The sequence below is a fragment of the Streptomyces sp. DH12 genome (assembly GCF_020873895.1).
Classification (GTDB): domain Bacteria; phylum Actinomycetota; class Actinomycetes; order Streptomycetales; family Streptomycetaceae; genus Streptomyces.
Map to the genome: position 1 here is coordinate 1 of NZ_JAHWGT010000045.1, position 53819 is coordinate 53819.

A 53819-nucleotide genomic window follows, 5' to 3' on the forward strand; every position below is an offset into this window, starting at 1 on the left:
GCCGGGCGGGCCCGGTGCCTCACGGAAATGGGCGCCAGACCACGGATGCTGACCGGCCGTGACATCGGGCGGTGCACAATGGCACCCAACCAACGGATCACGGAGGTGTGCATCGATGGCAAAGCGCAAGAGTGCAGCGCTGATCGCCGCGCGGGAAAAGGCCCGTGCGCTGCAAGCACAGTTCGACGTGCTGGCAGAACGACGGCTGGACATCGCCACGCGGGCCGTCGCGATGCGGAAGGACCTCGACGACTTCGATGACGAAACGCAGAGGCTCATTGAGCAGCTGCTGGCGAAGCGCGACAAGAAGCGGTCCGAGAAGCATGCTCAGCTGGGGGCCCTTGCTGTCGAGATGATCGACACGAGGGTGAGCAGATCTGAGGCGGCCGGCCGGCTCGGGATGACCCTCGCGGAGTTGAACGCGGCACGAAAGGCGTTCGACGACGCGGTGCGGGCTCGTGCTGAGGCTTCAAGCACTCCGGTGCCACCGGCTCCGGCCTCTGCGGAACCGGTGGCGACTCCCGACGTCGGACCCGTTCCGGGCGCCACTTCGGGGGACGGCCTCCCGGACGTCACGCTGCCCCGGCAGGAGTCCGGGACGCTCGACGAGCCGGTGACGACCACCATCGCTCCGCCGGTCAGCTGACCGGTGCGGTGGTGACGGCGGAAACGCAGAAAGGCCCGGCTCCCCTTGGTGGGGGAACCGGGCCTTCGCTGTGCTGTCGGGCGGTCATGTTGGGGCGACTGGCAAATGCGCACGGCCTGAGCCGCTGCGGGCTGGTCGCTCGGTAGCTCCGGGCGAGGTAGAGCCGGCCATCGCACCGGGGCTCACATGGTGACGGCCGGCCGTCGCGGCCGCCGCCCGCCAGACCGGTGTACTGGTCTGGCGGGCGGGTGGTCAGAACGGCGGTTCGTTCGTGTAGTCGATGCGCTTGCGTGGCCCCCATGCGATCTGGGCGAGCAGTCGCGGCATCGGGCACACGGGGCAGTCACCGCCGGGCATCTCGTCGTAGTCCCCCCACGCGGGGAGGTAGCCCCTGCCCTCGCACTTGGGACACGTAACGTCGGCCGCCCGGTTGATCGAGATGTCACGCAGATGCCGGTCGACTTCGACGCACAGGTACTTCGTCGGCCACCACTGGAGGCGCAACGGTCGCCCGTACCAGGCGGTGAGGCGCTGTCGGATCTTCGCGTACATGGGTTGTCCCTTCGTCGTGTGTGCGTGTGCCCGGGGGCGGGCTGCCGGACCCGCCCCCGGGGGTAGTGCGTGCTCGGCTGGGCCTACCAGCCGTTCCACCAGCCGCGTATCTGGTCGGGGGTCTGTCCGTGGTTCCCCGTCCACGTTTCCGTGATCTGCTCGAAGGTGGCTTCCGGGTTCTCCAGCAACTGCCCGACGGTATGAGCCATGAGCTGTATGACGTCCTCTGCCGGGCCGCTCGGGTTGAGCGCCTCGGAGAGCAGCGCGGCCGCGCGTTCGGCTGCGGCCTCGACCTTCTGGGACGTGTAGGGCGGGACGGGAATGGCGACTCCTCGGCGGTGGGGTGGTGTGGGGATTGCGGGCAGGCGCGGCGGGCGGCGCTGTGGTCTTTGCGGTCGTCGCCCGGTGGGTAGCAGCCTGGCGGGGCTGCGGTAGGCGTGCACTACGGGATGGCGGCCGTCGCACTCCGCCGTTTCCGGCCCGGTGGGCCGGTGGCCGGACGATACGTCCGGCCACCGTGAGCGGGTCAGAACGGCGCCACATTGCGCCAGTGGCTCGGGGCGGGCTTCGGCTTCCGGGGCCACTCGCTCGGCCTGGCAACCAACGCGAGACGAAAGGCCATGGCAAGGGGTCCGTGCACAGTGGCGTACTGCCGGGCCTCCGGGCAGACAGGGCACGGCCCCGGCGTAGTCGAAGTAGGGGTTGCTGGCGTAGTCGGTGCCCACCTGCTCGTAGAGGGAACCTCTACCCTGACAGCTGGGGCAATCGGGGTGCGCCTCACGCAGTACCGTGACGCTGGCGGGGTTGTAGGGCGACAATTCGACGACGAGGTACCCCCGGCGCCACATGAACCCTTCTCGTTCCAACTTTCGGTACCGGCGCGTGAGCGCGTTTCGGGCTCGCACGTACATAGGTGGATCCTTCCTCGCAGGGTGCGTGTGTGGTGGGCCCGGGGGGTGGCGGGGCCAACCGCCGCCCCCCGGGGTGGTCAGAAGCGGTTGCCGGGCTCCCGACGGGTGCACTGGCCCTCGAACACCACGAGGTGCGTAAGGAGCTGCTGCGCGGCCGTGAGGAGCGGTGGTCCGTCCACGTCGACGAACTCGGGCACCCGCTCCTGGTTCTCCTTCGCAGCCTTGAGCTGGGCGCGCATGATGGCCGCCCACGGGGTGTCGGCGCACACGGTGTGGACTTCGGGGGTGCCGTTGTTGTACTCGGCGTACTTCTTCCCCCACACCAGAACCACGGTGTACCTCTGCGGGGCGGTGGGCTTCCGGTTCTTGCTGCGGGCGCGGGCCAGGCGGTCGGCCTTCCAGGCGTCGAGCAGTACACGGAACATGCGGATCATGTGTCCTCCAGCAGAGTGCGTGTGGTGTGGGTCTTCCCGGGGCGCCACCCCGTATCGACACGAGAAACTATACCGGCTTTAACGCCCTAAGCCGAGTCCGAAGGGCCCTTGCTCGCCTTCCTCGGAGTGCGAGGGGCCCTTGCTCGCCTTCCTCGGAGTGCGAGGGGAAGCGCGGGGCGCCCCGCGCACCCCGCCCGCCGGGGCGGGGTGGCCGCCCTCCGGGCGGGCGCGCGGCCTTGGCCCGGGCCGGGCAGTCGTCGGCATTCGGGCCGCTCGGGCCCGCGTGCGCCGGTACCGCTGCCCGGCGGCGCGTCCGGCGCGCTAGGCGGTGCGCCGGGGGCGGCACCCTTTCGAGTGCCACCCCCGGTCTGCTCCTCAGAAGAGGAACACCGGCTCGGCCACCGCCGGGAGCTGGCGCGGCTCCGGCGCGGGCTGCGGCTCCTCCTCGGTCGCCTCGGCGTCCATCTCGGCGAAGTCGTCGAACTCGTCCACCTTGTGGAGCTCTCCGGTGAGCTGTTCGAGCTCGTTGGGGCTGTCGCCGAACTCGAAGCGCACACCATCCTTGATCGTCTCGGGGTTGATGAACCACAGGGTCTTGGTGGCGGCCTTGTTCAGGACTTCGGCGAACTTCTTGGCGAGCGGGCAGGCGTCGTCACGGTCGCCGAAGGGGCGGTTGCGGAGCGGGTGAATGAGTCGCCCGTCGGCACCCGTGGTCCATACGGCGTCGACGTTCCAGCCGCGCTCACCGATCAGCCGGGAGGTGAAGAAGGTGAGCGTTTCGCCGCCGTGGCGGCGCTTGATGGTGAACGTGGCGGTGAGGCCCCGGCGGGCCTTGTCGCCGACGATCTTGGTCTCCTTGTCGATCTCCGCGATGATCATTCCCGCGCTGGCCGCGCGGCCGAACTCGGGGAAGTTGTTGACCTTCGCGACGATCTGGTTGTCGAGCATCTTCGTTCCTCTGGTGAGTAGGTATGGCGTGTGGCCTTCCCGGGGTGCCATCCCGTTCCGACAAGAAGAACTATACCACCCTGCACCCCCCTTCGCCAATTTGGGAAGTGCCTTTGAGCTGGGGTTTTTCGCGGCCGTCGCACCCGGACAGCCGCCGCACTCGGACGGTCAACCGAGCCACTACCGTTGCTGTTGCTGCTGCGCTTTCGGGCCGGTCATTCGTACGGCGGTGCAGCCGGGTGGCGGCTGGTCACCTAAGCCGCTCAGGGTGGCCGTGCTTGTGGCCTGTGGGGGTGGTCTCTCTCCGGGGCCCTGCACGCGCCTGGTGTCGGGGACCGGTGCCCGTGGCGGCCGGCACCGGGTCCGCGGCGGGTCGGGGCGGTCCTGGGCGGGCACGGCGCCGGGGTAGGGGATCCCGGGTCCCGGGGGGCGGGGGTCCGGAGGAGCCCCCCGGGACGGCCGCGCGCGGCGCGGAGCGCCAAACGGCGCCGCACGGCCGCGCCTCGACTACCCGCACCGCCGGCCCGCTCCACACCAGCCACCGGACCACACCAACCCCCGCGGGCCGGCCGCACCCACCCGCACCGCGCGGCACACCCACCGGGCGCGCCCACCGCCGGATCGCACCGAAGGTGCGATGCACCACCGGGCCCAGCCGCACCCCGACGACTAGAGCGGCCGCCGGCGCGCCGCCGCCCGGGCCCTCAACGGGCCTCGCCACAGAGCGGCGGCGCGCTGCATGTCCGGCCTGGGCCGCGTAGCGGCCGACACCTGCCGCCCGGCAGGGCGTCCGTATCAGGGCGGCGTCCGGGGCCATCAAGGCGCTCACGTGGCGCCGCCGGTCGTGTGGCTTAGATGGCGGCGCGATCGGCGTAGGCGCGCTTGCTCTCAGCGGTGGCGAGGGCGGCGCGCTCCCTGCCGATCTCCCACACTCGCTCGACGTACCCCATGGCGCGCGGGAGGGTGGCGTGGTGGGTGTAGTGGGCGGCGCGGCGCTGGAGCTGGCGGATGGTGAGGGCGCGGGCGTCGTCCTGGGCGTCGGCGCGCCCGGCGGCGTACTCGGAGGTGTCGGCGGGGACGGTGGTGGCGGGCATGATGGTCGAGGTGGCCATGGCTGGGTTTCTCCTTCGTTAGGCGCGCGGTGGTGCGCTGGTGGGGGATCGCCGGGGAGCGGCGCAAGGCAGTGCGATGGGACGTCCACGGGGGGGCGGCGGAGTGCTCGCCACCCCCATGGAGGTGCTCAGCGCCGCCGGATGCGGCTGATGGTGATGGTGGCGGCGCCGTGCTCGTCGCGCCGGGTGTCAGCCAGGAGGCGGACCGGTCTCGGGGTGGTGCTCTTGCCGTCCAGCGGCGTCCGCGTCACCTGCACGATGACGCGCGAGGGCCTCACTCCGATGACCTTTCGGACACCGTCCAGGGCGGCGGCAAGAGCGCGCAGTAGGTTGTACTCCCGTTCGGTGGCGTCTTCGCGGCGGCCGTTGACCGTGTAGCCCTCGGGCCACGCGATGCAGTCGGCGTAGATGTCGGCCGTGTAGGCCACACTGGCCGGTAGGCCGGTCAGGTCGATCAGATCGGGGTCAGCCTCGATCGCGGGGGCGTGGGCCCGCTCCGTGGTGGTCACATCCGCTCCGTGTGTCGGCGTACGGGAGGGACCCGGGCTTGTGCCCGGGGCCGCTCTAGTGGAGTGGTTGATCAGCGTTCGGGTCGCAGCGGGATGGAAAGCGCGCCGCACCCTTCCGGCACGGGTACGCCCTTGACCAGTTCGGCCAGGCGGGCGGCCGCCGCGACGCGCTCGCGCGCCTCGGGCGCGATGGACTCCGGAAGGCCCGGGTGGGGCTGCTCGGCCACGGAGACGATGAGCGCCCCACCGCCCTGCCAAGCGTCGGTGCCCGGCGCGGACGGTACGCGCCGGGCGGGCTCGATCAGCCTCGCGGTGTCCAGGTTCCAGCGGTCACCGGCGAGGGTGCGGCCGAACGTGATGCAGGTGAAGCGCTCACCCCCGCACCGGCGGTGAAGCCCGGCGGCCTCGGTGGCCGCCCGGATGAGAGCCGGGCTCAGGAAGATGACACGCGGGTCGGCGCTGTTCATGTGGTGCCCTTCGGTCGTGGTGTCCGTGTGAGCCGGAACCCGGGGGCCACCCCGTTCCGACAAGAAGAAATGTACCATCGCGACATCCCGCGCGCCAAATCGCGTGCGGTGCTGGCACGGCCCCGCCCGGGGCGGCCGGATGGCCACCCCCGGGCGGGGCGCTGTTAGCGGGTCGGCTCGGCGGTCCACGTTCCGCAGCTGGTCTTGTCACGGCGGTAGCGCCGCCACCCGTAGCCCGGGGTGTGGTCCGTCTGGAAGTGGCCGCAGTCCGCGCACGGCGCCCCGAAGTCGCCGGGGTCGGCCACGGGATCGGCGGCCCACTCCCGGCGGTCGCACCACGGGGATCCCCCTGATGCGAAGCGGACACCACCGTCCGGCATGAGGTGGGCCCACCCCTTGGGCCAATCGATCGGCCCTTCCTCGCGGCAGACCTCGATGGCTCCGAGCATGGCGTGACGGCTCCACAGGTAGCTCTCGCCGTCGGGGGTGGTGATCCGGTAGCCGGGAGCGGTGAGCTGCCGCTTGGGGGCGTGGATGATCACGCCCGCCGCCGGGTCCGGCTCGAAGCGCCGCACGGAGTGCCGGGGCGACTGCCGGTATCGGATCACGCCGTCATCCGTGACGGTCGCCTCGCTGACGACCAGTCCCCAAAGGCTGCTTTGCAGGAAGTTGCGCAGCCCCTTGCCCGCCTCTCGGCGCGGTCCGTAGGCGACGGGCGCGGGGGGCCATTCGCCGCTGCTCTCATCGACCCTCTCGTAGTGCACGTGAATGGGCATGTCGCTGAGTACGACGTGTAGGAACGGGGGGCCGTCGTACCACTGGGGCACGGGGGCAATGAGGATCTTGGCTCCGGGGAGCTTCTGCCGTGTCAGGATCTCGCCGTTGTCGCTCGGGTGCTGCTGCTGGTTGCTCACGTCTCGAATTCCTCGCAGGTAGAAAGCCAGCTGGCGGTGTGCCGGGGCGGCCCATGCGGCCGCCCCGGCGGGCCGTGTCAGCCCTGCGCGACGCTCCGGCGGACGTAGTCGCGCAGACCGGCGGCGAGCCGCTGGGCCTGCTCGTCGCTCACGGCGGCGATCGTGTTGCGCACCAGCAGGACCCCGGCGGCCGCGACGGCGTCCGCCTCGGACGATCCGTCCTCGACCTCGTGGGCGTAGACGTCCTGGACCAGTTCGCGGGCGAGCTCGGTGGTGAAGCGCTCGCGGTAGAACTCGGGGGCAAGCCGGTTGAGGAAGGACCACCACTCGGTCACGGCCTCGGTGATGTAGCCCACCATGGGGCTGTAGTCGACCTCACCGCCCCTGTCGATCTGAGCCGTGGCGGGCGCGTCGGTGATCGTCGTGGTCATGTCGTCGTTCTCCTCGGTGTGGTGTACGCGTGACGCCGATCCGGGGGCCACCCCGTCCCGACAGAAAGAACTATACCTGCTTGACACCCCTGCGCCAAACCGGCTCGGTGGCCTTCGCTGGGTTTCCTGCGGCTCTGCGCGCGGTCGGCGTCCGGCATGGGCCACGGCGCCGCCTCTCGCCGCTGCTGCGCTTTTCAGGTCCGGCATTCGTACGGCGCGACGGCCGGGTGGCGGCTGGTCACGTGAACCGCGGCGAACAGCCGGTTTTGACCCGCGGGCATGACGAAGGCCCCGACCTCACGGAGGTGAGGCCGGGGCCAGGGCTGTTGCCTCTCCGGCTGTACCGGTCAGCGGCCGGCGGTCGGCGCGCTGATGCGACTGTCCGTTAGAAGCCGGTCAGCGACGTCCGAGTTCACGCCGAAGGTTTCGCGGATCCACCGGGCGGTGACGCGGCCCTTCTCCGCTCGCTGCGCACGGATCCTGTCGAGCCGCACCTGGCGGAGAGTTCCATCGGCCTGGCGCATGCCGATACCCAGCAGGGCCGCGACTTGGGATGCGGTGAGCGCAGCGCCCTTCTGGTCTAGAAGGGCGCTGACCTGCGCGGCTCGCTCCGCCGCCTCACTCCGGGGGAACAGGCCGACTTCCTTGCGCGCCTCGGCGGGGGCAAGGTCGCTCCGCTCGGCGAGGAGTTGTTCGGCAGCGTGCTCGCGCGCCTCCCGAAGCAGCCGTTCGGCTTGGCGGAGGCTGATGCTCAGGTCCTGCTGTACCTGCTCGGGCGTGAGGTCTCTGCCGTGGGCGGCGAGCAGTTCGGCCACCCGGGCGCGCCTCTGGCCGGCCTGCGTGTGCGCCCCCTTCTTCCTGCCACGGAGCTCGGACTCGAACCCGGCCGGCCGACCGCCCGGCCACTTCTGGCCGCTGGGCGGTTCGACCCCCTTGCGCAGCCGGTTGTTCTCCCAGTCCCGGATGGTCTTGCGGTACCAGAGATTCGTGCCGGTTTCTGTGTGGTCAGGGTCCGGCAACCTGGTCTTGGTGCCAGCAGCGTAGGACTTCCACGTCTTGTCCGTGACCTGGCGGTCTTCGGGCAGGGACAGCCTCGCTTCCTCAAGGTCCAGCAGGTCCAGGTCGTGGCCGGCCGCGGGGATGGACGGCATCGGCAAAGCCGGCTTGCCGGCGGCCTGGAGGTCGACGTTCGTCTTGGCCGCCTGGACGTTCTCCTCGGCGTACAGGCGGCGCGCAGCGCCCTCGCGGTTGAACAGCCTCAATCCGGGGACGGACTCCCAGCGCCGCTTGCTCTGCCAGGTCTTCAAGGCGAGGCCGAAGATCTCCGCGGCGCGCTGATCGCTGACGGGTGTAAGGCCGTGGGGGATCACGACGGTGTCTCCTTCATCGGTGGTGGGTGTGAGCGCCGAAGCGGGGGCCACCCACGTCGACAGCATTTACTGTACCTCATTCAGCGCCTCGGTGTGGGAAGTGGTCGGTCGGATGTGTCAAGCGCTGCCCCTTCGCCTTCCCCCAGCGGCAAAGGCGGAGGGGCAGCTCAGAACAGGCTCGCCTGTGGCGGATCCTGCCCGCGCAGCTGGCGCTGGCGCAGCGCGAACTCCAGCGCCTCGTCCTCGTCGGTGAAGTGGTGGGCGAGGATCTTCTCCAGCGCCTCGCTCAGGCCCTGGCGCCGGCCGGCCGACCGGTAGGCCTTGTCCACGGCCAGCAGAGACCTGACGGTCAGAAACATCTGCTCGTCGTCACCACAGACCTCGCGCAGCACTTCGGTCATCGCCCGGTCCCTGTCGATGGTCAGGCTGATCGGCCCGTCGGGGAACGGTTCACCGGTGGCGTCCTCGTAGATCTCCGGCAGGGTGTCCTCAATCTCGTGCTTCTGGAACACCCATATGCGGCGGATCTCGCGCAGTTCCTCCAGCGTGATCAGGGTGATGTCGCGGACGTGCTCGGGGCCCGTGCGGCGGATCCGCGACTGGGCGGTGAGCAGCTGGTGCAGCCAGTCCTGCCGGGCGTCCTGGGTGTACGGGCCGTGGACGAGCCGCTCTCGGTGGATGAGCAGCCGGCCGTCCATCTTGCGGAAGTCGCGTAGGTGCCGGTCGTCCTCGATGTCGAGCCGGTCGCGCAGTGCGAGCAGCGGGCGCATCCAGTCGTACTCGTCATCGTTGATGATCATGGCCTTCATGCTCTTGTCGGACTCGACCATGGTGCAGGTCCAGCATCCGAATCGGCTGTCGCCACACGATTGGGTGCTCGTGTCGACGACCAGAGGGCATTCGCTGTCGGCCGACGCGCCGCGGTACAGGGCCATGAGCTCCTTGTGGGAATGGCCCCACGGATTCTCGTACTGCATGAGCGCGATCCACACCTCGTCGGTGGTCAGGTCCTCGATGGGGCTGTAGACCAGGGAGTTGGGGAGCGAGGCATTCGGTGAGAGGCGGTCGCGCACGCGGCCGGCCTCGTGCCGGGCCATGGAGCGGGCGCGGGCTTGGCTCTCGGCCTTGCGGGTGCCCAGGACCAGGATCACTTCGCCGTGCTGGTCGACGACCTGGCGGATGAACTTGTTCGATGGCCGGATCTTCATTCGCTCGGTGCACCACCGGAACTTGGGCCGGGGTGCCGCGTAGCCCTTTCCGATCAGGGACACCCAGAACGTGTCCTTGATGTCGGGGGTGAGGCGGTGCACCTCGACGGGTAGGCCGGCGGTCGCGGCGGCCGCGCGCATCGAGTCGAGTGACCGGCCGACCCATGCGGCGATCACGGGGTTCTCTACCAGGGTGTCCGTGGATATGACGTGGGCGGTCTTGTGCCGCTGGGCAGGCGGGAGGCTCTCCAGCGCCCGCCATACCAGGGCGGTGGTGAGGGTGCTGTCTTTGCCTCCGCTGTACCCGATGACCCAGGGCACTGAGTCGGCCAGGTACAGCTCTCGGACCTCGGCCAGGGCCTCGTCCATGAACTGGTGCAGTCCCCGGCCGCCGTACGGCTCGGGCTTGGGCAGATCGACAAGCGGCAGGAGTACGGGTGTGGTGGTCAGGGGGGTTCCCTTCGTCGGTGGGTACGGGGTGACACGAGCATGTGGCGCTGGGCCGGTGGTGCCGGGTTGTGGTCGTCGCCTGACGGGGTCCCGCCGGCGCGGCGGGCGCGCGGCCGCAGTGCACTTGGACCGGTCGGCGCGGCCGCCGCGGTACTCCGTTGTCAACTGGAAGGCGGCGGGGTCACTGCTTCGGGGGGGGGGGGCGAACAAGGTGAGCTGCTGGTCGGCGGCTTCGGCTTGGGGGGTGGCCCGCTCGATGGGGGCGACCAGGCGCGGCGGCGGGTCCGGTAGGGATGGCGGGCGTTGCCGGTCACGTTGGACCTGTGCCCGCAGTGCCGCCAGCACTTGGCTCCACTCGCCGGTAGCGAGGGCCTGGGCCCATTCGCGCTGGTCCTGGGCGCGTTCGGCGTCGGTGCGGCGGCGGGCTCCGCTCCCCCAGCAGTCGCTGGTGGCGGCGCGGTAGGGGCGGTGGTCGGGGACGGCGCCGGCCACGAGAGGTTGCGGTAACCCGCATCCGGGGCACCGCACGGTCTCCGGTTCTGGGGGTTCGGGCGGACTGGCCAGGGTGGGGCCTTTCTGCGGGTCGGGGGCCGGGGGGGAGGGAGTGTGCGCCGCCCCCGGCCCGGGCTGGTCAGGGCTGAGTGCGTGCCAGCCGGTCCTCGGCCTGGGCGAGCTGGCTGAGGAGGTACGCCAGATCCTGGGGAGCGGTGGCGATCAGCTCGGCGTCGGCCCGGATGCCGGTGAGCACCGATCGGTGCTCGTGCTGGTCCTCGACGTCATCGGGGCCCGTGGCGGCGCCGAGCTCGGCGACGCGCATTCCGTTGGCGGCCACGATCTCCACGGAGACGTACTCCGCTTCAACCTCTGGGGCGTAGGCGCCGCCGTTGGCGTTGTGCAGGGTCTCCCTGGTGTGCCACGGGCGGGGAAGGGCTGCGCTCAGCTGGTCCCATGCCGCCTTGATCCGTGCAAGGTCGAAGAGCTGGGCGGGATCGGTTGCCGGTCGGCGGGGCGGCAGGGCCTGCACGTCGGTGCAGTCCCTGCCGCCTTGCGTCGGATCGGTTACGCCTTGGCGGCGGTCAGCGCGGCCTCGATGGCGGTCGCTCGCACGGTGGCGGCCGGGCAGGGGCCCAGCAGCCGGGTCAGGTCGGCGGTCAGGCTCGGGGTGTCCTTGGCACGGCGGGCGCGGGCGACGGACTTCAGCAGCGCGGCCGCTGTGTCGGCCGTGGTCGGGTGGGCGACCTTGCAGTGGCAGGACTGGGCGGTCACGACCAGCCTGGCCAGCTTCTCAGGAGCGGCCTGCTCCACCATCGGGATACAGCCGTCGTGCCGGTAGGACGGGCGAGGACGGTTGTCACCGTTGCGCCCTCGCAGGTGCGACCACCAGCGCGTGCCCACCCACTCGCACAACCGGCACCGCATCAGCCACCGGTTGTCCGCCCCGGGGTAGCCCTCTAGCGGTTCCCATCCGAGCTCGTTGAGGCGGGCGAGCGCCTTCGCGGCGTGGCGGATGTTGCCGGGGGTCGGCTGGAGCCGGGGGGAGAGCTGCGGCACGTAACCCGCGGCGGCCAGAGTGGGAGTCTGCGCGGGCGCATCTTCGGCCAGGACAGCACCCTCGTCGAACAGCTTCACCAGCTGACCGGCCGCAAGGTCGCGGTCTGCGTGCTGGGTCTCCTCGCAGCCCGGCGCAGTGGCGTGCCACCTCCTGTGCCAGCGGTAGATGTGCCCGGCCGGGCGGCCGTCTACGGCAACGGGGTAGCGGCCAGTCCCGTCGCGCTCGCCGATGCTGTAGCGCGATTCGGTGTCGGTGTCGGTCAAGTGGGTTCCTTTCGTCGGTGTACGTGTGAGGTCGGGGCGGGAAGCCATCCCGCCCTGACAAAGAGAACTTTACCAGTTTGAACACTCGCCGCGAAACGCGGAAAGCCCTTGCGCCGGGGTGATGGATCAGAAGAGGCGGTCAGAATCTTCCGGCAGGGCGACCGGCTCGACGGCGGCGCGGTCTGCGCTGGGCACATCGCCGGGGGTGGGGTCGGCCGCCTCTCTCCGGGAGATCCGGCGCCAGTCGGTGAGGTCTTCGCCCCAGCGGTCCGTGATGGTGGAGAGGGCGCAGAGTTCGTCGGCCCCGACAGGTATCGCCGCCTGGTCGGTTGCCTCCCCGTCGGGCCCATAGAGAACGGCGTACGCCTCATCGGTGGCCCAGACGGCGACTCGCTCAGTCCCGTCCTCGTTGCGGTACCGGCCCTCGAACTGGACGCTTCCGAGGTCGTGGAGCAGGCAGTCCTTGCGGCCGCAGTGGCCGCCGCGCTCCTGCCAGAAGCGGATATGAGCGTCGGCTCCTGCGGCTGCCCAGTCATCCCCGGCGGTGTACTCCGGCCGGCGCTCGGTCCACCTGGCCATCACCTTTTCCAGGTCGGGGCGGACGTAGAAAAACGACAGCCCCTCCTGCTTCATGTGGTCGATCCATGACCGACGGCTGCGCTCGTAGGACCGGCGGGAGATGTCGTATCCGCTGGCGGGGTCGATGTCCTCGATGTCAACGCCCGCGGCGAGGCACAGGGCAGTGCGGGCGTCCGCCATGGCCGTGGCGTGGTCCATGGCGGACGGTACAGACAGGGCGTGCCAGAAGACGTTCCTGGCACTGGCGAGCATGGTCAGCGTTCCTCCTGCGGTCGGGGGGGCGATGGGGCGGCAAGAGCCATTCGTCAGGACGACACTCGGCGACGAAATCCGTCTGCTTGCGGTGCGTGAGCGACCTTCCAGTGGGTTCGCGTGAGGAATGCCCGACTGGCCGCCCCTTAGCGACACATATAACTCTACCACCTTGACCCCTCATCTCGAAGTGGTGGGTCGCATAGCGACAGCACCGCAGGTCGGCACTCGGTCATGGCGGTCCACCTCCTTAGTCGGCGGCCGCAGGTCGCGCTGGGGGTCAGCTGGCACAGGGGCGGGTGTGGTGGAGGGAGAGGCCGCAGCGGTTGCCGTTGCCGTCGTAGCCGTCGCACGAAGTGCCGGGAATGCCGAACCGAGGCTGTTGTGTGGCGCGCCAGATATCTCCGCCTGGGGCGGGCTGGTCAAGCGTGATGAGGGCCGCGGTGGGAAGCACATCGCGGCCGTGTCGCAGGCACAGCACGCCCCCCGCCTCGGGCTGATCGGCGTAGGGTCTGACCACGGTCAGGTGGACGGTGATGGCGTCGGAACTCCCCCCCTGCGGAGTGACCTTGCGCAGCCACTCGCCGGGCTTGAGGTCGCGCAGATTGGTCACCCGCTCGTAGGTGAGTCCCTGGATGGTCACGGTCTCGGAAATGGGGGCTCCTGGGGTGAGGGCGGGGCAGGGTCTGCCCCGACGGGGTTGCGGCTGGTTGAGCGCTTGGTCGGCTCGGACTGCTTCGCGTGGCTCCGTCCCCGCAGCTATGCGCTTGGGAGCAGGGCAGCGGGGCGGCTTGGCCACCGGGTTGGATGCGCACACTCAGCTGGTTACGGCCGCGGTGCGGCGCGTGGCGGTGAAACGACGAATCCTCTCGCGCAGACGGCGCCGGGGGCCGTCGCCACCGTTGCGGCCGTTCCACCAGTGGTAGGTGAAGTAGGCGGTCGCGGCGGCGTTGACCGCGACGTAGACAGCGCCTTCGCTGCTCCGCCCCATGGCGATAAGCGCGAAGCCGAGGGCGCTGAGCCCGTCGGCCGTGCCGATCGAGATGCGGCGTGTCCAGACGCCGGCCACGGAGGTGAGCAAGAGGGCAGCTCCGGCGCCCAGGAGTATGTGAAGGAGAATCAAGCGGTTTCCCGTCTTCGCGTGGTGGTTGGGGTGTCTGGGCCGGGGGCCAGCCACGGCTGGCCCCATGAGGGGCGCGATCAACCTGCGGGCGTGAGCACCCAGACCTCCCGAAGCCCGGCGGGCAGAGGCCCGTAGAGATCGCCGAGTTCGGGCTGCGCCGTCATCTGCTCCGGGGTCGGGTAGACCTCCCCGCGCAGTTCCCGGGCGTCGAACAGTCCGAGCGAGACGGAGTAGAGCGGGGAGAAGCCGTTGCCCTCGGCGTCCTGGGACAGGACGACGAGCCGGTTGGGCTGGCCCCGCAGCACGCTCATGAGGTCGCGGCTGGTCAGGGGCGGCTCGCCGTCGCCGTACAGGGGGAGGTCGGCGGTGTGGTCGATGTGTTGCAAGGACAGTTCCTTTCGCTGGGTGAGCTGGGCAGGGTGGCCGGGCCGCGCGGTGGCGGCCCGGCCTGGCGGGAGAAGGTCAGTCCTGGCGGGTGTAGGCGTAGAGCATCGTGGTGGCCGTCTCCACGCTGACCCGCTCGACCCACACCGTGACGCGCGGCTCCGGGTCCCCGTTGAGCAGCTGCACGGCGAGACCGGGAGCGGTGTAGATGGCGGCACTGCTGGGGCCGGTGCGCTCGGTGGGCCTGGGCGGCTCCTCACCGCGCGCGCGGGTGATCATGTCCCGCAGCGTGTCCGGGGTAGCGGTGAGCGACACGGGGATGTCGTGGCCGTCCGCCTTGAGCGCCTGCCGGACGATCTCCTGCGCCGTCGGGAGGGGAAGGTTTCGCAGCAGCAGCGCGACGGTGGGCGCGGTGCCGGTCGGCCCGCTGGTGACGAACAGTTCGCGCGCGTTCTCTCCGCGACCGATGGTCATGGTCGCCGACCGGTTCAGGTCGTCCTCGATGATCCGCACCGTTCCGGCGTGGCCTTCGAGGAGTGGGGTGGACAGGACGGCCACCGCCTGGCCCACGTTCTGCCGTCCATAGGCCGGGGCCAGTCGGTGGCGGATGACGTCCAGCAGCTCGAACACAATCGGGTCGTCCGGGTCCGTGGGCACTCGGCGGGCCTCACGGATGCACGTCAGCGGGACATCGTCGTCGTCGGCCAGGTTGACCTGGGCGGTCAGCGTGAGCTCGCCGTCCGCGACCTCGACATGGATTTCGTGGCCCTCGTAGTTCCGCAGAATGGCGAGGTCCAGCAGGCCGTCCAGCTCCCAGAACCTGGTACCGAGCCGGTCCAGGAGCCAACGGGCGATGTCGTGGGCGGGGCTGGGCGCTGCTGCGATGGCAAGAGACAAGCCGTACCTCCGTGGTCGTGTGCGTGTGGTGTCGACGCGGGGGCCACCCCGTTCCGACAAGAAGAACTTTACCAGTTTAAACCCGATACGCGAAGCCGGGGCGGCGGCCTCACCCAGGGTGCGATGCGGGGAGGCGGCCGGGGGCGCGACAGCAGACACCCCCCGGCCGAATGGGCCCGCCCCCCTCGGTCAGGCTGGCCTTTCGGGGCGCCCCAGAGGGGCCAGGGCGCGAAGCACGGATGAGATCCCGCGCCCATCGTCCCAGTTCCACTTGATGCCATGCGGTACAGAGACACCCGTAAGGGGGTCGATGAGCACCGCCCGGGGGTCGACGACGCCCGTACCCTGCACGACGTGGTGGCGGTACACCACAGCCCACCGGCAGCGCGGCTCATGACCCACGATCACGTAGTAGTCGTTGGGCAGGCGCAGCAACGCCACGGTCCAGCCTTCGGGAGCATTGGTTGCGTACGTGACGCGGAGGGCAAGCGAGCCGACACCAGGAATGATGGGCAGCGGGTCGCGCAGTACGAGGTCATCGGCATTGCGGCGGGCCATGGGGATTCCTCCGGGAGTTACGGCTGTCGCCGTGGTGTGCGTATGGCGTCGGGACGGGAAGCCACCCCGCGCCGACAGAAAGAACTATACCGCCTCTATCGCCACACTCAAAGCGTGCAGGAATGCTGCAAGCGGGGGCGAAGCATCAGAAGAGGCAGTCATCGGCGCGGGGGAGGATGGCAGGCTCGGGGGCGTCGGCCGCTGCCGTGGAGAGAACTTCACCCGCGATGGTCAGGGGCGGCGGCGCGTGGATCTCCTTGCGCGCGGGAGCGACCTGACGCGGGCTGATGGTTCCCTCCAGCGGCTGGCGGGCATCCAGGAGCGCGAGGATTTGCAAGACCAGGTCGGCCGGCACGTCCGTCAACTTCATGTTGGCGTGCTGGGCGTCGTTGGTGAGCATGACGCTTCCAGAGGCGTGGGCGGCCGCGCCCTCGCGGGAATACTGGCCTCCGGACCAGTAGGAGATGTGGCGATGCGGCGCCTCGTGCTCGTTGACGTGTGCGGCATGCAGCCCGGGCAGCGCCTGTTCCATGCGGCGGTTGAGTGCCCGGCGGGCCGCGCGCTCCCGGTCGGCCTGGCGCGCGCTCTCCAGCGCCTGCCCGATGACGGCGAGGTAACCGGGCATCCACCGACGCACGATGTCGCGCGCCATGGCCGTGGGCTCGCGGTCCATCGACACCGTGACGGCCTCCGCGTGGCGCACGTTCGAGTCGGCCGGATAGATCCCCCTTACGGTCAGTCGGCGGCCTGCGCCTCCCTTGTGGTAGCCGCCTTGGTGGCTGAGGTCGAAGCCCAGCCCGTCGGGGTGGTGCAGCGTGACAGAGCCGTAGCAAGCCTGGCCGGCCTTGTGTGTCCAGCCACCGCCCTGGATACGGTCGGCGTTCAGTGCAGCGGCCAGCCGCGTTCCCAGTGCGTCAAATCGGCGGTGCAGTGCTCGTCGCTCATCTTCGATCTTCTGGCTCATCGGCGTGCCGTGGTCGGACGTGGTCACCGGTTCCATATGTCTCCTGTACTGCGATGGGGAATGAGGGGCGGGGGCGTGCCCGGGATCCCCGGCGCGGGGATCCCGGGCACGCTGGCGGGCGGGTGTCAGAACAGGAAGCCGTCGGCCTCCGCGCCGCCTGCTGCCTCCGCCGCCGCGGGGACGAGCTCGGCGGGCGCGGACCTCGGAGCGACGGCGCGGCGCTCGTCGTGGCTCAGGGCGGGGACGTCCACGCGGCTGGTCAGCACCTTGGGCGGGTGCTCCTCGAAATCACACGTGACGACCTCGACCGCCGGGGAGACTCCGCGCCACTCGCTGACGTAGTACGAGGTGTCAATCCCGATGTTGTCGCCGAGCACGATGCCCGTCTGGCGGTGGAAGCTCTCGTATCGGGAGCTCTCGCGCTGCCGGTAGTACGGCTTCCCGCTGTACTCGAAGGGTGACGACATCTGCGGGACGATGAACGCCCCGTGCCGCGCGATCTGGGAGGCCACCGCGATGGTGTGGTACTCGAAGTACGGTCCCCGGTAGCCGGGGGCGTTGCCGGAACGCGCGATGTTCCCGAACGGCGGGTTGGCTATGGCCGTGTCGAACGTGCCCAAGTTCATGCCGGGCACGTCCAGGACGTCACCCTCGATCCAGGTGGCTTCGGGAAGGATCTTCCGGCCGACGGCGATGTAGGCGGGGTTCTTCTCCACGCACACGATCTCTCGCGGCGGCTTGTTCTCCCACCGGCGCGTCCAGAGCTCGCGGCAGCCGTAGGCGAGCATCCCGATCCCGGCGCACAGGTCGATGATCCGGTCCCCCACCACGTGGAACCGCAGATCGAAGCCGAGACCCTCGGGGGTGAAGAACGCGCCGTCCAGCGAGTTGGTGACGTTGGACGACTCCTGCCAGTGGTTCAGGACCGTGTCCTTCTCGTCCTCGGTGAGGTCGCGCTTGAGCGCGACCAGCTGGCACGCCTCGCGGTGCTTCTTCGCGTCTTCCTTCGACAACTTGGCCATGGGTGACATCCCTTCGGGAGTGGTGTGCGTGTGGCGTCGGCACGGGGAGCCACCCCATGCCGACAAGAAGAACTTTACTAGTTTCAGCCCCATATGCGAAGCGTGAAAGGGGCCGTGAGCTGCGGCGATGGGCTAGAAGAGCGTGGCCGTGTCGTCGTCCGCCGGGGTTGGGTCGGGCAGGAGTACGGCGAGGAGTTGGGCGGTCCGCCGCCGTGCCTCGTTTCTGCGGGCGGCTCGTTCCTCGGGGGTGGCCCAGCGCACCATTACGGCGTCGTGGTACGCGGATTCCTCACAGGTGTACCCGACTCGCTCCAGGGCCTGCCGCATGTCGTACAGCGTCATGTACCAGTCGTCATCCCTGGCCGTAAGCAGCACCTTGCCGGGTGCGTTTACGTCTGCGCCGTCCTCCGCCGTGAAGTGGCCGGAGTCCGGCCGCTTGTCGAGGGGGCAGAGGTTCCCGTCAAGCGTGGCCGGCAGGTAGCCCCAGGACTCCAGCCGACGGATCACGGTCTGGCGCTTCACTCGCCTCAAGCCGTGCCCCCCTCGTTCGACGGCTGCGGCGCCTGCACGATCAGCACGGGGGCATTGATGGCGAAGATCTCGCACGGGGTGTCGTCGTCGACGGCGGGCGCCAACCGGATGTATCGGGTGACGTCGCACTCGGGCCGTTCCCAGCAGCAGGCCGCCCAGCAGGGGACGGTCATCGGGGCGGGTGCGGCAGTGACGATCTCTTCCCAATGCAGCAGCTGGCGGGGGTTGCCCAGGTCGTCGGCGAAGTCACCGAGCAGCAGATCCCCGGCCTTCGCCTGCCGGGCGCGGACGACACGGATACGTTCGGGCGTGGTGCCATCGGGAAGCGGGTCGTAGTCCTCGCCGCTGGGGCGGTCGGTGATGACCAGGGGTGTGGTGTCACCGTCAAGGACGATGGTGCGGGCTGACACGGGATGACCTCCAGTAGATGAGCGGGGCGGCCGGGCGCGGTGCGGCGCACCGGGTTGCCCCGGGGTGGCGTAGTCGGCGGCCGCGGCGGCCGCTCGGGGGCGGCCGTCGCAGCGGCCGGCGGGGCGACGGCGAGCCGTCGCGTCAACCGCTCTGCCCCAGGGCGCGAACCCTGGGGCGGCGGCAGCGGTCAGGCTGCGGCGTCCATGGCCTCGATCTGCTGGGCGACCCGCTCCAGCGCGTCCGCCTCGCGCTCGTAGTCCCATGCGTCCGGCCGGTCCCGCAGATCGTGCAGATACGTGATGCGGTCCTCGCGGTCCAGCGCCAGCAGCCGCATGCGCCGCTCTTCCGGCGTGCTGTAGATCTCCCGGCAGATCCAGCCTCCCCCCAGGTCCATGACCGTGCTGGAGATGTACCAGCGGCCTCCCGATCGGCTGTAGAAGCTGATCCGCGCGGCCCGGTCGCTGCCGCACCGGTTCGCGGGTTCCTGCTCCGCGAAGATGACCAGTTCTCCCCGGCCCGTGCCGATGCGGACCATGTCGCCGTCGACGGCGGGGATGTGCAGCGGCTGGCCGTCCGGCGCGATCTTCGTCACGGACGACGTACGGACACAGGTCAGCACGATCCGGCCCGTCTCCGGGTCGCTGAGGATCAGGCGCTCGTCAATGCCCATCCAGTACGGGATCTCGTGGTCCTCGCCGCGCGGGCAATCCGTCTCATGCCGGGCGATGTAGCGGCCGTGGGCGTCGGTGATGCTGCCGTGGTAGTCGACCGGGAACGTGTGCATGGGCTGGGCTCCTCGCGGGGTGTGCGTGTGAGGGTCCGGGGGCGACGGTGCCGACCGTCGCCCCCGGCGGTGATGGAGGGTGCTGCGGGGCCGTTACTCGGCGGTGCCGCGCGCGAGCTCCTCGAAGTCCTGGCGGCTCGCACACTGGAGAACAGCGGCGATCACCGTGTGCATGGTGACGGTGCTGGGCAGCATGGCCGCGACCTGGCGCACGTCCTTGGTCTCGCGCCACATCAGGTAGAGCGTCCTGCGCCGCCGGTCGGCCGTCCGGTTCTTGGCCTTGAGGATCGCCTGAAAGTCGACCTCCGTCTCCAGCGCGGAGGTACGGAGGTCTCGGAGGACGGGCCCGAACGGCTCGGGCTCCGGCTGGCTCTCCTGCTGGCCCTCCATGAGCTCGCGGAGCGCCGTCCGCTCGTCCTCGGTAAGAGCGGTGGTGTGCTGGTCGGTGACGGTCATGGTGTGCCCTTTCGCCGGTGTGCGTGTGGTGTCGGTGCGGGGTGCCACCCCGTTCCGACAAGAAGAACTTTACCAGTGGAACCCCTCTAGGCCAAACGTGAAAGGGCCCGTGAGCTGGGCAAAGGATCCACCGGGCGGCGGTCGGCGGACGGCCGGTCAACCCGACCACCGCTTGCCGCTGCTGCGCTTTTCAGGCCGGTCATTCGTACGGCGGTGCACCCGGGTGACGGCTGGTCACCTAAGCCGCCCACCGTTTCCGCTCCCCCGGCTCACCTCTTAAGAGGTGACTCCTCGCGCGGTGAACTCCCCGGGGCCCCGTACGAACCTCAGCCACCGCACCGGCCCACGACCGGCCCGCACCGGTCCGCCGGCCTCTGGTGTCAAGCCCGGCCACCGCAGCGGCCGGCCACGGGTCCCGGTCCCCGGCGGGCGGGCGTCCGGAGGAGCCCGCCGGGGCGGCGCGCAAGGGAGCGCGAGCGACCGCAGCCCGGCCCGGGCGCCCCCGGCGCACGGGCCGGGCCGCCATAAGGAGGGCCCCCGGGGCCCGACGACGGCGGCGCACGGCCGGATCGCACCACCGGTGCGACGCACCACGACGAAGCAAGCGCACAGCGGATCTCCGTCGGTGCGGTCGGCGCTCCGCCGGCGTCCGCCCTACTGCGTACGCGCCGGGGGCCGCCCGGCGAGCCCTGTCGGCGCGCCGACCGCGCCACTCCGGGGCGGCCCGGGAGGTTTCCCCCCGGGCCGCCCCGGCTGGCCACTGTCAGGCTGCCACGGGCACCGCTTCCGCTTCGCTGTCGGCGGCCTCGGACGCGCCGGTCTCCTCGTCCTGGTCCTCGTCGGGGTCGGTGAACGCGAGGATGGCGCGCGCGGCTTCGACGACGCGCTGTCCGACCTCGACCATGGTCTCCTGCACCTTCTCCGGGGTCTTGCCCGCCCATCCCGCGATGTAGGAGAGAGACGAGACGGAGGAGTCAAGGCCCGCGACGGCGCAGACGATGAAGGCGACGGACTCGGCTTCGGTCTCCATTCGGCCCCGGTGCTGGCGGTACTCGGCCATGTCGGCCGTGTGGTCGAGCTGCACATGTCCGGCCTCGTGCGCGAGCACGGCGGCCGCGTGGGCCTCGGGGAAGTCCAGCCCGATGCGCACGGTTCGCGTGGCCGGGTCCGCGTACCCGTCGGCGGGCGCGGTGTGCCCGCGCTCGACCGTGTACCCGAGGGACTTCAGGCAGAGGGTGAGCCGGTCCATGAACTCGGCGGGTGCGGTGCCCTGTACCTTCCCGTTGATCTCCGGCAGCGCGACGTCACCGGCGGGCTCACCCTCGGGCTCCTGCGCCCCCTCGGCCCGTTCGGTCTGGCTGATGTCGAACACCGAAATGGGCTTGAAGATCGTGATGTGCTTCTCGTTGCCGTGCTCGTCCTTCTGGGGCTCGCCGTTCTCATCCCGGGGCGTGACGGTGTTGGGGGCGAGGATCCGAATTCCGCGCTCACCCTTGCGGACCTGGCGGCCGCGCGTCTTCCACTCGGTGTACCCGCGCACCTCCGTCGCGTGGGGGCACTGAGCGAAGATCAGCGCGGAGTTGCGGAAGGAATACTTGCGCATGATGCGGGAGCGCTGGGCCATCTTCTTCAGCAGCGCCGCCCAGCCCTCGGAGGATGCGAACTCCACGACGGCGGCGGTGAGCTGCTCCTGCAAGCCCTGCACCTCGGCCTTGCGCTTCTCGGCGAACTCGGCGCGCTGCTCGGGCGTGAGCTTCTTCTTACCCTTGGTGGACTTCGCGGCGGAGCGGCGGCGGGTCGACGTGGCCATGGTGGGTGCCCTTTCGCTGGGGTGTGCGTGTGGTGTCGGTGCGGGGTGCCACCCCGTTCCGACAAGAAGAACTTTACCAGCGTGCCCCCCCTGGACCAAACGTGAAAGGGCGCGTGAGCTGGGCAAACGGTCCACCGGGCGGCGGTCGACGGACGGCCGGTCGACGCTCCTACCGCTTGCCGCTGCTGCGCTTTCGGGCCGGTCATTCGTACGGCGGTGCAGCCGGGTGGCGGCTGGTCACCTAAGCCGCTCAGGGTGGCCGTGCTTGTGGCCTGTGGGGGTGGTCTCTCTCCGGGGCCCTGCACGCGCCTGGTGTCGGGGACCGGTGCCCGTGGCGGCCGGCACCGGGTCCGCGGCGGGTCGGGGCGGTCCTGGGCGGGCACGGCGCCGGGGTAGGGGATCCCGGGTCCCGGGGGGCGGGGGTCCGGAGGAGCCCCCCGGGACGGCCGCGCGCGGCGCGGAGCGCCAAACGGCGCCGCACGGCCGCGCCTCGACTACCCGCACCGCCGGCCCGCTCCACACCAGCCACCGGACCACACCAACCCCCGCGGGCCGGCCGCACCCACCCGCACCGCGCGGCACACCCACCGGGCGCGCCCACCGCCGGATCGCACCGAAGGTGCGATGCACCACCGGCCGCCGAGAGGCAGGGCGCATCCGCGCCACCCCCTGCCCCTCGGTGCCTCACTGGCAGCGCCTTGCGCTATCGCTCGGTGAGACGGGATATGAGCCGGTCCCTGGCCGTCGTGATTTCGCTCGCGGCCAGGGTGACGGCCGCATGCACGGCGACCAACGCGCGGAAACGGCGGTGACGCGCGCCGGGACGGATCAGGGCCCGCACGCTGGAGCGCAGAGCCGCCCGGGCGTCCATGGCGTACCACCACCAGTCCGCGCCCACGGTGTACGTGCCGTCCGGGTTGGCCGTCACGACCTGGTCCTCGTATCCGTCCTCGTCCGCGAAGGCGACGGGGGCGCGCTCCACGACCCGGCCGTCCGGAAGGAGATCAACGGTCGTCGCTTCCGGGCAGTTCTCCGCCTCTTCCGCGACCTGCGCGGCGAGGAACGGCAGCACCCAGCGGGGGAAGTCCGCAAGGCCATGACCTTGGAGGTTGGACACGTTGGCGGGATAGGGACCGAGCAGATCGTCGATGTGGGCGTAGGCGGGGTGGCGCAAGGGCTTCCTCCTGGGATCGGTGGCGAGTCCGGGCATAGGTCGACCCCGGCCGGTTGGGCAACCGGCCAGGGCCCGGAGAGAGGGGCAGCGCGCTGGATAAACGCGCGCTGCGGTTCAGTCGGTGGTCAAGATGGGGTCGAGCACCGCGTGCCGGAGCACCCCGGCCCCGGCATCGAGAGCTTCCGCGACCGGGTCGGCGGCGAATCCCGCGTCACGTGCGGCGGCCAGCGCCGCTTGGGCCTGCGTGAGGGCCTCCAGCATCGGAGGGTTGTGATCGCGGGCGTAGCAGGCCAGCAGGAGCAGTTCGGCTTCCAGCGTGTGCAGAGTCCGGGCGGTTCGGTACTCGCTGGCCTCGATGTGCGCTGCGTTCAGCGCGGCCATGTCGATGTACGCCGGTGCGGCGGCCGCGCACGGCGGACGGAGGAACCTCGCCGGGGCGGCCTTCAGCAGAGCGGTGGCGGCGAGTAGCGCGGGGACCATGCGCCCCGCCTCTTCCGCTCCGGCCGCTGCCAGGATGCGGGCGGCTTCGGCGTAGCCGAGCGCGAGGGCCTGCCAGTTGGCGGCGTCCCGGTCCTGCGGCTCGCCCTGCGCGCGGTCGGTGTACTGCTTCTGCCGGGCCAGGCAGATGGCGCTCTGGCTCCGGAGCCACGTCGGGTCCGGCGCTCCCTTGAGCCCGGCTTCGATCCGGTTCGCTTGGACGCGGTAGGCGTCCGCCGTATGGGCAGCCTCGGCCATGGCGGTAGGCAGGTCCGCAGCCTTGGGGCCGGCGGGCGCAATCACGAGATCAGTCGGTGAGTCGGTGGTGAGCACGGCATAGCCCTTTCGATGGTGTGCGTGTGACGTCGGCGCGGGGGCCACCCCGTGCCGACAAGACGAACTTTACCACTTTGAAGCCTAAGCGTCACGGGAATGACTGCCGCCGACCCGCCCGCACCCGGCACTCGGGTGCGGGCGGACAGTGGCGGCTATCGCAGCGCGGCGACCAGCTCGTAGCGGAGCTGCGCACGCGCATCGGGCGTGATCGCATCGAGCGCCCCGGAGGCTTCAAGGGCATAGGAAGCGGCCCGCGCGTGAATGTCGCCCCCACGGTCCGCATCCTGGACGGCTCGGGCGTAGCCGTACCAGAAGGAGGCCAGTTCCGCGTCACTGAGGGCCTGGAGCACTTCGAGCGGGGCCAGGTCGGCGTCGCCCGCGTCCGCGAGCACACGGTCGCGGAGCCCTGCCAGTACAGCGGGGGATGCGAGGGTGGGAGTCGTCACTGGTCAATCCCTTCGGGGTGGGTGCGTGTGACGCCAGAACGGGGGCCACCCCGTTCCGACAGAAGGAACTTTACCGCATTCACACCCTCCAGCAAAGCTCGTCGTGCCGTCCAGGCATTTCGCCGCCAGCGCTCGTGCCGGTACACTGGGGGCTTCGTAACACCTCCTTCGGTGGGTCTTCGGACACTCCTTTGGTAGGTGTGCGTGTGAGGAACCGCGACCATGCCTAGCCCGCCCCTTCGGGGCCGCCTTCGGGCGGATGGTCGCGGTTCTGCGTTTGGCGGGGGTCTTAGGCGGCGGTGTCCACCCAGACCTTCCCGTACGGGGTGGCTCGCCATGTGGCCATGCAGCCGTGGCGGACGGCGTCCAGCGCTTCGCTGAGGTCTGCGTAGGGCGTGATGTCGAACGTTCCCGCCGCGGCGGCATTCCGGAGGGTGTCAAGCTGATCCCGGCCGACAGCGACCGCTTTGCGTTCCAGGTAGGTGGTGTGGCCGGCGCGCAACTCGGCGTGCCAGTCCTGCGGGTCGTGCCCGGCCTCCGGCCTCCACCCGGCATCACAGAGGGCCAGATGCGCGAGCGCCATGGCCTCGTCCACTTCGGCCGGTCCGGCTGGCACGGGGTGACCGTTCTGCCTCATGTACGCCAGGACTGCGCACATCAGGCATGCCGAGTCGGCGGTGAAGTCGCCGTGTCCGTAGGACTCGTAGAGGACCTCACCCGTAGCGGTGCTGCCGCTGTCCTCGTCGGTGGAGCAGACGACGGCGCGGCCGCCGTCCCATTCCGACGGGCTCCGGTGCGTCCATCCGTCTGCGTCGGAGATGCGTATCTCCCGCTCGGCGTCCACGCTGACCACCACGACGTCGCCACCCTCTGCCCAGTTGTTCCGGGTCGACACCGTCAGCCCGTGTCGAGCCAGCGTGTGCCCGAAGTGGTCGCCTGCCGTTGCGTACTGGTCCGTCAATTCAGCCTCCCCAGTCGGTGTGCGTGTGACCGGGGGCGACGCGGCCAGCGTCGCCCCCGGGGGCTGGGAGGGGCCCCGGCGGGGCCCCTCCGGGTGATACCTATTACTCCGCGTCGGTCTCCGCGTCGGTCTCCGCGTCGGTGTCCGGCTCGGTGTCCGGCTCGGTGTCCGGCTCGGTGTCCGGCTCCGCGTCCGTGTCCGGCTCCGCGTCCGTGTCCGGCTCCGCGTCCGTGTCCGTGTCCGGCTCCGCGTCCGTGTCCGGCTCCGCGTCCGCGTCCGTGTCCGGCTCCGCGTCCGTGTCCGGCTCCGCGTCCGCGTCCGTGTCCGCGTCCGTGTCCGGCTCCGCGTCGGCTGCGGCTGCCGCCTCGCGGGCCTCTCGCTCGGCCTTCATGGCCTCGCGCGCCTCTGCTTCCCGTGCGTCGCGCTCCGCCTGCTCCTCAGCCTGCTGTCGAGCAAGGGCCAGGGTCTGTTCCTCGATCTCCGACGGGCTGTAGCCGTAGGTCTCCAGGAAGTTGATCCATTCGACCGTGGCGGGCCGGATCGGTCCGGCCTCGTGGTTCGGGCGGTTGTGGCCGTAGTGGTAGTGCGGCTCTCCGCGCCACGCGTCATCCTTCATGTGCATGGCCTCGTGCATGGCTGCGACGTAGGCGAAGAGGACCCACCAGTACCGCTTGGCGGCCGTCCGTGTGATCAGCGCGCTGATCACGTCCTCCCCGACCCTGGAGAGCCGCTCGTCGGCGAGGAACTTCGACAGCAGCTGTCCCTGCATCTCGCGCAGCTTCTCGGTGGCGTTCGCGAACTGGCCGACGTGCGAGCCACCCGCGAGCAGCGTCCGCATGACCAAGTCCTTGACCGCCGCCGGTGCCTCGCTCTTCTCCTTGCACATGTCGGCGATGTGGGCTTCACGCACGGTGCGGGCCACTCGCCATGCCTCGTTGTTCTTCCGGATCACGCGGCCGTGCTCGCGCTCAGCCTCCTTCTTCTCCTCTTCCGCCTTGGCCCGCGCCGCCGCCTTCTCGTCAACTTCGGCGGAGCCGGCATCGGCGGCCTCCGGCTCGTTCGCGAGCTTGTGGCCGTTCTTCTTCCAGCCGACGCACAGCCACACGACCTCACCGTCCTCGGGGTTAACGGCGGCCGCGTGGCCGGGGCACGTCTCCTCGTGCACCTGCTCGGTCAGCGGCCGGTCGACCTCGGTGAGCAGCTCATCGAGCGGCCGGGTGATCTCGAAGACCTGCCAGTTGTCAACGAAGGGGACCACCTCGATGCCACGGCCGGTGAGGCCTGCTCGCACCTGCTCGATCCGCTCCTCGCGCGCCTTCCGCGCGCGCAGCGTCTCCACGGCCTGCTTCCAGGCTCCCCGCTTGCCGTTGCCCTCGGCATCGTCCCGGGCCTTGGCCTTCACCAGGATGTTCAGGGCACCGTCGACGTCCTCGACCTCCTGAAGGTCGCCAAGCTCGACCCAGTCGAAGTCAACCTCATCCTCGTTGAGGTCTCCGAGAGTCTCGGGCGTGAGCTGCGCGACCTTGTGGGCCGCGTCCAGCTCCTCGACCGTGCGCCCGATGGCGGCGGCCATCTGCCGCTTCCGGGCCTTGGGGACACGCTTGACGTTCACCATGAGGGCGAGCTGCTGGGCGGCTTCCAGGTCATCCTGGGCGGTCGCCTGCTTGCGGTGGATGTTCTCCACCATCGAGATTGTCAGGGCCTCGTCGTCCACGCCCTTGAGGTCGTCGCGGACGATCGCCGGGACCTTGCGGTAGCTGCGCCCCTCGGCCACGGCCTGGACGGCGACGCGGTGGGCGGCGGTTGTGCGCCGCTGGCCGATCACGATGCCCAGCTTGCCCTCGTGCTCCCCCACCTGGGGGCGGAGGATGATCGCCTGCTGGACTCCGAGGGCTTCCACGCTGGCGATCAGTGCGGGGTCCGGCTGGGTGGTGTCCTCCTCGCCGGTCGTGTCGCCCTCGCCGGTGGTGCGCTTCTTGCGGTGGTTGAAGGGGTCGATGACGATCGGTGCGTCCGTCTCCTTCCCCTCGGGGTCGAAGTCGAGCGGGTCGATCAGGATGAGGCGTCCGATGAACTGCTCATCCTGGCCGGTCTCGGTCTGCTCGGTGGTCACGGTCATGGTTGATTCCCTTCGTCGGTGTGCGTGTGGTGTCGGTGCGGGGCGCCACCCCGTTTCGACAAGAAGAACTTTACCATCGTGGGCCCCTTCGACCAAACGCGAAAGGGCCCGTGAGCTGGGAATTCGCTACTCAGAGCCAGGGCACTCGCTGGTCTGGCTGCATGATGGTGACGACCTGCTCGCCATGGCCACCGGGGCTCTTCTCGGCGGCGCTCGAAGTCGAGGCGGGCTGACAGTTCGGCCGTCGGTCTTTCCCACGCCCCTCAGCACGTCGCGTCCGCGTCGACGCGGAACGAGCTGATGCCGAGGACGGCGCGCAGCGCGTCGCGGCCGGTCGGGGCGCCGCGCACGATCACCCGGGCGTTCATGTCGTCGACGGCGTCGAGTGCGTCGAAGCCATCGGGGCCGTTGTCGACGATGAGCGCGATACCCCATGCCGTCGGCGCCGAGACGACGTACTCGCCGGTGCGCTCGCCGAGGTAGGTCCGGGCGCTCACGTACGCGACTTCGCGCTTCGTGTGGAAGGTGCCTACCGCGGTGCCCACGGCGCCGGTCTCGTACACGGTGCCGATTTTCATCCTGCCCACTCCCTCGGATCGTGGTGGCGTGTGCGTGTAGTGCCGATGCGGGGTGCCACCCCGTTCCGACAAGAGGAACTTTACCAGCGTAGACCCCTTCGACCAAACGCGAGAGGGCCCGTGAGCTGGGGATTCGCTACTCAGACCCAGGGCACGCGCTGGTCTGGCTGCATGATGGTGATGACCTGCTCGCCATGGTCGCCGGGGCTCTTCTCGGCGGCTAGGCGGACAGGGCGGGGGTCGATGAAGCCACGCTCCCCGGGAAGGCGGTAGTGCTCGAAGTCAAGGCGGGCCGGCGGTTGGCGGCCGTCGTCCCGGTACTGCTGTATCGCGTCATAGAGAGACAGCAGCAAGTACCACTCACGCCGCCACTGCCGCTCGGCCCGGTCACGCGGTGCGGCGTAGTTGGCGGGTAGGCCGATGGTGTCACTCCACACGGCCAGAGAGTAGGCCACCGGCAGAGTGAAGCCGAAGTCGTCTGCGATGCCGTCACTGACGGGGATGAGCTGCCGGGTCTCGATGAGCTGCTGACGGGTGTAGAGGCGTGCGGCGGTCGTCACAGGGTCCTCCTGCTGCGGGCACGGGTACAGGGCCGGGGGGCGGCGCGGCGGCCGCCCCCCGGCGGCGGGGCGGCCCGGCGGCCGCCGTGAGAGATCAGATGAACTTGGCCTTCGTGGGCCGCTTGAAGTAGCCGAACGTCGGCTCGCCGTCCTTGGCGGTCACGGTGGCGTCGAACTGGACGCGGACACCTCGGAGCGCGAACAGGTTGCCCTCTTCGGTGCGCCGGGTCTGGAGCGCCTTGGGGATGGTCCCGAACACCTTCGCGCCGTTGTCGAGGCGGACCATCATGCGGTAGTCGGACCCGCTGTAGGTGAAGTGGTTGTCGTAGATCTTGGCCATGACGACCTCGCCGGTGACCGTCAGTCGCCCCTCCGGCACCGGTCCGGCGTTCTCCTCCTCGGCCTTGCGGCGCTCGTTCTCGGCGGCCCGGCGGCGCGCGTTCTCGATGAACTTGCGCACCCCGGCGCTCTGCCGGTCCGTGAGCACGTCCAGGCGCTCGATGCGACGGAGCATGTCGTCGATGAACTCGTTGTTGACGTCCGTCGACTTCAGGAACTCGATGACGTCGCCGTGGTCCTCGGCCCAGGCATCGAACGCCGTTTGGCGGCGCTTCCGCTCGGCCTCGGCCTTGCGGTTCCGCTCGCGTTCCTGCTTCTCGATCCGCTCGCGGTACTTGGCCAGGGCGTCGGCGCTGATGGTGCTCTGGTAGGTGGCGGGGGCCCACGAGCCGCCGTGGTTCGCCCCTTCACAGGAGCACGAACAGGCGGGCCCGACGGCCCCCATGCACGCGGCGTCGCACGACGCGTCGTTCGTGGTCGCGTAGATGCGGGAGGTACGGGTCTGGGCCCCGCACTCGGGGCACGGGATGCCGAGCACGTCCCCGTTCGCTTCGGGGAAGGATCCGCGTACGGGGCGGCGGCACGGCTCGCACGCGCCGATGAAGAGCTCGGTGGGGCGCTTGGACAGGATGCGATCGAGGACGGGCACGGGGCCTCCCGGTGATGGTGTGTGCGTGTGGTGTCGGTGTGGGGTGCCACCCCGCTCCGACAAGAAGAACTTTACCAGTGGAACCCCTCTAGGCCAAACGTGAAAGGGCCCGTGAGCTGGGCAAACGGTCCACCGGGCGGCGGTCGATGGACGGCCGGTCAACCCGACCACCGCTTGCCGCTGCTGCGCTTTTCAGGCCGGTCATTCGTACGGCGGTGCACCCGGGTGACGGCTGGTCACCTAAGCCGCCCACCGTTTCCGCTCCCCCGGCTCACCTCAAGAGGTGACTCACGCGCGGTGAACTCCCGGGCGCCGTACGAGCCACCGCACCGGCCCACGACCGGCCCGCACCGGTCCGCCGGCCCCGGGTGTCAAGCCCCGCCACCGCGGCGGCCAGCCACCGCTGCTACATCCAGTACGGGACGACTGGCGGTGGCGGCTCCTCCTCCAGAAAGGTCAGCTGCTCGCGGGCGATGTTGGGAAAGCTCGTCGGGCCGAAACCTGGGTCCTTCGTGAGGGACACCCAGAAGTAGCGATAGGTCTGCCCTGCGGATGGCCAGCCCGGTTCAACCGACGGGGTGGCCCAGCACTCTCGGGTGTCGTACATGGCTCGGTAGCTCGTGAGCCTCATCTGACTCCTCCTCGCGGGTAGACCCGGCCAGGGGGCCGCTTGGGCCCCCTGACCGGCGCGCCTTCGACTTACGGCCGGGCGGGGGCCTGGTGGGTCATCCGTCCGTGCTGGCCGTACGTGACGAACGCGTCCAGTACGGCGTTGCGAGCTTCGACGGGGGAGATCAATGCGACCGTTTCAAGGGTTCTGACGGCGCCGGTGTAGTCGAACGGCCCGTAAACAGGCTTCGGGTCGTAAACGGGGAACTGCACCTCGTACCGGGCGTTGCTGAGTGCGTCGGTGCCGCTCACGCATCGGATGGTGGCGACCGCTGCGCCACCACTGGCGGGCGTCCAAACGGCGACGTATCCGCTCGTTGCTTCCTGCACTGCTGCTGGCTCCTTTCGGTGTCCGTGAGGGCTGGTGAACCGAGGGCGGCTGGACCGGCCTGCCCGATGCGCCTGCGGCTTACGACTGGTTGAGTGCCTGTCGGACCTGGAGCCGAAGCCCTTCCGGTTGGGTGCCGGTGGGGTACAGGGCGCACAGCCACCCGTAGCCCTGGTACTCGCGCATGGCGGCCACGCAGTGCTTGTGCGTCCCGGCCGTTACCGCTACGGGCACGGTGAGGCCGATCCCGGCTCGCCACCCCCAGGTGACCCACGGGCGGGCTCGTCGGATCTCGTCCTGGCACTGGACGCAGATGCGGCGGGGCGGCTCCGCCTGGCCCGTAGGGCACGTTGCGCACTGTCGCGGCACACCGGCGTCCTCGGCGGCCCCGGGGCCCTCTGTCGCGGGCGTGGGCTCACCTTGCCCCTCTTCCCCCGCTGATTCAGGCGCCAGCTGGATGCCGGACGCCTCGGCCCAGCGGGCCAGCTCGCGGGTGAGCCTGTCGGCTTGGCACTCGTCGATGAACGGCTCCGCCGTGCATCCGTCGGCAGCGTCCCGGTACGCGATGGCCCTGCGGACGATGTCGAGTAGCGGCGCGGCGTCGACCACGGACGCTTCGGTGACGCCCTGGAGGTAGTCCCCGGGCTCGGGCTCGGCGTACGGAAGGGTTGCCGGGAGGTCGCTCTCGATGTACCCGGCGACGATCTCGCCGGGAGTGCCTTGGTCGGCGTACGGCTCGCCGTCCTGGTCGTGGGTGGCGGGCAGGTAGGTGATCTCTCCGAAGAAGTGGGTGGTGACCGTCGTCGGGGTGATACTGCGCTCCTTTGGTCCGGGGGCTGGGGAACCGGGGGGCGACTGGGCCGCCCCCCGTCTCGCGGTCACCTCTACAGGCCGTGCCGTTCGGCGTTGAAGTGGCGGAGCCCGTACCAGGTGAGTGCCTTCGAGGAAAGGCCGTAGGCGGTCGCTGCGAGGTGCAGCACGTTGCCGAAGAAGTGCACGAGATCCACAACGTCACTGGTCGCATCGCCCGGGAACGGCTTGTCCACCGTGAGCCGGATCTCGTGGAGGGCATCGAGCCCTTCGGGGGAGAGGCCGTGTTCGCTCGCAACGTGGTAGGCGTCCGCGACGGCGTCCCCGATGAAGATGAACGCAGAATAGCGTCCGGAGCTCGACTCCTGCCGCCGGGCGGCTCGGGTCATCCCCAGCGCGCGCATCGCGAGGCGTCCGGCCTTCACGGAGGGCAGCGGACGACGGCGCGCCTCCGGGTGCTCGCTCATGACCTTGACGGCGTTCTCCAAGACCGCCCTGACGTCCTGATCGTACAAAGTGAGCCTCCTGTGTGGTGTATGCGTGTGGCGCCGGTGCAGGGTGCCACCCCGTTCCGACAAGACGAACTTTACCAGCGTCACTCTTCTAGGCCAAGCGCGAAACGGCTTGTGAGCTGGGCAAATGGCCCACCGGGTGGCGGTCGGCAGGTGTCCGGTCAACCCGACCGGCGCTTGCCGCTGCTGCGCTTTTCAGGCCGGTCATCCGTACGGCGGTGCAGTCGGGTGACGGCTGGTCACCTAAGCCGCCCAGGGTGGCCGCCCCCGGACAGGGCCCGGAAGCCGACTGCGGCGGAGCACAAGGGGCCCAGGAACTGTCGCAGCCCGCCGCCGGCCTGAGCGTCCTCGAGGTCGCCGCCGCCCCCAGCCCAAACGGACGGACTCCACATGGGCGGCGGCGATCACGAGGAAAGCGACTCACGATGCACGCAATCGTCCGGGGCCGTACAGCCGCCCGCCCCCCCGGCATGGAGGGCCGGATCGGTTGGGCCGACACCGGGTAACCTTCTGCGGACCGATGTGGAAGGGGGTTGACTGCACGTGTTCGGACGGCGTAAACGACGTAGGGCCGAGGCGGCCCGAAGGCAGGCTGAGGGGGCCGTGATCGACGATTTGCGCGCAGCAGCCCTCCGTGCGATTCACCTCCTGGAGCAGCCGGACGGCGGCCGCGGCAACGAGGACATGAACCCCCACACCCGCGACGTCTCGGCCTACAGCCTTGCCTCCATGCTCACATTCAGCCGAACCCGCGAGCAGGACAGCACTGCTCACCTCCTTCACATGCTGTTTGGAGGGAAACCGGAGCGCATCGAGTCGCGGCGCAGATGGGTAGCGTGGGAGCTGGACCGACTCGGTTACGCAGAAGCATCCCGCCTGCTGTCCGACATGACGCGGGAAGAGTCCCTGCCGTACATGCGACGCGGCCTCCCTCTGACCCGCACCGACCGTCCCGCCGAGGGTAATTTGCTGGGCCGGAACCCTCGCTGAGACCGCAGCGTGCCGGGTCTCCCTGACCGCCGGATGGCCGGGGAACAGGGGCCGTGACCTAGCCTGCTGTGGCCAAGCCGAGCCGCGCCAGGTAGTCGCGCGTGACGGCCTTGCCCACGAACCGGGACATGGCGGTGCCGTGCGGCGGCCGCAACAGGGGGCCCTCCGCCTCCAGCGCGGCCGCGCGGGCGATGATCTCGCGCATCGACAGGTTGGCCTTGAAGTCGCGCTCCACGGCGGTCTCCATGGCGGCGTACTCCGCGGCCTTGTCGGGACGGCGCCGGGCGGCGATCACAAGGTCGGACTCGCACCCGAGCACACAGAATGAACATGACAATCGGCTCATCCCCCAGTCATACGCCTCGTGGTACGGCAGGCCGGACCGGGCGATCTCGGCCCAAACGACCCTGTCGCTCCAGTGATGAATCGGCCTCCACGTGGTGATGTGGCGCTTGCCGTTGCTCGCCGGGCGGTCGATCTCGACGGGGGCGAGCTTCTGCCGGTGAGGACTCTCGGCGGCTCGCTGGCCCAGGCAGTTCAGGATGCGTACGGGACGGCGCCGATGCCTGCGCTCGTTCGTCAGCCTTGTCATGAGCCTGCGAATCGGGCCGCGCTTCAGGTCGGAAGTGCACCATCTGGCTGAGGCCGATGGCCAGGCCGGCGCGACGGGCTTCCCCTCAGCGAGGGCCTTCGCTTTGAGCTTGGCGTACCGGGCGGCGACACGGGCGAGGAGATCGCCCTGAGCCTGCACGACTTCGAAGCGGGGCACGTTCAGCATGAACGACTGCTGACGGGCCAGGCTGGCGGTGCCTTCCCACTCGATGTCCGCGAGGTCGGCATGGACGACGACGACCTTGTGCAGCGCGCCCGCGGCGGCGGCGAGCGAGACCACGTACGACTTCATCGCCTGGCTGTCCTTGCCGCCGCTGGAGTTCAGCAGCACCCAGTCGGCGTCGGTGATCAGGCGTGCCGGATCAGTGGTTGAGGGCGCGTACGGGACGGAGGGGTGGATGCGGCGCTCGCGCTTGGGCGGCGGATTGTCGTCGTCGCAGAACAGGCTGAGCTGCTGGGTGTCGGTGGGGCTGGGGGGCAGGAGAGTCAAACGGAAGTCCCTTCGTGAGGTGGGTGTGCGTGTGGCGCCGTGCCGGGGGGCCACCCCGGGCTCGGGCTGTTACAGCGGCGGATGGAGGGAGGTCTGGTGCCACGCGGGCAGCGACCGCAGCATCCGGTTGCGCCACGCGAGGGCGTAGCGGTGGCAGTTCGAACATGCCTTGTGGCTGCATCCGGGCATGGGGTCCTGGTGGCGCGCGCTGAAGCTCCACGCCAGGGAGTCCGAGGAGTACAGAAAGTGGTGCGCTGCGCGCAGTCCCTGGACCTTGAACCCGAAGCCGTGGAGGCGGATGCCGAGCCCGTGCAGCGTCTCGACGATGCGGACGGCTTCCCGGGTGCTCTGGCGCCGGCAGATGGATCCGAGTCCGACTCGGGGTTCCGCGGTGAGGTCGATGCCCATGGCGTCGTACATGTCGACGCAGCGCAGATAGTCGTCCAGCGTCCAGCCCTGGATCACCGGCATCCAGGGCAGGGTGTCGTCCCGCCACAGGAGATTGATGTAGCTGGCTACGGTGCGGGCCTGGTGGTCGTAGAGGGTCAGGCCGGTCCTGGCCAGGATGTGCGGTTCGCACATCCAGTCCTGGATGCTGGCGTATTCGAGCTGGGAGATCTCTTCGCTGTAGCGGCGGACCGCGGCGGCGTATTCGGCGGTCGATACGGTCCAGGTCCCTCTCAGGTAGAGCTCCGAGTAGGCGCCGGAGTCAAGCAGCCAGGGTGTGACGGCGCGGGGAAGGGTGCGCCGGTGGGCCAGGCGGCGGTGGGAGATGCACAGGGGGACGGGGCGGAAGCCGCCGAACTCGGGTCGGGCGAGCCATGACGGGTGGTGGGTGCCCAGGTAGCTGTCGCGCTCGACGTCGTCGTAGTCGTCGTGCCGTGGGCGGCCGGGGTCGCCGGGGGTGGCGTGCGGCCGTCGGCGCGGGGTCCGCTGTACTTCTTGGCCGGCGGCAGCGCCGTGGAGGTCGAAAAGTACGGGCGTGGTCTGCGCGGTCGACAGGGGAAGGTCCTCCTTGCATACAGACCGGGCCCGTACGGCGTCCGCCGTACGGGCCCGGTTCGGGCGTGGAATGGGGTGGTGGTCAGAGCACGGGGGCCAGGCGCGTGGCGAGCCAGCGCGCGGATGTCACGGGGAAAGCGTTGCCGATCAGCCGGTTGACCTCGGTGGCGTTTCCGGCGAACTGGTGGTGGTCGGGGAAGCCCTGTCCGCGCGCCTTCTCCCGGTTGCTGAACATGCGCACGCGCGTGTCGTTCACGGTGGCTCCCGGCTCGACGTACATGTGGTGGTTGCCGGCTGCGGTAAAGGCGGGGGCGGGCTCGTCCAGGCTCACCACCGTGGCGTTGCGCCGGTGGATGACGAGGAACGGCTTGTCGCCGAACCGTTCCAGGCCGACGGCGATCTTTCGCCGTGTCTCGTCCGCGTACGGCTTGAAGCTCTTGCCGGGCCTGCCCTGGTGGACGTAGCGCATGGGCAGGGTTCGGTCGATGACGTCTCCGACCGGCCGGGTCAGGGGGGTGACCTCCTGGTGCCCGCAGCGCCGACGGGGGCAGATGTATCGGTACTGCTGTCCGTAGGTTCCGATCTTGCGCATGCGCGGCTTGACCCACTGCTGCACCCCGCGGACCTCGCCGCACATCGGGCAGACTGCGCGGGGACGGGGCCTCAAGTCCGGGACGGGCCGTCCCTTGCGGGTGAATGCGAAGGCGATGCGGTGGCGGTGCTGCGCCACGGGCTCGAAGCCTTCGCCGTCCAGGTGCGCGGCGTCGAAGCTGGCGAGCGTGACGTTCATGCCCAGGGTGTCCCAGCAGCGCAGCCAGTCATGGAAGAGCCGCCACCGGGTGGCGAAGCCGGGGACGTTCTCTCCGCACACCACGTCGTAGTTGTTGCACTCCATGGCGCGGATCAGGTCCCAGGCGCTCAGCCGGGTCTGCGCCCAGTCCTTGGGAGAGGCATGCTCGTCCCCGTCGGCGACCTCCTCCGTGGTCTGGAGGGCATCGTCAAGGGTGGCCAGACGCGGAGCGCTGTTGCCTCCGGCTGGGGCAACTTCGGTGCAGATCGGCGAGCCCACGAGCGTTCGAGCCCTGGGCAGGGTTCGCATGTCGAGGTTGTGGACGTCGCAGTGGCGGCGACGTACGCCGGGGAAGTTGAGCCGGACGGTGTCCATGGCGGGTTGGGCATGGTTGGCAGCGAAGCGGGGAGTGAATCCGGCGGATTCGAATCCGGCGAGGTCCCCGCAGCCGCCGGCAAAGAGGTGAACGGTGGACAGGTCAGGGCTCATAGGCGCTCCTTGAGGTCCGGGTGCGTGTGATGCGGCCTGGGGAGCCACCCCGTTCCGACAAGAAAAATTATACAACTTTCATCCCTACGCGCGAAGTGTCGCGCGCTCTGTTCGGGCGGGTACAGGTCCCGCCCGGACCGGTGGCCAGCTGCCAGGCAAGCGGCATCACCGCGCCGGTCAGGAGCGCGGCGATGCCGGGCGGGCGGGGTGTTAGCGGCGGCCGGGTCGCCCCTTGTCGCGGTACATGCGGCGGTCCGCCCTGCTCATCGCCCTGGAGAGAGCCTCGGCCGTGTTGCCAGGCACGGGGGCCATGCCGATGGCTGCTCGGACGGACAGGCTTATGCCGTCGTGGGAGATCGGCGCGTGAAGCCGGGTTCGGAGGTCCAAGATGTTCATGACCATGGCTATCGAGGACTCGTCCCGGACCACGACCACGAACTCGTCCCCTCCCAGCCGGCCCGCGTAGCCACGGCCGTTTGCCCAGGTCCGCAGTCGCTCGCCGGTGGCCGCCAGGACGGCGTCACCGGCGTCATGACCGTGCTTGTCGTTGATGGGCTTGAAGTCGTTGAGGTCGATGAGCAGCACGACGGCGGGTCCGGACGCGCAGACCTCCTCAGCGAGGGCGTTCCATGCAGCTCGGGTCGGGAGCTGGGTGACCGGGCACGTTCGCGCCTCGGTGAGCTGTTCGGCCAGGTTCTCAACCTGACTGAGGAGCACTTCAGTGAGCTGGGTGAGCTGGGCCAGGACTCCGACGCTCGGCGCTCCGTTCTCGATCTCGGCGCGTGCCGCGACGAGAGCGGAAGCCGGGTCGATGACGGCGCGTACGGCGGTGGAGGCGGTCATGCGAGGCTCCTTTTCGTCGGTGTACGTGTGTGCCGAACCGGGGGGCCACCCCGTTCCGACAAGGACAACTCTACCACCTTAGACGCCTTTGGGCGAATGCGCGCCGTCAGTCCTCTACACCCGCCGGGAACAGGGTCAGCTGGCTGGCGGCCTCCGTTGAGGGGGCGGGCTCTGGCTCCGCCGGGGCAGCAGAGCGGGAGTTCACGGCGCGTTCTCGGGGGTCGTCCTCGCCGTCGCTGGCCTCGCTGGCGAGCCACTCGCGGCCCTCAGGACTGGCCTTCCAGGCGGCGAGGCGCGCCCGGCCCTCGCCGGTCAGGCGCATGCCGCCGTGCCCGTCTTCGAGCAGGCCGCCCCAGAGGCAGGCCATGGCGTTGTTGGACGCGGCGTGGATCGGGTACCGAGTCCGGTCATAGCGAAGACGCCCAGCCTCCGCAGCCAGCAGTGACGGCAGGTGATACCAGGTCAGCTTGTCGATGGGGATGATCGGGTACGCCACGGGCGGTGCCTTCCCTGTTGGGTGCGGGAATGGGTCGGCCCGCGGGCCCCTGGTCGGGACTCGCGGGCCGTGGCTGTCAGCGGAACGTCTGGCTACCGCCGGAAGATGCGGAGGAAGTCAAGGACCTGACGGCCGGCTGCGGTCGGCTGATAGCCGGAGTGGCCGTCGCACTCGATGCAGTAGAACTCCTCTTCCTGGGGGTGTCCGTCCGGCCACTTGGGGGGGTTCTCCTGATGCATCCGCCAGGCCAGGGTGGCGACGCGGGCCTTGTCGGCGGTCGGCCCGAGCTTGTCGTGCAGGGGATCAACGACGATGCGGTCCATGTAGGGCGCCCGCGCGTCAACGATCTCGGGGTCCTCCTCGCCGTCGCGCAGACCGGCGGCCTTGCGGGCCTCGATGGCGGCCGCCAGGAGCACGCGGGCCTTATCGGCGTGCTCGGCGTAGGCGGGGTTCGGCTTCAGCCACTGCCCGTCGCAGTCGGGGCAGACTTGGTAGAGCGGCGGCAGGGGGAGCATTTCGGGTTCGGTCTGAGGCTGGCCGGGGGTGCTGGTCGGGGAGGTGGTCACGTAGAGGCTCCTTCGTCGGTGTACGTGTGAGCCAAACCGGGGGGCCATCCCGCTTCGACAGACAGAACTATACCGCTTGGCTCACTCTTCGGCGAACGCTTGGGCTTGCCAGTCGGGGGGTTGATCTGTCGAGGGCGATGACCACGTCGTGGGCGTCGAAGTCGAACTCCGCGGGGGGCGCGGCCGGCGCGGCGGCCGGTGCGGCGAACAGTTCCATCTGGGCGGCGGCGCATCCGGTGCCGCACGGCGGGGTGAAGGGCCTCTTCGTTATGGGCGTCTCCTGGTTGAGGTGGTTCGGTGTGTGCTCGGGCCGGGTCCGGCCAGGGGGAGCGGGATTCCCGCCCCGCTCCCCCTGCCGGGCGTCCGGCCGGTGGTGCCGCTCAGCGGCGAGCGGCGAGCCAGTCGGCGGCGAACGCGGCGAGCTTCGCGGAGTCGGCGGTGCAGTCGACGAGCTGACGGCCGTCGCCCCCGGCGAGGTGGCGCGCGCCCCCGACCGGCTCACCGTCCTCGTCGTGCTGCCACACCATCCAGCCGGTGTGCAGGGCCGGGGGAAGCTCAACGGACGAGTGGCAGTCGGCCACCGTCAGCTGCGCCCCCTCGAAGAAGCCCCACCCGGCACTGGCCGGGTCCAACGGGATCATGTAGCTCGTGCCCATCCCGTCGGGGTACGCCGTGATGCCGCGCTTCGCGAGCTCGGCGAGCAGCACGTCCCCGGCCGTGGGCAGGGGGCTGGTCGCCCACTCGGCGATGGCCTCGACGCACTCGTCCAGCCGCGCGACCGGGCGCGTCATCAACTCTCGCTCCCGGCCGTTGCGGGCGACGTACATCAGCTTCCACTCGTCACCGGGGCGGACGGGCGGCCGGGTGACCGTCCACTCGTCCTCGGCGGTGCAGATGGTCAGCAGGAGGTGCGGTCCGCGCGGCATACCGGAGTCGTCCACGTCGGTGCCGTTGCCGATGGCCAGCCACGTGTCCCCGGCGCACTCGTCCAACTGCGCGGTGATGCCCCACTCGGCGAGGGCCGCACGGGCGAGCTGCTCGGCGCGCGCCCCGGGCCCCCCTTCCGGCGCGCTGCCGCCGGACCGGCGGACCCGCCGCACGATGGCCTGCACGAGGGCGGCGGTGTCCTCCTCGTACGACAGGCCCGCGCCGGGGGAGACGTAGATGTCGTCGACACCGTGACGTCCTCCGTCCCCCTGCTCCCACTGCGCCGTCCAGCCGCCGTGGGCTCGGACGGGGTGGCGGGTGCTGACGTCGGGGTACGCCGTCTCGGGGGCGGCGGCGGTTCCGGCGAAGACGATCGACGTGCCGTCGGCCAGCGGGATGCTGACGTAGTACCCGCCCTGGTCGCCGCCGGGCAGGCAGCGCACGCCTGCCGCGCGCAGTCGGGCGAGCGGCGCCTCGACCACCGGGGCCTCGGCGTCGACACGGGTGCGCGGGGTCGCTTCAAAAGCGGCCATGGGTTCCTCCTGGGGTTGAGGTAGTTCGGTGTGGTGCTCGGCCCCAGCCGGGGGAGCGGGATTCCCGCCCCGCTCCCCCGGCCGGCGGCGGCCGGTCAGCCGCCGGTCCGGTCGGCCCGGGCGTAGTTGTGGAAGTCGTCGCTGACCGCGAACTCGGTCGCCTCGGTGACGGGCGCGCACACCCAGGTGCCCACCGGGCCGGGCGTCCCCTGCTGGCCGCTGAGCCACCGGTGGATGTCGGGCTGGAGGTGGACGAGTGTGAGCCCGGGGCGGTGCGGCAGGCACCACCCCGGGTGGGGCCAGGAATCAGACGTAGTGGAGCGCGGCCTGTTGCGTCGCGCACCGGTCGTCGTACGTTTGGGCCGCCTCGGTCGCGGCGGGCGATTCGGCTTCGAAGGTGCAGGTGCCGCAGTCGCCGCTGGCGAGCCTGAGGCCGTGGGTGCACTGAACCTTGCCGGTGCCCTCACACGGGGAGCATTCGGTCTCGTCGCAGCTGGCGGGCAGGACGCGGGCGCCACGCCCCAGGCAGGTGGGGCAGCGGTAGCCCTCGCTCGCGCGGTCAGCGATCAGGGCCTTCTTCAGCCCTGCGGGGATCGGGGCGTAGGTGGCAACCAGTTCGATCACGGTGGCCACCTCGGAGATGTCGTAGCGGTCAGCGCCCGCGAAGAGGACATCGCGCACGGTGTCGCCTTCCCGGTCGGTGACGATGGCGTAGTACGTACCGAGCCGGTCCCATCCGATCAGGACGGTGCGGCCCGGGGGCGCGTCCTCATGAGGTGTCAGGGTGTGGCAGGACACGAAGGTGCCTCCTTTGCCGGTGATGTGCGTGTGCGGAGCGGATCGGGAAGCCATCCCGTTCCGACAAGAAGAACTTTACCACTTTGAAAGCGTGTCGTCGATGCGGTGCTCGTCCCGCCCATTCGCCGGGTCTCGGGCGGTGAGTTTGCTTCGCTGGCAGTGAGGCGTCGTCACTTCCGGCTTGCCCTGTGGGTGGTGAGCCAGGCCGTGATGACGGCCGCTCCCACTCCGATCGCGCGATGTAGAGCCTGATCAATTTCCATGAGCGCGGTGCCCGGCCCGGAGTCGTCCTGGACGGGCTTGGGGTACTCGGTGCCCTCCCCGCCGGCCTTCCGGACGACGGTGGCGTGCTTGATGTATCCGGTCTTGCCCGCCTTGTCAGCAATCCAGAGGAGCGGGTCGCGCCGGTCGATGATGCCGTGGGTGATCGCGTTGATCGCGGCACCCGTCAGGAGAGCGCTGAGGGGGACGCGGTAGCCCATGGCGCGGGTGACGGCGACGGTGGAGGCGAGTTGTACAGCGCTGTAACTGGCAACGTGGCGGGCCGCCGAGCGACGGCCGTAGGCGCTGGCGGTGCAGGTGCGGCCCCCCTTGCCGGTCCTCCAGGGATTCTCCTCGACCGGGGAGCCGTCGTTGCGGTAGACCAGGTGGGAGCCGTGCATCCCCTTGGTCGTCGCGTCGTGCGAATTCTGCACGACCTGGTCCCCCAGAGGATGGACCGCGTCGAAGACGGCGGTCAGGGCGGCGGCCAGGGCGAGGCCTTCGATGGCGCGGGTGCGCTCGGTCATGCTGAGTGTGCTCCTCAACTCGGATTCGGGGTGCGAGGGGTGTGCGGGGCGGCCGGCCTCTTGGTGGCTGCTGCGGGCGCCCGGAGGTGCGGCGAGCTCTGTCGGCTGCACGGTTTGCGAGGCTCGCCGGGCAGGGGTGGCGCCCCCTGCCCGGCGCTGTCCCGCGGCCTCAGACCGTGTCGCCCTTCTTCGTACGGTTGTAGAGATCGGCGGTGACGCGCTTCCAGGCGGTGCGCCCGTCCTCGGCCTTGATGTGGAGTTCGTAGCGGCCGGGGTGCCGCTTGGGCACCTGGCGCTCTCCGACCTTGGTGCAGTCGCGACGCTGCTGCGGGCGGGGGCTCTGGGGCTTCGCGCTCGGCCGGGTAGCGGTGCCGTTCCCGCCGGACTTCTTGTCGGGCCTGGAGTCGGTGCCCCCGCCGAAGAGGCCTCCGATGAGGCCACCGCCGTCACCGCCGTCGCTCTTCCCGCTCTTCTTGCCTCCGCCACCCTTGCCGGTAACGAGGCTGGAGCGGGCGACCCGCGTGGTAACGGCACGACAGTTGTAGATGCCTTCGGTCACCATCTCGGTCCGGGCAGCCTTGCTGCGCTTGTCGATGACCTTGCCGTGCTCGACCGGCCCGGTGGCGGTGCAGGAGACGATGAGTGCGGCGGTGCCAACGGTGACGACGGCCGCGGTGAGGCGGTGCAGGGATATGGGGTTCATGAACTTCCTTCCGGATCGGTGTACGTGTGGCGCCGGATCGGGGGGCCACCCCGATCCGGCTGATGGGCGTCTGCGCGGTCAGCGGTCGACAACGTCCAACCGGATGTCCCGGTGGAGGACGGTGACCACGAGGCTGCGGCCCTGGTCGAGCTCGTGGGCAAGGTCGAGGGCCACCGATGCGGCCCGGTGGCGTCCGCCGGCGCAGCCCACGGCGACAGTCACGGGGTGTTCGCCCGACGGGCCGTTGAGGTAGGCCTCGACCATGTCGGCGGCCGCCTCGGTCAACTCCGGGATTCCGTCGGTGCTCCGCACCGCCGTACGTACGGCTTCGTCGTTGGCCGTGAGGTGCCGGAGCGAGGGGTCGACGTGGGGGTCTCGAAAGTGAGTGCGCAGATCCAGGACGATGTTCGCCTCGGGGGCGGGGCCGTGGAGGTAGCCGAACGAGATGATGCGGACGTCGTGCACGCTTCCTCTTTCGTGAGGCGCCGCAGTACGGCGCGCTGGGTCGCTTCTTGGTCGGTCGGGGCGGCTTAAGGGCTGGCCTGGACGGCGCGGCATGCGGCGAGTCCTCGACGAGGTGACACCTCGCAAGGTCTAGCAGTCCGCGCCGCCGGAAGGTGCGGAAACTTCCTCGCCCAAAGGCGTCAGCGCGGGACGGTCCCCTCGGCGGCCGTAGCCACGTTGTCGAGCGTGTCGAGGGTCGAGTCGGCAGCCGCGCCGAGCTGCGCAGCGAGCGCGGTGCAGCCCAGCTCCCGGGCCCGCCCCGTGAGGGCCGTCAGGTAGTGCCAGGTGTCGTTCAGCTCGTCGTGCAGGTCGATCAGGCCGGGCTGGAAGGCGTACGAGTCGCTGAGGGTGGCGGCTCCCTCAGCGTGGCCCTCGGCGCGTTCCGCGAGTGCGTCGAAGCAGTTCTTCGCCAGGACCTCGCGGACCTCGTCGGGGGACTCGTAGGCCCAGCTCTTTCCCATGAGGGCCATGAAGAACCTGGACATGAGATTCGGCTTGGAGGTCTTCTGCTGGGTGGTCACAGTCGTCCTTTTCGGTGGGGGTGCACGTGTCGTGCCACACCCGGAAGCCATCCCGGTGCGACAAGAAGAACTATACCACACTGAACGCTCAGGCGGGGCGCCGTAGTGCGCCCCGCCCGCGCGTCATTCGGCGGCCTCGTCGCCGCTGCCGTCACCGCCCTTGCGGTTGTCTCGGGCGAAGCGGCGGGCACCGGCGTTGTCTGCCGCCTGGATGGCAACGCGGCCGGTGCGCATGCCCTCGCGCCCGAAGTCGGCGACCTTGCCCACGGCTCCGGCGGTCGAGCTCACGGCTGCCCCAGCGGCACCGGCTGTCTGGCCAACGGCCTGGGCGACGGCGGTAACCGCGTGGAGCCCGGCGACCAGGGCGCCGCCGCCTCGCGCCGGTGCCGCCCTGCCCGTGCGCGCGGCTCGGGCGGCGGCGGCCCGGGCGGCGTGCTCGCTCGCGGCCGGTCCGGCACTGCCGACAGGCGCTGCCTTGCCGGCCTGGGCCCGCTTGCCCTCCAGGATTTGGCCCCCCGCGAGCCTGAAGGCGAACGGACGGCCGGGCTCGTACCGGGTCGCGATCGTCCTCACCACCGCGGGCGTCACGACGGGAGTCAGCAGCGCCATGCTGAACATGCACTTCGGATCGCTCCTTCTGGGGCGCCTGCCCTGCGGGGGATGGGGCTCACCGCAGGTGGCGTGAACCTCGTTGCCGGAGACCAGCAGGGTCAGAGTGCGGGGCACGCTGCCCGCGCTGCGGCCGGGGCAGCGCAAGACCGCGCCGTTCAGGGTGAGGCGCCCTTTCACGGTCACGCTGGCGGAACCGCCGGGGGCAGCGCTCTTCCTGGCTCCCGGCGCGGCGGGCTTGGTGGCGGTCGTCTTCTTCACGGGCTTTGCCATGAGTTCTCCTACTTCTTGACGGTGGCGGTTGCGCGGGCGGTGGCCCGGCCGAAGAGGTCCCGGCTGGTGGCGGTGGCCGTGGCGGTGGCGGTCGCTCCGCCTCGGCGGCCGCGCCAGGAGGCTGCGACGGCGACGACGGCGGAAAGGGCGAGCAGGGAGAGGAAGAGGTTCCACAGCGCGGCGGCGAGGGCGGCGAGGGACTCGACTGCCAGGGACAGGCCCCAGAAGGCGAGGGTGGCGCTGCCTGCGGCCACGGGCATGAGCAGCGCCGTGGAGCGCACCCACACTGGCAGCGGCTGAGCGGCGGGCGTGGGGGCGGTGGGCGCCTGGTCGGCCGGCTGCATGAGGTAGCCGGTGATGACGTCGCCCTGGGGGGTGACGATGCGCGCGACCGGGGCGGCCGGGGCGGTCTGGACGGTGGGGGCGTAGGCGAGGGGCTGGGGAAGGTGAACGGTGGCGGTGGTGGGTGTGCGGATGGGCTGTTCCATGATCGAGAAGGCTCCTGCCTGAGTGCCGGGTATCTGATGGTTTGCGAGGTGCGACGGAGCTGCGACGGGCCGCGTTGTGCCTCGTCAGGGCCCTCGACGGCCCGGGATGGGGAGTGGCGGGGGCGCGACGGCGACGCGCCCCCGGGGGGCCGCGTCGCGGGGCCGTCGCGCCGCTGACCTGCGGCGACGCGGCCCGTCGGGGCCGCGTCGCGGGGGTCATTCCGGGGCAATACCGGCGGCTGCGCGGACTTCCGCGAGGAAGTAGCCACGTCCTCGGCCGCCCTTGGTCCACTCCCTGGAGGCGAGGGTGCGGCCGGTGCCGTCCAACTCCTGGGCGACGTCCTTGTTCAGCTTCGTGCCGCCCCTGCTGGCCCACCCCTTCTCGTCGTCTTCGTCGACGCCGAGAGCCTGGGCCGACCACGTGTCCGGGTCGGCCGCAGCGAGCGCGGTCAGGATCTCCACCGTCCGCAGCCGGTCGGGGTTGCCCTTGGCCTCGAAGACGTCCAGCAGGTCGGTCAGCAGGCTGCGGTGCAGGGCCGCGGCCGCCGCCGTGGGCCGCCCCGGCTTGCCCCGACCGGCGGGCCCTCCGGCCACCGAGCTCATCCCCGTGCGCTCCAGCAGGATTGCCTCGATGGGGTCGAAGAACTGGCCCGGTGCCCGGCCCTCGGCCGTCCGCAGCTTGTGGCCGGCCCGGATGATGGGCTCGGCGCCGTCGTAGGCATCGTCCTCGATGAAGAAGCTGCGCAGGAGCTCTCCGAGGAGTCCGTCGACGTCGGCGATGGCCACGCCGGGGATGTCCCGGGACAGCTCGTGGGCCCGCATGCCCGCGCCCACGGCCCCCTCTTTGAGAATCGCGTTGGTCTGGGTCGGGGAACCGGTCTTTGTGGCAACGCGGACAGCGGAATTGGACTTGAACTTGCGCGGCACGGTGTTCTTGTCGGGGTCCTGGGTGACCAGGACGAAGGTCATGTTGAGGGCTGCGCTGAAGCCCGAGAGCTTCTCCAGCGTCTCGGCAATGTCGTCGCCGTACTCGTCGTCGTTGGTGTGCTCCTGGGCCTCGTCGACGATCACGACCTCCCAGGGGAACAGCTCCAGGTCGCGCTCGTTCATCTTGGCGCGGCCCTGCTCCTCCAGGTACGCCTCACGCCGGTAGGCCTCGGCGAGCTCGGCCTGAAGCAGGGCCAGCACCCGATCCGGCCGGCGGCCGAAGAACGTGGCACACACGGGGGCGTAGCCGATGTGCTCACCCGGCTTCGCACCGGCGGCGAGCCGGATGTTGATCCGCGGGTCCAGGCCCAGACCGCAGATCAGGTTGCGGAGGATCATGCCCTTACCGGTGCGGGACATACCGCCGATCAGGACCATGACGTGCTTGAGCGGCAGGTAGAACGTGCGGCCCCGCCGGGTGAAGCCGATCATCACGCCCTCGTTGTAGACGTCCTGACGCTCGGGCGCGGTCACCAACGGGGACACACGGGCCTTGGCCAGCGGGTCGGAGGTGGCGATCCACATGCTGACCCGGTTGGGGTGGCCGTCCTGCTCGATGTCCAGCCACGAGGGCTCGACGTTGAGGCCCTCGGCGATGGCGTTCTTGTTGGCGATCAGCCGCTGGGCGGTGATGCCCGACGGCAGCTTGAACGTCGCGAGGGAGGCGTTGATATTGGTCTCACGGATGGGGCCGACGAGCTGGATAGCGTGGCTCTCGTCGGTGAAGATCTTCCGCTCGTGCAGGACGGAGTTGATCGTGGCGTCGGTCAGCGGGGCGTCCTCGGCGGCCGCGGCCTGCTCGAAAATCTCGAACGGCTCCGTGCGGCGCCCGAGCTCGCGCACTCCGCATGCGTACAGGAAAGCCAGGGCCGGGATGAGGAACGGCGCGGCGATGCCCATCCCCCACACCTCGGCCAGCGCGATCACGGCGGTGGTGTAGGTCGTGAAGCCGGTGATCCCGAGGACGGTGGTGTTCTCCCGGCGGCGGGCCTTGGCCTCCTTACGCCGGTCGGCGCGCAGCTGCGCGACGTGGTCCTCGCCGTAGTTGTGCCGCTTGGCCTCGTCGATCATGTGGCCGAAGTCGGTGGCCAGCAGGTAACCGCACGCGGTGCGGAACTCGGTCCAGGCCCCCAGGACGGACAGGTGGCCCAGGCGCCAGGCGTACCGGGGCGAGCGGGCCAGGTGGAAACCGGCGGCGTGCACCACGACGTCGATGCGGTGACGCCAGACCTCGCGGTCCAGCAGGGCGGTGGGCAGGGTCCGGCGGGCGACGGGCAGTTCGACGATCCCGGCCTCGTCCTCGACCTCGTGGGCCAGGCGGACGGTACCGGTGATGGTGTCGGCGTGGCCGGCACGAGTCGCCTGCACACGGGCCCGGGCCTCACGCTCGACATCAGCCAGGGAGTCGGGGCTGGTGAAGAGCTGGCGGACGTCCAGCGGCTTGTCGTCGGGGTTCTGCGGGCAGTCGGGGAGGTGGTCGCTCATGCGTGGGGCTCCTTCGGGAGAGGGGTGCGTGTGAGTCGGTGGCGGCGCGGCCAAGCGCCGCCACCGGATGCAAGAACGGACGTTTTTGTGCGCTACTTCTTGTCCTTGGAAGGCTTCTTCTTCCTGGGCTTGGCGAGCGTGGCCGCCGTCTTGGCTCCGGCCTTGAGCAGCCCAGGAGCGAACAGGACGACAAGGAACACGGCCAGGGCGAGCACGCCCGCGTCGCTCAGCGGACTCGTCTTCAGGGCGACGATGAAGACGCCGGTTCCGGCCGGGAGCGCCAGCGGCAGGGTCAGGGGGAGGTGGCGGTCGGTGCTCGTACTCACGGTGCGGGTCCTCCGGTTCTGGTGGTGTGGCGTGCACTTCTACGTGCACGTCGGTGGTGCTCTCTCCGTGCGTCAGACGGCGTACCGGCCGACGCGGATGAGGGCCTCCTTCGCGCGTGCCTGGTCGCATCCGACCGCACGTGCGACGTAGCGGGCGGAGAGGGTGAGCTGGTCGGGGTCGAGTGCCTCCACCCTCTCGTCGAGCTGCTCGTCGGTGAGCTGCTCGCGGCGGGTCCGGCCACGCTGGCCGGCACGTACGAGCGGCTTGCGGCGCGCACTGCCGCCGCCCTGCTGCGTGCGCTCGGCACGGCGGGAACGGCGCTCGTTCCGGCTGGTCTCGCGAGAGGGCTGATCTGCGGTTTTGTTACTGGCGGGGGTGCTCGTTGCAGGTGCGGCCGGCGCCTCCTGGTCGAAGACTTCGCCGCCCTTGGCGGGTGCACTTGCCGGGCGGTCGCTGATGCGGGTGAAGGGGCCAAGCAGCGGGAAGGTGGCGTGCACGTAAGCGTGTCCGCCGGCCTCGGCTACGCGCGCCTCGGCCGCTGCACGCATCGTCATCCACTCGCTCGTGTCTCCGACGTCGGTGCCGTGCACGTCACGCCACGCACGTGCCCACACCTCGCGGGTGACCACGGGCTGCCCCAGCGCTGCCGCGAGGTCGCGGGCGTGGCTCCATACCTCCGGGTGGCGCTCGGCGTAGCCGTCGAGCACGGCCTGCTCGTACGCGGCCGCCTTCTCCTCGGCTGCCTTCTCGGCCGCGCGCTGCGCCTTCAGCTCGGCCTCGCGCTGCTTGGCCTTGCGACGCTCGGCCGCGCGCTGGGCGCGACGTACCCGCCACGACACCTTGCCGTCGCGCTTGGAGATCCGGCCGTGCTCGTGCAGGTCCCATACCGCCGGTCCGGCCACGCTACAGAACGCTGCGCCCAGAGCGGTGGCGAGCCCGTAGACCTCGACGCCGTGGATGTAGCTGATGGCTGCGGAGTTGATGGCCACGGCCAGGGCACCGAGACGGTAGTGCCAGCTGGGCCGGCCCTCGTCGATGGCGGCCGCCGCGCCCTTCAGCAACGCGAAGGCGATGCTCTCCAGGACGAACGGCACTGCTCCCAGCCACGGGGCCCCGGGGTCCCAGAAGAAGCTGATCTGCATGGGGAGCGAGACCACCACGCACGTCACGGCGATGGCCGCGGCGGCCTTGCGCCAGGCCAGGGCCGACGCTTCCGCCTGGGCGATCCGCTCGGCTTCGGCCTGCTCGGCCGCCAGCTTGGCCTCGCGCGCCTTGCGGGCCTCCTCTGCTTCCTCCTCCGCCTTCCGCTTGATCTCCTTGGCCTTCGCCTCGGCGGCGGCGATCTGCGGCGCGGCCTTAGCGCGGGCGATCTCGGCGGCGATCTCATCGGCGGTCACCTTGGCGGCCGTCTGAACGCGGATGGCTTCCGCCTTGGCCTCCTGCTCGGCCCACGATGTGCTGGGCGGATCGGTAAGGGTCGTGGTCATCGGGGCGGGTACCTCCTACGTGGTGCGCGGCGGGCCGGTGAAGCGGACGGGGTGGGGGAGCTGGTAGCGCTGCGTACGCCCCGTCAGGGGGGCGTCAGCGGCGTCCTGGTGGCCGGTGGCGGCCAGGGGGACGGGGTCCAGCGGCAACGGGCTGCGGGTCACGTCAGGTGGTAGCGGCAGCGCGGGAACGGTGGGAGTAGTCGGCGGCGGCGCTGATGGCCCAGCGGGCCAGCAGGATCACGCCGCCCGCGGCGGCCGCGAGGGTGAGGGCGACCGCGATGACGACGACGGCGAACGCGGCGGCGCCCACGACGACGACGAACAGCGGGATCACCAGCAGCAGCACGCCGGGGTGCAGCTCGTCCAGGCGGGCGAGGAACATGCGCGTGCGACCGTCGATGAGCTGGGCGTAGTGGGTGGCCTTCTTCACGCGGACCGCCCCCGCAGCACGAAGCGGGCGGCCGGGCGCGTGGAGATGGCCGGCGCGGCCGGGCGGCGCTCGCTCTTGGGCTGGTGGTTGGGGATCCGGCGCGGGCGGCGCGGCTCGCGGCGGGGCAGCGGCGCCCTGCGCACCAGGGCGTTGTAGTAGCCCATGCGCTCCGCGCGCTCCTGCTCGTGCGAGGTGATCAGCTCGTCGTAGTACGGCAGGCTCGCACGGTCGATCTCGTCGCCTTCGGCCTCGATCATCGCGCGGATGTCGCGGAGTGCGTGGGCGCCGGCGTCGTAGTAGTCACCGAGCGCGGTCTCAGCGAACTCGGCCGCTGTAACAGGCTTCTGTCCTGCAACGATGTGCTTCACGGGTCGTCTTCCTCTTCTCTTACCGGGAGCTGGAACGGCCCTGTCAGCGGCCCCTCGGCGTCTTCCACACGCCTTGGGGCCGCGCTGCGTATGGGCAGCGGAGACCAGGTCACACGGAGCGGCACCGCCGTTCTGTGCTGCCATTAATCTTCCACACTGCCGCCGGAACGTCAACTGTGCTGCGTTTAATCCTCAGCTTGCAATGACAGTGCTACACTTAAAGTATGAACGCACGGAGAGGGAGGGAACAAGTGCGGTATAGATGTGGCACGCGTACGTGTGCAGAAGCAGAGGGAGACGCCTACGTGGCGACCAAGAGTGAAGAGATCGCTGACCAGCTGTCAGCGCGCATCGGGCTGGGCAAGGACTACCCGCCGGGGAGCACCCTGCCGAGCTTCGACGACCTGACAGAGGAGTTCGGAGTGTCGCGGCTGACCATCAGCCGCGCCGTCGAGCTGCTGGCACTGAGGGGGCTGGTCAGGACGGTGAAGAAGGCCGGCATCATCGTGCTTCGGCCGGTCGAACGCCGCACAGTGCGGGAGGTCGTACGACGCACGAACAGCGGATACGTCTTCCCCGTGGCGGCATCGACCTCCGGGCCCTGGCTTCTGCACGGACGGCCGCACGTCGGCCGACTGCCGATGCCGGATGAGATCGCCGACCGGTTCGGGCTTGCCCGCGGCACGGAGGCTCTGCGGCTTCGCCGGGTCTCGTCGCCGCCGGACGAACCGCCCTTTCAACTCGCTGACACCTGGCTCCACCCGGAGCTGCTGGACTCCGTAGAGGCCCTGACGGAGGCAAGCACCCGCCCGGGCGGCTACCTGGACGTGATCGAGCAGACCGCCGGCCATGGGCCCCTGTCCTGGGAGCGCGTTGTGCGGACCGACAGGCCGACAGCCGAAGAGGCGCAGCTGCTTGAGATCTCGCGGCTGCTGCCGGTCTGGCGGCAGTTCACCATCGGCATCTCCGGCCGAACGAATCAGCCGGTGGAGGTCACGGCCGCGGTGATCCCCGGCGAACGGATCGAGTACGCGACGAAGCTGCGGCGCGACGGCTCGTCGCGCTGGCCGGTGGAACCCATCGATCCCGCCCCTGTCTCCTTCGACGTGGGCTGACCCGCTGTCAGGCCGGGCCCGGCCTGCGGAGAATGCCGTCGTCACCCCTGCGACACACCCGTTACGGTGCGTGTGGTCGGATAGGCGACTGAGGGAGGAGGATTCCTCCCGGAAAACACAACAGGCCCACGAGGGGCCTGTCGGTCCGCTACCCGGGTGGCCGCCCGGAAAAGCGGACGCACACCTGACTCGACGACGGGGAGGTGCGCTCTTGAGCAGCGTACGGGTTTCAGCGGCACGACCGCACCACCAAGCAGTCTGCGCCGCAGCAATCCGTCGAAGGGGCACCGGCGCGGCCAGTGCAGACCGGCTGCCCGGCCACTCCCTCTGACATGACCGTGGCCGCCCCTTTTCGCGGAGGGACGGCCACCGACGGACTCTCGCCCGAGTCGACGCACCACCAGTGATGGAACCCAACCCAAATCGCTGGGGCGCTCCAGCAGGCGTGTGCAACCACGCCGGCCGCCGCCAAGGATGTGCCGTATCAGCCGGTCTCTTCCTCGAAGACCGGCCAGGATGCGTGGCATCCGGCACCTGGGGCTCCCCTCGCTCGCCCGAAGGGGGAATGCCACGTGCAGTTTCCGCTCCACCTTGCTCTCTCCACCACTCCGCTCCTGTCCGCCGGCCCCCTCACCGCTGAGGGGGTGGGTCGATGAGCGGCAACGGCTTCATCCGCCGCGGTCCCATGGCCGCCGATGTCTTCGAGCAGCAGTTCACCCAGATCCACAACGCCGTCTTCCGCGACCCGCGGATGAGCTTCAAGGCCAAGGGGATTTTCGGTCTCATCACCACCCACCGTGACGGCTACGGCCTCTCCATCGAGTCCATCTGCGCGTGCTCCACCGATGGGGTCGCCGCCGTGCGAACCGGCCTCAATGAGCTGGAGGCGCACGGGTACCTCTACCGGGCGCAAGAGCGCCTCGACGGCCCGACCAAGGAACAGCCGAACGCGAAGCGGGGCTCGTGGGGCCGGACCGAGTACTACATCACCGACATGCCCGACGGCCTGGTCGTCTCCATCCCCGCTCCTGCAAGCGGCGACGAGCCGCAAAGTCCCAGCTCACAACCGTCATGCGGAAATCGCACGACGGATGAGTCGGAGCAAAGCCGCAGGTCAGCACCGTCATGCGATTTTCCGCAGGCGGAGGAACCGCGTACGGAGAATCGGGCACATAAGAAGATCACTCCTCAGAAGACCACTTCTCTCTCCTCCGGCCGCCCGGCCCGCGGGGGCCAGATGTCCGGGAGAGAGACCGGCGCTGCGCAGCACACGGCCCCGAAGGCCGCTCCAGCCCGGGACTCGTCGGTTCCCGCGCCCCGGACCTCGATGTCCGGGCAGCCGGACGTCGACCAGGTGCTCAACGCGTACATCGACGCCCTGAGCCCGGTGCGCCCCATGCGATCGGTGCTGAACCGGCTGCGGCGGGAAGCGGCTGAGCTGCTGGCTCTGGACTGGCCAGTGGAGCACGTAGCTCAGCTCGCCGGCCAACTGCCCGGCATGGGTTACGCAAGCCTGGCCAGGCATGCCGAGTTCCACCCGCCGGCGGTATCCAGGACGGCCCGCAAGACCAGCCCCACCGCGTGCGAACGGCACCCTGCCTTCGAGGTCCAGGACTGTCTGCGGTGCGCTGCCGACGAGCGCGAGCGGCTCCGGCGCGAGCAGTCCGTACCGGCTGCTGTTGATGGTGCTGGCCTGCTGGCCCGGCTCCGCTCCGGCCAGTCCGCCCGCTGACGTTCCTATGCCCTATGGCTGCGGCGGCCACTCCCGTCAAGAACCGGCCGCCGCAGCTGCGAACCCCCTGAAGGAGATTCACATGTCCATCGTCTCACCGGCCCTGCCCGCTGACGACGCTTCCGGCCCCCGCCGGCCCCAGAACGACGGCTTCGAGCGAGTCCCGCCGTACAGCATGGAGGCGGAGACGGCCGTGCTCGGCGGACAGCTGCTGAGCAGGGACGCGATCGAAGAGGTCATCGACTCCCCCATGCAGCGGCGCGACTACTACCGCCCGCACCACGAAACGATCCAGGACGCCATCTGGTACCTGCACTCCAACAACGAGCCCGTCGACCCCATCACCGTCGGGGCGGAGCTCACCAAGCGCGGCGAGATCGTCAAGATCGGCGGCGCGTCCTACCTCCACACCCTGGTCCAGGCCGTGCCGACCGCGGCGAACGCCGCCTACTACGCAGAGATCGTCCACGAGCACGCGGTCCTGCGCCGCTTGATCCAGGCCGGGACGCGGATCACGCAACTGGGCTACTCCGGCGAAGGGGAGCTCGACGACGTACAAAACGCGGTGGAAGCCGAAATCCAGGACGCTCTGGCGGGCCAGAAGGACACCACCAGCTACGCCTTCGTCAAGGAAGACATCCAGGGCTTCTGGGATGATCTTGACGCCCGACAGAAGGGCATCAAGAAGGCCACCGGGCTCCTGACCGGCTTCGCCGACCTCGACGCGCTGACCAACGGCCTCCAGCCCGGCCAGCTCATCGTGATCGGCGCCCGTCCCGCCATGGGCAAGTCCACCCTGGCCCTGGACATCGCCCGGAACGTCTCGATCAAGTACGGCATGACCTCGGCCTTCTTCTCCCTGGAGATGGGCCGCAACGAGATCGCCATGCGCCTCTACAGCGCCGAATGCCGGGTGGCCCTGCACCACATCCGCGCCGGCACGGTCTCCGACGACGACATGCTCCGCATGGCCAACCGGACACCGGCCATCGAAGAAGCACCACTGATCGTGGACGACTCCCCCAACCTGTCCCTCATGGAGATCCGCAGCCGGGCCCGACGCATCAAGCAGTCCAAGGACGGCCTGAAGCTGCTGGTCATCGACTATCTCCAGCTGATGCAGTCGGGCGGTAGCCGACGGCCAGAGAACCGACAGCAGGAGGTCTCCGACATGTCCCGCAACCTCAAGCTACTGGCCAAGGAACTAGAGATTCCGATCATCGCACTGTCCCAACTCAACCGCGGGCCCGAGCAACGCACCGAGAAGAAGCCGCAGATCTCCGACCTGCGTGAGTCCGGTTCCATCGAGCAGGATGCCGACATGGTGATCTTGCTGCACCGAGAAGACGCCTACGAGAAGGAATCGCCGCGCGCCGGCGAAGCCGACATGATCCTTGCCAAGCACCGCAACGGGCCGACGGCAACGATCACCGTGGCCTTCCAGGGCCACTACAGCAGATTCGTCGACATGGCCAGCGGCAAAAACGCTTGAGATGGGGCCTCGCGGCTTGGGGGGCTCACGTCTCGGCACCGGATTTCAGAGTAGCGGGTGCAGCGATCCATCACCATCACCCAATAGAGGGAGGAGGCGCCGCCCCGGGCAGCCTCGTAGCCGGCCGCCGGGCTTCCAGAGGGCAGCAGCCGCGGCTACGGGGCTGGGCCTGCCCACGGTAGGAGAGCCCCTTTCTTTCGGTCCCTCCGAGCAAAGCAGCAGGTCACAGGCACGGTGCTACGTGCATCAGGGACTGAAGGGACTCCATCTCACGGTTTCCGTCTACGCCCGTGCGCGCGTATGAGCGCGCACGGGAAACCCTCTTGCTCATGCTGCGCTCATAACTAGCAGGTTGGGTCCCTTCAGTCCCTCCCCCGGTCTCACTCCTGCTGTGACCTGCACAAACGCGGTAGGGACTCAGTCCCTGGCCAGGGACGCACCACCTACAGGGACGGCCCTAGCCCCTGTAGGGCCCCAG

At 70.1% G+C, this 53819-nt stretch carries 62 protein-coding genes; 5 read left to right on the plus strand and 57 right to left on the minus strand.

Going from position 1 to position 53819, the window contains the following annotated elements; all coding sequences use genetic code 11:
- The first annotated feature begins 115 nt into the window (after positions 1 to 115).
- Positions 116 to 646 (plus strand): hypothetical protein, encoded by a 531-nt coding sequence (locus tag LPA54_RS29240; protein ID WP_228983375.1) that lies wholly within the window; start codon positions 116 to 118, stop codon positions 644 to 646.
- Between the two features lie 252 nt (positions 647 to 898).
- On the opposite strand, the gene LPA54_RS29245 is transcribed toward LPA54_RS29240, so the two are convergent.
- The 37 genes from LPA54_RS29245 to LPA54_RS29420 all read right to left on the minus strand — a co-directional run bounded on the left by LPA54_RS29245 (position 899) and on the right by LPA54_RS29420 (position 31499).
- A complete protein-coding gene (locus LPA54_RS29245) occupies positions 899 to 1198 on the minus strand; it encodes a hypothetical protein (RefSeq protein ID WP_228983378.1) in 300 nt (99 codons plus the stop codon).
- 83 nt (positions 1199 to 1281) lie between these two features.
- Positions 1282 to 1407: a hypothetical protein gene (locus LPA54_RS42510; RefSeq protein WP_267487774.1), complete on the minus strand. Its 126-nt coding sequence runs from the start codon at positions 1405 to 1407 to the stop codon at positions 1282 to 1284.
- A 779-nt stretch (positions 1408 to 2186) separates the two neighbouring features.
- Positions 2187 to 2534 carry a hypothetical protein gene (locus tag LPA54_RS29250; RefSeq protein ID WP_228983380.1) on the minus strand — a complete coding sequence of 116 codons (348 nt, stop codon included), beginning with the start codon at positions 2532 to 2534 and terminating at the stop codon, positions 2187 to 2189.
- Between the two features lie 384 nt (positions 2535 to 2918).
- Entirely contained in the window at positions 2919 to 3491 is a 573-nt protein-coding gene (locus LPA54_RS29255; protein ID WP_228983382.1) for a hypothetical protein, read from the minus strand.
- 851 nt (positions 3492 to 4342) lie between these two features.
- Positions 4343 to 4603, minus strand: coding sequence for a hypothetical protein (locus LPA54_RS29260; RefSeq protein ID WP_228983385.1), 261 nt, complete (start codon positions 4601 to 4603; stop codon positions 4343 to 4345).
- A 128-nt stretch (positions 4604 to 4731) separates the two neighbouring features.
- Positions 4732 to 5112, minus strand: a complete 381-nt coding sequence (locus tag LPA54_RS29265) for a hypothetical protein (protein ID WP_228983387.1) — start codon at positions 5110 to 5112, stop codon at positions 4732 to 4734.
- Positions 5113 to 5183: 71 nt separating this feature from the next.
- Positions 5184 to 5579, minus strand: a complete 396-nt coding sequence (locus LPA54_RS29270) for a hypothetical protein (RefSeq protein WP_228983388.1) — start codon at positions 5577 to 5579, stop codon at positions 5184 to 5186.
- A gap of 164 nt (positions 5580 to 5743) precedes the next feature.
- Positions 5744 to 6493, minus strand: a complete 750-nt coding sequence (locus tag LPA54_RS29275; RefSeq protein ID WP_228983395.1) for a hypothetical protein — start codon at positions 6491 to 6493, stop codon at positions 5744 to 5746.
- Between the two features lie 77 nt (positions 6494 to 6570).
- Entirely contained in the window at positions 6571 to 6924 is a 354-nt protein-coding gene (locus LPA54_RS29280; RefSeq protein WP_228983398.1) for a hypothetical protein, read from the minus strand.
- A gap of 347 nt (positions 6925 to 7271) precedes the next feature.
- Positions 7272 to 8360: a hypothetical protein gene (locus tag LPA54_RS29285; protein ID WP_228983417.1), complete on the minus strand. Its 1089-nt coding sequence runs from the start codon at positions 8358 to 8360 to the stop codon at positions 7272 to 7274.
- A gap of 101 nt (positions 8361 to 8461) precedes the next feature.
- Positions 8462 to 9871: a DNA phosphorothioation system sulfurtransferase DndC gene (gene dndC, locus LPA54_RS29290; RefSeq protein ID WP_228983419.1), complete on the minus strand. Its 1410-nt coding sequence runs from the start codon at positions 9869 to 9871 to the stop codon at positions 8462 to 8464.
- 712 nt (positions 9872 to 10583) lie between these two features.
- Positions 10584 to 10976: a hypothetical protein gene (locus tag LPA54_RS29295; protein ID WP_228983421.1), complete on the minus strand. Its 393-nt coding sequence runs from the start codon at positions 10974 to 10976 to the stop codon at positions 10584 to 10586.
- Positions 10977 to 11011: 35 nt separating this feature from the next.
- A complete protein-coding gene (locus tag LPA54_RS29300; protein WP_228983422.1) occupies positions 11012 to 11767 on the minus strand; it encodes a hypothetical protein in 756 nt (251 codons plus the stop codon).
- A 126-nt stretch (positions 11768 to 11893) separates the two neighbouring features.
- Positions 11894 to 12598 (minus strand): hypothetical protein, encoded by a 705-nt coding sequence (locus LPA54_RS29305; protein ID WP_228983424.1) that lies wholly within the window; start codon positions 12596 to 12598, stop codon positions 11894 to 11896.
- Between the two features lie 280 nt (positions 12599 to 12878).
- Entirely contained in the window at positions 12879 to 13241 is a 363-nt protein-coding gene (locus tag LPA54_RS29310; protein ID WP_228983427.1) for a hypothetical protein, read from the minus strand.
- Between the two features lie 174 nt (positions 13242 to 13415).
- Positions 13416 to 13679: a hypothetical protein gene (locus LPA54_RS29315; RefSeq protein WP_228983429.1), complete on the minus strand. Its 264-nt coding sequence runs from the start codon at positions 13677 to 13679 to the stop codon at positions 13416 to 13418.
- Between the two features lie 119 nt (positions 13680 to 13798).
- Positions 13799 to 14107 (minus strand): hypothetical protein, encoded by a 309-nt coding sequence (locus LPA54_RS29320; RefSeq protein WP_228983430.1) that lies wholly within the window; start codon positions 14105 to 14107, stop codon positions 13799 to 13801.
- A 76-nt stretch (positions 14108 to 14183) separates the two neighbouring features.
- A complete protein-coding gene (locus LPA54_RS29325; RefSeq protein WP_228983431.1) occupies positions 14184 to 15002 on the minus strand; it encodes a hypothetical protein in 819 nt (272 codons plus the stop codon).
- A gap of 189 nt (positions 15003 to 15191) precedes the next feature.
- Positions 15192 to 15560 (minus strand): hypothetical protein, encoded by a 369-nt coding sequence (locus LPA54_RS29330; protein WP_228983433.1) that lies wholly within the window; start codon positions 15558 to 15560, stop codon positions 15192 to 15194.
- A gap of 145 nt (positions 15561 to 15705) precedes the next feature.
- Positions 15706 to 16551: a hypothetical protein gene (locus LPA54_RS29335; protein ID WP_228983434.1), complete on the minus strand. Its 846-nt coding sequence runs from the start codon at positions 16549 to 16551 to the stop codon at positions 15706 to 15708.
- A 98-nt stretch (positions 16552 to 16649) separates the two neighbouring features.
- Positions 16650 to 17546 (minus strand): methyltransferase, encoded by an 897-nt coding sequence (locus LPA54_RS29340; protein WP_228983436.1) that lies wholly within the window; start codon positions 17544 to 17546, stop codon positions 16650 to 16652.
- A gap of 132 nt (positions 17547 to 17678) precedes the next feature.
- A complete protein-coding gene (locus tag LPA54_RS29345; RefSeq protein WP_228983438.1) occupies positions 17679 to 18077 on the minus strand; it encodes a hypothetical protein in 399 nt (132 codons plus the stop codon).
- Entirely contained in the window at positions 18074 to 18487 is a 414-nt protein-coding gene (locus tag LPA54_RS29350; protein WP_228983439.1) for a hypothetical protein, read from the minus strand. The genes LPA54_RS29345 and LPA54_RS29350 overlap by 4 nt, the downstream gene beginning before the upstream one ends.
- Positions 18488 to 18675: 188 nt before the next feature.
- The gene (locus tag LPA54_RS29355; RefSeq protein ID WP_228983441.1) at positions 18676 to 19272 is read right to left on the minus strand and encodes a hypothetical protein; all 597 of its coding nucleotides are present in this window, start codon (positions 19270 to 19272) and stop codon (positions 18676 to 18678) included.
- Between the two features lie 93 nt (positions 19273 to 19365).
- Entirely contained in the window at positions 19366 to 19728 is a 363-nt protein-coding gene (locus tag LPA54_RS29360) for a hypothetical protein (RefSeq protein WP_228983443.1), read from the minus strand.
- Positions 19729 to 20491: 763 nt separating this feature from the next.
- On the minus strand, positions 20492 to 21538 hold the full coding sequence (locus tag LPA54_RS29365; protein ID WP_228983444.1) for an ArdC-like ssDNA-binding domain-containing protein: 1047 nt from the start codon (positions 21536 to 21538) through the stop codon (positions 20492 to 20494).
- A 703-nt stretch (positions 21539 to 22241) separates the two neighbouring features.
- A complete protein-coding gene (locus LPA54_RS29370) occupies positions 22242 to 22712 on the minus strand; it encodes a hypothetical protein (RefSeq protein WP_228983446.1) in 471 nt (156 codons plus the stop codon).
- Positions 22713 to 22826: 114 nt separating this feature from the next.
- Positions 22827 to 23522 (minus strand): hypothetical protein, encoded by a 696-nt coding sequence (locus LPA54_RS29375; RefSeq protein ID WP_228983453.1) that lies wholly within the window; start codon positions 23520 to 23522, stop codon positions 22827 to 22829.
- Between the two features lie 155 nt (positions 23523 to 23677).
- Positions 23678 to 23971 (minus strand): hypothetical protein, encoded by a 294-nt coding sequence (locus LPA54_RS29380; RefSeq protein ID WP_228983454.1) that lies wholly within the window; start codon positions 23969 to 23971, stop codon positions 23678 to 23680.
- A 289-nt stretch (positions 23972 to 24260) separates the two neighbouring features.
- A complete protein-coding gene (locus LPA54_RS29385; protein ID WP_228983456.1) occupies positions 24261 to 24932 on the minus strand; it encodes a hypothetical protein in 672 nt (223 codons plus the stop codon).
- A gap of 103 nt (positions 24933 to 25035) precedes the next feature.
- Positions 25036 to 27051, minus strand: coding sequence for a ParB N-terminal domain-containing protein (locus LPA54_RS29390; RefSeq protein WP_228983457.1), 2016 nt, complete (start codon positions 27049 to 27051; stop codon positions 25036 to 25038).
- 263 nt (positions 27052 to 27314) lie between these two features.
- Positions 27315 to 27629, minus strand: coding sequence for a hypothetical protein (locus LPA54_RS29395; RefSeq protein WP_228983459.1), 315 nt, complete (start codon positions 27627 to 27629; stop codon positions 27315 to 27317).
- 140 nt (positions 27630 to 27769) lie between these two features.
- Complete coding sequence (locus LPA54_RS29400) at positions 27770 to 28189, minus strand: DUF6573 family protein (protein WP_228983461.1); 420 nt, start codon at positions 28187 to 28189, stop codon at positions 27770 to 27772.
- Positions 28190 to 28283: 94 nt separating this feature from the next.
- Positions 28284 to 29177: a hypothetical protein gene (locus tag LPA54_RS29405; RefSeq protein WP_228983463.1), complete on the minus strand. Its 894-nt coding sequence runs from the start codon at positions 29175 to 29177 to the stop codon at positions 28284 to 28286.
- Between the two features lie 699 nt (positions 29178 to 29876).
- Positions 29877 to 30098 carry a hypothetical protein gene (locus LPA54_RS29410; protein WP_228983465.1) on the minus strand — a complete coding sequence of 74 codons (222 nt, stop codon included), beginning with the start codon at positions 30096 to 30098 and terminating at the stop codon, positions 29877 to 29879.
- 157 nt (positions 30099 to 30255) lie between these two features.
- On the minus strand, positions 30256 to 31056 hold the full coding sequence (locus LPA54_RS29415; RefSeq protein ID WP_228983466.1) for a hypothetical protein: 801 nt from the start codon (positions 31054 to 31056) through the stop codon (positions 30256 to 30258).
- 2 nt (positions 31057 to 31058) lie between these two features.
- A complete protein-coding gene (locus tag LPA54_RS29420; RefSeq protein ID WP_228983468.1) occupies positions 31059 to 31499 on the minus strand; it encodes a hypothetical protein in 441 nt (146 codons plus the stop codon).
- Between the two features lie 600 nt (positions 31500 to 32099).
- Between LPA54_RS29420 and LPA54_RS29425 the strand changes: the two genes are divergently transcribed.
- Complete coding sequence (locus LPA54_RS29425) at positions 32100 to 32486, plus strand: hypothetical protein (protein WP_228983469.1); 387 nt, start codon at positions 32100 to 32102, stop codon at positions 32484 to 32486.
- Positions 32487 to 32544: 58 nt separating this feature from the next.
- Here LPA54_RS29425 and LPA54_RS29430 read toward each other — a convergent pair whose 3' ends face one another.
- The 20 genes from LPA54_RS29430 to LPA54_RS29525 form a co-directional block, all read right to left on the minus strand.
- Positions 32545 to 33588 (minus strand): phosphoadenosine phosphosulfate reductase family protein, encoded by a 1044-nt coding sequence (locus LPA54_RS29430; RefSeq protein ID WP_228983471.1) that lies wholly within the window; start codon positions 33586 to 33588, stop codon positions 32545 to 32547.
- A 69-nt stretch (positions 33589 to 33657) separates the two neighbouring features.
- Complete coding sequence (locus LPA54_RS29435; protein ID WP_228983473.1) at positions 33658 to 34170, minus strand: hypothetical protein; 513 nt, start codon at positions 34168 to 34170, stop codon at positions 33658 to 33660.
- A 502-nt stretch (positions 34171 to 34672) separates the two neighbouring features.
- Positions 34673 to 35869 (minus strand): DNA cytosine methyltransferase, encoded by a 1197-nt coding sequence (locus LPA54_RS29440; RefSeq protein ID WP_228983476.1) that lies wholly within the window; start codon positions 35867 to 35869, stop codon positions 34673 to 34675.
- Between the two features lie 210 nt (positions 35870 to 36079).
- The gene (locus LPA54_RS29445) at positions 36080 to 36712 is read right to left on the minus strand and encodes a GGDEF domain-containing protein (protein ID WP_228983477.1); all 633 of its coding nucleotides are present in this window, start codon (positions 36710 to 36712) and stop codon (positions 36080 to 36082) included.
- A gap of 106 nt (positions 36713 to 36818) precedes the next feature.
- Complete coding sequence (locus tag LPA54_RS29450; protein ID WP_228983482.1) at positions 36819 to 37208, minus strand: hypothetical protein; 390 nt, start codon at positions 37206 to 37208, stop codon at positions 36819 to 36821.
- Positions 37209 to 37300: 92 nt separating this feature from the next.
- Positions 37301 to 37774 carry a hypothetical protein gene (locus tag LPA54_RS29455; RefSeq protein ID WP_228983487.1) on the minus strand — a complete coding sequence of 158 codons (474 nt, stop codon included), beginning with the start codon at positions 37772 to 37774 and terminating at the stop codon, positions 37301 to 37303.
- Positions 37775 to 38154: 380 nt separating this feature from the next.
- Positions 38155 to 39234: a hypothetical protein gene (locus LPA54_RS29460; RefSeq protein WP_228983489.1), complete on the minus strand. Its 1080-nt coding sequence runs from the start codon at positions 39232 to 39234 to the stop codon at positions 38155 to 38157.
- A 306-nt stretch (positions 39235 to 39540) separates the two neighbouring features.
- Entirely contained in the window at positions 39541 to 40032 is a 492-nt protein-coding gene (locus tag LPA54_RS29465) for a hypothetical protein (RefSeq protein ID WP_228983490.1), read from the minus strand.
- Positions 40033 to 40202: 170 nt separating this feature from the next.
- Complete coding sequence (locus LPA54_RS29470) at positions 40203 to 40820, minus strand: hypothetical protein (protein WP_228983492.1); 618 nt, start codon at positions 40818 to 40820, stop codon at positions 40203 to 40205.
- A gap of 169 nt (positions 40821 to 40989) precedes the next feature.
- The gene (locus tag LPA54_RS29475; RefSeq protein ID WP_228983494.1) at positions 40990 to 41523 is read right to left on the minus strand and encodes a hypothetical protein; all 534 of its coding nucleotides are present in this window, start codon (positions 41521 to 41523) and stop codon (positions 40990 to 40992) included.
- 78 nt (positions 41524 to 41601) lie between these two features.
- Positions 41602 to 41988, minus strand: coding sequence for an RNase adapter RapZ (locus tag LPA54_RS29480; protein ID WP_228983496.1), 387 nt, complete (start codon positions 41986 to 41988; stop codon positions 41602 to 41604).
- 179 nt (positions 41989 to 42167) lie between these two features.
- Entirely contained in the window at positions 42168 to 42548 is a 381-nt protein-coding gene (locus tag LPA54_RS29485) for a hypothetical protein (RefSeq protein WP_228983498.1), read from the minus strand.
- Positions 42549 to 42671: 123 nt separating this feature from the next.
- Positions 42672 to 43430 carry a hypothetical protein gene (locus tag LPA54_RS29490; RefSeq protein ID WP_228983500.1) on the minus strand — a complete coding sequence of 253 codons (759 nt, stop codon included), beginning with the start codon at positions 43428 to 43430 and terminating at the stop codon, positions 42672 to 42674.
- An 8-nt stretch (positions 43431 to 43438) separates the two neighbouring features.
- Positions 43439 to 43918, minus strand: coding sequence for a hypothetical protein (locus LPA54_RS29495; protein ID WP_228983502.1), 480 nt, complete (start codon positions 43916 to 43918; stop codon positions 43439 to 43441).
- Positions 43919 to 44134: 216 nt separating this feature from the next.
- Complete coding sequence (locus tag LPA54_RS29500) at positions 44135 to 46390, minus strand: hypothetical protein (RefSeq protein ID WP_228983504.1); 2256 nt, start codon at positions 46388 to 46390, stop codon at positions 44135 to 44137.
- A gap of 92 nt (positions 46391 to 46482) precedes the next feature.
- Positions 46483 to 46716: a hypothetical protein gene (locus LPA54_RS29505; protein WP_228983506.1), complete on the minus strand. Its 234-nt coding sequence runs from the start codon at positions 46714 to 46716 to the stop codon at positions 46483 to 46485.
- Between the two features lie 72 nt (positions 46717 to 46788).
- On the minus strand, positions 46789 to 48204 hold the full coding sequence (locus tag LPA54_RS29510; protein WP_228983508.1) for a hypothetical protein: 1416 nt from the start codon (positions 48202 to 48204) through the stop codon (positions 46789 to 46791).
- Between the two features lie 15 nt (positions 48205 to 48219).
- On the minus strand, positions 48220 to 48366 hold the full coding sequence (locus tag LPA54_RS29515; RefSeq protein WP_228983509.1) for a hypothetical protein: 147 nt from the start codon (positions 48364 to 48366) through the stop codon (positions 48220 to 48222).
- Position 48367: 1 nt separating this feature from the next.
- Positions 48368 to 48634, minus strand: coding sequence for a hypothetical protein (locus LPA54_RS29520; protein ID WP_228983510.1), 267 nt, complete (start codon positions 48632 to 48634; stop codon positions 48368 to 48370).
- On the minus strand, positions 48631 to 49002 hold the full coding sequence (locus LPA54_RS29525; protein ID WP_228983511.1) for a hypothetical protein: 372 nt from the start codon (positions 49000 to 49002) through the stop codon (positions 48631 to 48633). The genes LPA54_RS29520 and LPA54_RS29525 overlap by 4 nt, the downstream gene beginning before the upstream one ends.
- A gap of 305 nt (positions 49003 to 49307) precedes the next feature.
- Between LPA54_RS29525 and LPA54_RS29530 the strand changes: the two genes are divergently transcribed.
- From LPA54_RS29530 to dnaB, 3 genes are all read left to right on the plus strand, one after another.
- The gene (locus tag LPA54_RS29530; RefSeq protein WP_228983512.1) at positions 49308 to 50117 is read left to right on the plus strand and encodes a GntR family transcriptional regulator; all 810 of its coding nucleotides are present in this window, start codon (positions 49308 to 49310) and stop codon (positions 50115 to 50117) included.
- Between the two features lie 652 nt (positions 50118 to 50769).
- Positions 50770 to 51849 carry a helix-turn-helix domain-containing protein gene (locus tag LPA54_RS29535; protein ID WP_228983513.1) on the plus strand — a complete coding sequence of 360 codons (1080 nt, stop codon included), beginning with the start codon at positions 50770 to 50772 and terminating at the stop codon, positions 51847 to 51849.
- A 175-nt stretch (positions 51850 to 52024) separates the two neighbouring features.
- Positions 52025 to 53341 carry a replicative DNA helicase gene (gene dnaB, locus LPA54_RS29540; RefSeq protein WP_228983514.1) on the plus strand — a complete coding sequence of 439 codons (1317 nt, stop codon included), beginning with the start codon at positions 52025 to 52027 and terminating at the stop codon, positions 53339 to 53341.
- Positions 53342 to 53819 lie beyond the last annotated feature (478 nt).

Coding starts and splice junctions, on each gene's coding strand:
- LPA54_RS29260 (WP_228983385.1), bottom strand. CDS start 4,603: ATGGCCACCTCGACCATCATGCCCGCCACCACCGTCCCCGCCGACACC.
- LPA54_RS29475 (WP_228983494.1), bottom strand. CDS start 41,523: ATGAACCCCATATCCCTGCACCGCCTCACCGCGGCCGTCGTCACCGTT.
- LPA54_RS29305 (WP_228983424.1), bottom strand. CDS start 12,598: ATGCTCGCCAGTGCCAGGAACGTCTTCTGGCACGCCCTGTCTGTACCG.
- LPA54_RS29460 (WP_228983489.1), bottom strand. CDS start 39,234: ATGGCCGCTTTTGAAGCGACCCCGCGCACCCGTGTCGACGCCGAGGCC.
- LPA54_RS29270 (WP_228983388.1), bottom strand. CDS start 5,579: ATGAACAGCGCCGACCCGCGTGTCATCTTCCTGAGCCCGGCTCTCATC.
- LPA54_RS29360 (WP_228983443.1), bottom strand. CDS start 19,728: ATGACCGTCACCGACCAGCACACCACCGCTCTTACCGAGGACGAGCGG.
- LPA54_RS29395 (WP_228983459.1), bottom strand. CDS start 27,629: ATGAAAATCGGCACCGTGTACGAGACCGGCGCCGTGGGCACCGCGGTA.
- LPA54_RS29470 (WP_228983492.1), bottom strand. CDS start 40,820: ATGACCGAGCGCACCCGCGCCATCGAAGGCCTCGCCCTGGCCGCCGCC.
- LPA54_RS29240 (WP_228983375.1), top strand. CDS start 116: ATGGCAAAGCGCAAGAGTGCAGCGCTGATCGCCGCGCGGGAAAAGGCC.
- LPA54_RS29510 (WP_228983508.1), bottom strand. CDS start 48,204: ATGACCACGACCCTTACCGATCCGCCCAGCACATCGTGGGCCGAGCAG.
- LPA54_RS29330 (WP_228983433.1), bottom strand. CDS start 15,560: ATGGCCCGCCGCAATGCCGATGACCTCGTACTGCGCGACCCGCTGCCC.
- LPA54_RS29280 (WP_228983398.1), bottom strand. CDS start 6,924: ATGACCACGACGATCACCGACGCGCCCGCCACGGCTCAGATCGACAGG.
- LPA54_RS29445 (WP_228983477.1), bottom strand. CDS start 36,712: ATGACCGCCTCCACCGCCGTACGCGCCGTCATCGACCCGGCTTCCGCT.
- LPA54_RS29435 (WP_228983473.1), bottom strand. CDS start 34,170: ATGTGCGAACCGCACATCCTGGCCAGGACCGGCCTGACCCTCTACGAC.
- LPA54_RS42510 (WP_267487774.1), bottom strand. CDS start 1,407: ATGGCTCATACCGTCGGGCAGTTGCTGGAGAACCCGGAAGCCACCTTC.
- LPA54_RS29365 (WP_228983444.1), bottom strand. CDS start 21,538: ATGGCCACGTCGACCCGCCGCCGCTCCGCCGCGAAGTCCACCAAGGGT.
- LPA54_RS29490 (WP_228983500.1), bottom strand. CDS start 43,430: ATGGCAAAGCCCGTGAAGAAGACGACCGCCACCAAGCCCGCCGCGCCG.
- LPA54_RS29440 (WP_228983476.1), bottom strand. CDS start 35,869: ATGAGCCCTGACCTGTCCACCGTTCACCTCTTTGCCGGCGGCTGCGGG.
- dndC (WP_228983419.1), bottom strand. CDS start 9,871: ATGGACGAGGCCCTGGCCGAGGTCCGAGAGCTGTACCTGGCCGACTCA.
- LPA54_RS29245 (WP_228983378.1), bottom strand. CDS start 1,198: ATGTACGCGAAGATCCGACAGCGCCTCACCGCCTGGTACGGGCGACCG.
- dnaB (WP_228983514.1), top strand. CDS start 52,025: ATGGAGGCGGAGACGGCCGTGCTCGGCGGACAGCTGCTGAGCAGGGAC.
- LPA54_RS29285 (WP_228983417.1), bottom strand. CDS start 8,360: ATGCTGTCGACGTGGGTGGCCCCCGCTTCGGCGCTCACACCCACCACC.
- LPA54_RS29340 (WP_228983436.1), bottom strand. CDS start 17,546: ATGGCCAAGTTGTCGAAGGAAGACGCGAAGAAGCACCGCGAGGCGTGC.
- LPA54_RS29250 (WP_228983380.1), bottom strand. CDS start 2,534: ATGTTCCGTGTACTGCTCGACGCCTGGAAGGCCGACCGCCTGGCCCGC.
- LPA54_RS29500 (WP_228983504.1), bottom strand. CDS start 46,390: ATGAGCGACCACCTCCCCGACTGCCCGCAGAACCCCGACGACAAGCCG.
- LPA54_RS29495 (WP_228983502.1), bottom strand. CDS start 43,918: ATGGAACAGCCCATCCGCACACCCACCACCGCCACCGTTCACCTTCCC.
- LPA54_RS29355 (WP_228983441.1), bottom strand. CDS start 19,272: ATGCACACGTTCCCGGTCGACTACCACGGCAGCATCACCGACGCCCAC.
- LPA54_RS29255 (WP_228983382.1), bottom strand. CDS start 3,491: ATGCTCGACAACCAGATCGTCGCGAAGGTCAACAACTTCCCCGAGTTC.
- LPA54_RS29535 (WP_228983513.1), top strand. CDS start 50,770: ATGAGCGGCAACGGCTTCATCCGCCGCGGTCCCATGGCCGCCGATGTC.
- LPA54_RS29390 (WP_228983457.1), bottom strand. CDS start 27,051: ATGACCGTGACCACCGAGCAGACCGAGACCGGCCAGGATGAGCAGTTC.